This is a genomic window from Paenibacillus sp. MY03, from assembly GCF_002165585.1.
Taxonomy (GTDB): Bacteria; Bacillota; Bacilli; order Paenibacillales; family Paenibacillaceae; genus Pristimantibacillus; species Pristimantibacillus agaridevorans.
Map to the genome: position 1 here is coordinate 57672 of NZ_MXQD01000035.1, position 57671 is coordinate 115342.

Consider the following 57671-nt stretch of genomic DNA (forward strand, 5'->3'; position numbering starts at 1 on the left):
ATCGTCCTTAGTTCGTTTTTCGGTCTGGGAATCGTGCTGCTGACCTTTATCCAGCATGGCGATTATGGCAATCAGGCCGGCCTCGACAAGTTTTTATTCGGCCAGGCGGCAGCCATGGTCGGCTCCGACGTCATGACGATGTCGGTTATGTCCGCCTTTCTCGTGACGATATGCGTGCTATTGTTTAAGCAATTCAAGCTTATCTCGTTCGATCCCGGCTTCGCGAAGGGACTCGGGTATAACGTTGGTCTGCTGGAGCAGCTTCTAATGCTGCTGGTCGTGGTGGCGGTCGTGGCCGGCGTTCAGGCTGTAGGAGTCGTATTGATAGCCGCGCTGTTGATAACGCCAGCCGTATCCGCTCGTTACTGGACGAACCGGCTGGGCACGATGATCATTCTGTCTGGCGCTTTCGGCGCCCTGAGCGGCGCGCTTGGTACCTGGATCAGCTCCTCCGTGTCGAACCTCCCGACCGGCCCCGTCACGGTGCTTGCTGCGACAACGGTGTTCGTCCTGTCCGTGCTGCTCGGGCCGGAGCGGGGACTTCTTGCGAAACGCATCTTACAGGCGAGAGTAAAGCGAAGTTTCCTGAAGGAGAATGAAGTTCTTCATACGGCGTCCGGGGACCGAATGAAAGGGGAGACGGCAGGATGAGCGACTTCTGGATTTTGCTAACGGGCAGCCTTGTAGCGGCGTGCTGCGGCATCGTCGGCGTATTCCTCGTACTCCGCAAGATGGCGATGATCGGCGATGCCATCAGCCATTCGGTTATGCCCGGCATCGTAATCGCGTTTCTGATCAGCGGTACGCGAGATTCGCTGGTCATGATGTTCGCGGCGCTGCTGTTCGGATTGCTGACGACGTTCCTGATCGGACTGTTCCAGCGCAGCGGCATTCAATCCGACGCTTCCATCGGCGTCGTATTCACGGCACTGTTCGCCATCGGCGTTATACTGGTCAGCTTGTTCGCCAGACAGGTGCACCTCGATCAGGATGCTATTTTGTATGGCGAAATTGCGTTCGTTCATTGGAATCTATGGGAGGTTGGCGGCGTCAGCATGGGACCGAAAGCCGTATGGCTGCTGGGAGTTACGCTGATCGCGATCGCCGCCGTTATCGGTTTGTTCTACAAGCAGTTCAAGCTGTGCGCATTCGATCCGGCGCTGGCCGCGGCCATCGGCATTCCGGTTGCTCTGTTCCACTACATGCTGATGGGGCTCGTCTCCATGGCAACGGTAAGCTCCTTCGAGAGCGTCGGCGCCATCCTCGTCGTGGGCATGCTCATCATCCCGGCTTCCACCTCATACCTGCTGACGGATCGATTGGGCATGATGATCGCGCTTAGCATAGCGGTTGGCGTTGCCAGCACGTTCGCAGGTTATGGCGCATCCATTATTCTGGACGCCTCCATTGCGGGTTGCATCGTATGCACGGCGGGACTATTATTTGTGGCGGCTTTCCTGTTGTCACCATCTCACGGCTTGATCAGCCGAAGACTTCGACAGCGCAAGCTGGCGGCCGAGACGACGGCCAGCGGGGCGAGAGCGGTCTAAATACGGGACCCATCATAATTTGCAGAGATGTTTCATCCTTGTTTTTGAGCAAGGGCGGAACATCTCTTTTTATCTTCCCCAGCATTTGGTTTCTCCCCGATTTGTGATAAAATAGGCAGGTGTGCGAATGAAGGAGTTGACATCATGACGAATTATAAATTGCTTGCGCTGGATATGGACGGAACGCTGCTTAATGAGCTTTCCGAGATTAGCGCGGAGAACGCGAAATGGATTGGCAGGGCGCTTGATGCCGGCGTCACCGTCAGCTTTTCGACGGGTCGGGGCTTCGAGAGCGCGCTGCCTTTTGCCGAGCAGCTAGGCCTGACTACGCCGATGATAACGGTCAACGGAGGCGAGGTGTGGTCGCGTCCGCATGTGCTGCATAAACGCACGGAGCTAAGCTCCATCTACGTGCAGCGGCTGCATGAGCTGGCGTTTCAGTATCCCGAGGTATGGTACTGGGCGTATACGACCCAGCGGATCTACAACAAGGAGCGCTGGTTCGGGCAAGACGAAAAGTACGAGGATTTCCACTGGCTCAAGTTTGGCTATTACACCGAGGACGACCGGGCAAGGGAAGCCATATTGGCAGAAACGAGCACATGGGGAGCTTTCGAGATTACCAACTCTTCTCCCCATAATATCGAGCTTAATCCACTGGGCGTATCCAAGGCCAGCGCCCTGCGAGAATTATGCGCTCTGCTCGGCATCGAGATGAGCCAGGTTATCGCTGCGGGAGACAGTCTAAACGATATCGCGGCCATTCGCGAAGCCGGATTAGGCGTGGCGATGGGCAACGCACAGCAGGTCGTGAAGGAGGCGGCGGATGCCGTTACGCTGACGAACGATGAGAACGGAGTCGCCGAAATAATCAAGAAGTACATATTCGGAGGCGAATCGTAATGGATATTCTAGGCTGGTCGCTAATCGTTCTGCTCTTTGTCGTTGGCATGGCGGGGGCAATCTACCCCGTGCTTCCGGGAGTCCTTGCGATCTATGCGGCTTTCTTCGTCTACGGCTGGTTCTTCTCGTTCGGAGACTTCGATTGGATCTTCTGGACGATCCAGACGCTGATTGTCGTGGTCTTGTTCGTTGCGGATTACGCGGTCTCGGCATGGGGAGTCAAACGGTTTGGAGGGACGAGGGCGTCCGTCATCGGCAGTACGATCGGCATTATCGCAGGTCCGTTCGTCATCCCGGCGTTCGGCCTTATCATCGGGCCGTTCGCGGGAGCGGTCATCGGCGAGCTGATCGCGGGCAAAAACGTCGAACAGTCGCTCAAAGCAGGCTGGGGAGCGCTTGTAGGTTTATTCACAAGCGTCGTAGTGAAGGTCATCCTGCAAGCGATAATGATCATCCTGTTCATCCTTTGGCTAGTATTCTAAAAGGTAGTTCACCCCCACAGAGAAGGCGGTTAGAGACATGGTTAAAGTTACGGTATGGAATGAATTCCTGCACGAGAAGATTCATGATGAAGTGAAGACGGTGTACCCGGACGGCATTCATGAGGCACTGGCGAAGGGGCTTGCTGCGTCGGACATCGAGCTCGCGACTGCGACGCTGGAAGAGCCGGAGCATGGCCTGACGGAAGAACGTCTGAACAATACGGACGTGTTGATCTGGTGGGGCCATATGGGCCACGACAAGGTCGAAGACGCCATCGTCGACCGCGTTCAGCAGCGCGTATTGGAAGGCATGGGGCTGATCGTTCTTCATTCGGGACACTTCTCCAAAATATTCAAGAAGCTGATGGGTACCGGCTGCGATCTGAAGTGGCGCGAAGCGAACGAGAAGGAACGGATCTGGGTCGTAAATCCGGCGCATCCCATCGCCGCAGGTTTGCCGGAGTACATAACGCTGGACCATGAAGAGATGTACGGCGAGCACTTCGATATTCCCGCTCCGGACGAGTTGATCTTCGTAAGCTGGTTCGAGGGCGGCGAGGTATTCCGGAGCGGCTGCACGTTCAGCAGGGGTCAAGGCAAAATTTTTTACTTCCGCCCTGGTCACGAGACATTCCCGACCTATTACAATCCGCAAATTCTGCAAGTCATACAGAATGGCATCCGTTGGGCGGCTCCTTCGCGCGCTGCCGCGCCAGTACGAGGCAATCATCAGCCGCTAGAACCAATCGGCGGCAAGACGCCTAACCAGGGTTAAGGAGAATGGAACGAAAAGCATGGTAAAAAAAGACACATTAATTAAAGGCACGATTATCCTTGCGGCGGCCGCGCTGACAGCTCGATTCCTGGGGCTGTTCCAGAAAATACCTTTGGCCTACATGTTAGACCACAAAGGCATGGTTGCCTTCAATGCCGCCAATTCCATCTACCTCGTGCTCCTGCTTGTTGCTACTGCAGGCTTCCCGAGCGCCATCAGCAAAATGGTATCGGAGCGATATGCGCTCGGCAAGGAAGGCGAGGCCAGAAGAATCTATCATGCCGCGCTTGTGTTCGGAGCCGTATCCGGGCTTATTCTTGCCGTGGCGCTGTTTGCGCTTGCCCCCGTTTTCGCGGTGGTCTCGAAAGAAGAATACACCATGCTTTCCGTACGCGCTATCGCTCCCGCATTGTTAGTGTTTCCCGTTATCGCGATGATGAGGGGCTACTTCCAAGGCAGGCAATTCATGACGGCAGGCGGGACTTCGCAGATCGTGGAACAATTGCTTCGCGTCGGTCTCGGCATCGGTCTCGGACTCATCGTATTGGCGCTCGACTGGGGCGACAATTGGGTGGCCGCTACGGTTACGTTCGGCAGCGTGTTCGGAGCAATCGGCGCCTTTGCGGTTATGTTGCGATTCGCCCGGAAGCTGAAGGTGCAAGATGCATCGACGACGCCTCGATTCAATGGCGAGGCAGCCGCTGCGCTCATGCGCTCCAGAAGTGTTTCGAGCGTATCCTCCGATCTTCGCTTCCGATCGATATACGCTGAAATTTTCAAGATGTCTTTGCCCGCCTTGGTAACTTCCACAGCGATCAATCTGATTTTTGCATTCGACCAGACGTTATTCCTTAGACTGACGGGGGAGTTCTATTCGGCCGAGGCAGGAATCGAAGCGTTAGCCGACTTCGGAGCCAAGGCAATATCGCTTGCGGGCATTCCGCCTATCTTGGCAATCGCACTCGGTTCTTCGCTTATTCCCGTCATTGCCGCTGCCTACAAGCTTAAAAATATGGGCGAAGTGCAGAGGCAGGCATCCGTCGTTATGCGGGTTGTATGTTTCACGGGCGTACCGCTCGCGCTTTTGTTCACGGTAGCGGCATACTCCATCATCGGTGTGCTCTTTCCGCTGCCGGAAGACGGATCCGGTCCTACGGGCAGCGGCGCGGTAGCCGCGCTTGCGGCAGGAACAATTCTGCAGATTACGATGATGACAACGAACTCCATTCTTTACGGGATGGGCAAGCAACGAATCTCCATGCGGCATACGCTGATCGGATTAGTATTGAAGGTAGTCGTCAGCGTTGCGCTCGCGCCGTTCCTCGGCGTATATGGTCTCATCATCGGCTCTACGGTCTGCTTCGTCGTGACGACGATGATGAATCTGCGCTTTATTAACGGAATAGTCAAGTTGAAAGTACTCGGCAAACGCTGGATGCCGTACCTCGTCTCCATCGCTGTCGCCGCGCTTGGCGGGTGGGGAGCGGAGACGGGAATGCTGTCCTTAACCGACAGCTGGATTCCGAAGCTGTCCTACTTCTTCGCGGCCGCTGCCGCTTCCATTGCCGTAGTGGCGCTGTATGGCGCGATGCTGGTCCTTCTTAAGGTTGTGACAGCGGAAGATGCTGCTTCGTTGCCGGCTCGACTGCGTAAACCTTTCCTGAAAGTACTTCGAATCGTTTCTCGCGCTTAATCAGGAAAGTATATGTTGGCGATATTCCCTTTCCAATCATTTACAAGCATTTGCCAACTCTAGTACAATAGTATTAATTTTCTTGATGTTTGTCCGATTTTTAACCTCGAATAAACCTATCGGACAGGAGATTCACAATCGAAGAATAGCGCCATTTATGAGGCTGTCGATTCATTGTGGACGGCGCAGTTAAGCAAAGGTTGATCGTAACGGACACCACAGTCGCTATTTCGCAAAAATGGGGCCTGTTCAAATTGTAACGGACACAGACGACCTTACTTCCGTCAAAACCGCATAGAATGGGCGGAAATGCACCAAATAGCGTCATCTAAGTCCGTTGGATTTTCAATACCGCGAAAATGCTGCAAATGGAGGCTCTGAGGTCCGTTAGCGAAAGCAGAACGTTTCAGCTCCGTTACTCACAATGAATCGACAGTTTCTTTATGTCCGTTAGGCAGTGAGCGACTGGACGTTATTGGGTTTTTGGATCACCTTCGGGTGATTTGTTCTAGAATAATCATGGGAGAATAAGAGTTTTATAGGGATGTCATTATGGGGTTAAGGGGAGAAGCGGGATGAAAAACAAGCTGCTTAAGAGGGCGGCCGTTGCCGCTCTTGCTCTGGCGGTCATGATCGTGACGGGCTGCCAGGCGATCGCGGGGCTGGATTTGAATGCGGTGCTGAAAAATGCGGTTAAGGTGACCTCCGGCGAAAGCAAATCGTCGTTGGAGCTTCAACTCAGGCTGAATGAAGAAGCGCTTGCGGAATACGACGAGGACGAAGCTGACTTATATCGTTTATTATCTCATGTGAAGCTGACTATTGACCATGCCGCTATTGAGGATGAATCCAATATGTCGGTAGAAGGCAAAGTAACCTTAAGCGATTTGAACATTCCATTTAAGCTGCGCCTGTCGGAGACGGCAATGGTGCTGGAGCTCGAGGGCGTGACGACGCCAATCGTATTCGATCTGACTGACGAAGCAATCGGTTCGATGTTTGACATCGAAACTGATTCGGGGAATGGGATCTCCGCGGAGCAAGAGGGAACGTTGACTGAGGTCGGTCGTCAGATCATGGATTTTGTTAGCGGGTATGCCATCGATAACTTGCCGAATCCAAGCAACCTGACCGCGGCGCCAGTTGTAGAAACGGTTGGCGGCAGCCCTGTCTCGATGATGAAGCTGCAATTCACGATGGACGGACCGAGCATCTGGGAATGGGCCAAAACCTACGTGAATGCGTTGATCGATGATCGCGAAGGTCTGACTAACGCTGTCAGCAGCATTCTGAAGCTGCTTGAGGAGAATCCGGTCTTCTGGGAAGCTCTGGGGGAAATTAATCCGTTCGAAGGCGATGTTCTGGATGCGCCAACCTCCGACGAGATGGCGGAGGAAGCGGTCGAAGAGATCATCAAGCTGCTGGAATCCGCCCGCGAAGAGATGGAATGGACGGAGTCCGAGGACGAGGAGTTCCTGAACGAATTATTAAACGAGTCGCTCGTATTGAAAGCCGATGTGTATGTAGATGCAAAGCTCGACATTCGCAAGCAGGCGTGGGAATTAAACTACGAGCTGGGCGAAGCGTTAAATGATGAATATTACGAATCCGTTGTAACGGGCTTTACAGTCAAGTCATCATCCGAGCAATGGAATGTGAACGGAACCGTAACGGCAGCTGACCCTGTTGTGACGGACGATTCACTGTCCATTCTGGATATGGAGCTGATGGAAGGTTATGAAGCTTTGCAATACGTAGATGAAGATTCCGACCTGTATGAGCTGCTCAAGAACAGATTGCATATTACGCGTCAAACCTATCATGCATTCGCCGATGATTACTACAATCCGCCGATTATTATGCCAGGTTACGTCACGGTTGTGGCGGTCAGAGATGTAGCGGAAGCCTTCGGTGCAACGGTCTCCTACAATTCGCTCACTCGCCAGGTATCCATATACGACGAGCTGACAGACACCCGCATCATTATGCAGATTGGCAGCGATAAGGTGAAGGTAAACGGCGTGGACGAAGTATGGCCTTACCCCGTCATGACGATCGACAGCGTTACGTACGTGCCGGCCCGCAAGCTTGCGGAGGCTCTGGGCGCGGATATCGAGTGGAATACGGTGTATGAAGATTGGAAGGAATTAACGATTACACGCGAGTAGGGAGGAAACGACATGCAGAAACTAACGACGGACTCCGAATTCCGCGAAGCCGTCTCGGGCAAGGAGCTGACCATTGCCGTATTCAAGACGACATGGTGCAAGGATTGCCATTTCATCGACCCCTTCATGCCGGAGCTGATTGCTTCTTATGAAGGCCGCGCGCGGTTCGTGGAGATTGACCGCGATGATCTGCCCGATCTGTGCTCGGAGCTGAATATACTCGGCATCCCCAGCTTTATCGCCTTTCATTCGGGACAAGAGCTGATACGGTTCGTCAGCAAGCTTCGCAAGTCCCGCGACGAAATACAGCAGTTCGTGGACAGGGCCATCGAGGTCAGCGCGGCGGTAAATCGCGATTAACGATAGGTGAAACGCGCTTCAAGGAAGTCCGTTCGGAACTTGCCATGAGCTTCATGGTTATCCGATGCGGACTTTCCTTGCGAATAGCGTGATATGTCGCGCTCAGCATAGCAGCTTTAGCGGTGATTAAAATAAGGCTCTTCAAGCTTGTGTCAATCCCGTGACTGTCCTTGCTGGAAGCGGCAAGTTCACATTTTCAACATGGCTTTTGCCCGTGCCAATGGCTATAATTGAACTGATCTATACGGAGTAAGTTCAAACTCCTTTCTACGAACTACATCTATACGGACTTTTATGGAAACAGGTGATGAATGATGGTAACCGGCCGTTTTCGCGCGTTTGCGATTGCATCGTGCATCGGAATGCTTCTTGTACTGTTAGCCGGAGCTTTAGTAACGAATACCGACTCTGGCCGCGGCTGCGGCGATGATTGGCCGCTGTGTCACGGCAAATTCATCCCCGCCTATACGCTTGAGACCGCTATCGAATTATCCCACAGAGTCGTAAGCGCCTTGGAAGGCATCCTCGTGCTCGGAGTGACCATTGCCGTGTATCGCAAATACCGCAGCAACCGCGAGGTTTACAAGGAGCCGATGTTCTATGCAAACGGAGCGCTTCTATTTACCATTATTCAAGCGCTGATGGGCGCGGCAGCCGTAAAATGGTACCAATCGCCTCCGGTCATGGCCATTCACTTCGGCATTTCGATCATCGCTTTCGCCGCTACCATGCTGCTCGTCATTTGGACCTATCGAGCGAACCGGCCCGTGCGGGAGAAACCTCTGCGCGTTCCCGGAACGGTGTACAAGTGGGCGCTGGCGACGTCGGTTTTCTGTTATGTTATTATTTATTTGGGCGCTTATATCCGTCATACGGAATCAGCCGGCGGCTGCGTGGGCTGGCCGTTGTGCAACGGGGAAGTGATCCCCGAGTTGTCTGGCGCGACTGGTATCGTCTTTATCCACAGAGTAGGAGCTATCCTTTTCGGCTTAATGGTAGCCGGATTGTACCTGTACATTCGCAAAACGACTGGAGAGGACTCGTCCCTGTCAAAAACCGCAGGCTGGGTAACGCTGCTGCTCGTAGCTCAAATCATGAGCGGCGCATGGCTGACCGCGACAGTCGGCAATGATAACTGGTTTATCTTCACGAGTCTTGTTCATAACTTGATTATCGTAGCATTATTCGGACTATTAATGGATATTCTCATTCGTTCCTGGCGGCTGAGGGAAGGACGTGGACAAGCATGACTTTCGCGAACTTGCGCGAATTTATAGAAGTATTGAAACGCGACGGAGATCTGGCTATTATCGAGGCGCCGGTGGATCCTTATCTGGAGCTTGCAGAGATTCATCGCAGAGTAATCGAGCAAGAAGGCAAGGCGCTGCTCTTCACGAACGTGAAGGGCAGTCCTTTCCCTGTCGTCACTAATCTGTTCGGCACGGATCGCCGCGTCGATCTTGCTTTCGGTCCCAAGCCGGAGGCGTTGATGAAGACCATTATCGGGGCGACGGAACGGATTATGCCTCCGACGCCGAAGGCGATCTGGGGAGAGCGCGGACTTATCTGGGATATGATGAAAGTCGGCATGAAAACGGTGCCGAACAGCAACGCTCCTATCCTTGGCGAATTAAAGAAGTCGAAGCCGCTTGCCGGTCTGCCGGCTATAACAAGCTGGCAAGAGGATGGCGGTCCGTTCGTCACGCTGCCGCTTGTGTACACGGAAAGTCTCAAATCGCGCAAAAAACATAATCTTGGCATGTACCGGATGCAAATTTTCGACGATTCCACGACGGGGATGCACTGGCAAATACATAAAGGCGGCGGCTTCCATTATTACGAAGCGGAGCAGCGCGGCGAAGCGCTGCCCGTATCCGTGTTCCTGGGCGGCCCCCCGGCATTGATCGCATCGGCTATCGCGCCGCTGCCAGAGCATCTTCCCGAGCTCCTGATGGCGTCGCTTATACTGGGAGAGAAGCTGCCGGTCGTTAACGATCCGCAAGGCGGCCATCGAATGCCTGCCGAAGCGGAGTTTGTCATCAGCGGCAAGGTGCCTCCGCATCTTCGCAGACCCGAAGGACCGTTCGGCGACCACTTCGGCTATTATTCGCTAGTCCATGATTTCCCTGTATTCCAGGTGAGCCATATGTGGCATCGTAAGGATGCCATCTATCCGGCCACTATCGTAGGCAAACCGCGGCAAGAGGATTATTATCTGGGCGAATTCCTGCAGCGCTTGCTGGCTCCGGCATTCCCGATGGTCATGCCGGGCGTCAGAGAGCTGTGGGCTTACGCGGAGGCAGGCGTACATGCGCTTGCTGCCGCCGTTGTGCGGGAGTCGTATTCCCGCGAAGCGTTGTCCACAGCGTTTAGCATCCTGGGTCAAGGACAGCTTACGCTTACGAAGTTCCTGATGCTGACGGATCAACCAATCGATCTGTCCCGGTTCGACGTCCTTATGGAGACGGTCCTGGAGCGCTTCCGGCCGGGGAGCGATTTGTTCGTCTTCGACGAAACGTCGCATGATACGCTCGACTACACAAGCGGCAAACTTAATCACGGCAGCAAGGCCGTCATGCTTGGCGTCGGTGAACCGATCCGCAAGCTGCCTTCGCAATATACGGAAGGCGCTATTGAAGAAATTACGAACGCGAAACCATATTGCAAGGGATGTCTGGTTGTCTCCGGGGCATCGTACGAACGCGAGCCTGCACTGGCAGAACGTCTGCTGGAGCGTCTGTCGGCACGAGGAACTGAATGGCCGCTTATTATATTGGCCGACGATGCCGATATCGCAGATGGACAAACATCCTTCCTGTGGACCGTATTCACAAGATTTAATCCTGCGGACGATATATATGCCAAAGCGGAAATCAAGCGGCACCACTTCGGATATCAACTGCCGATCGTTATCGACGCCAGGATGAAGCCGGGTTACCCTGACGAATTATTCCCGCGCGAAGACATCGTGAAGCTGGTGGACAGCCGCTGGAGCGAATACAAGCTGTAAGGAGGCGCGAGCGACATGCTTCGATTTATGTTCGGCGAGACGGAGAGAGAGCCGGCAGGAGGCTTGCGGGAGACGTACGAGCTGCTGGAGGAGTTCGCCTCTCTTGCTTCTTCGCGCATTAAGTCGGGAGCTGGTAATGGCGAGAGGCTGCGCAAGCTGGAGATATGGGCGAGAGGGCTGCGATCCTCGCTTGCGGAGCTGGAACAGAGCCAATACGCGGCCAGCGTACTCAAGAATAGGATAAGCTCCGATTCGGTCAAGGAAATGTCGCCCGAGGAACGGTTGAATTACGATCGATATGTCTATTTCGACAAAAATGCTTTCATTCGCGTCTTCTCGCTTCTGGACAAGCTGGGCACGCTGCTCAATGAATTGCTTGAGATGAAGACGGAACGCATCAAGCCGCATTTCTCCTACTTCACCGTTCTACGGCATATGAGGGAACGCAACGCGCACCCGAAGCTGACCTGGAAGCTGAACGAGGTTAAAGAACAAACCAAAGATGCGACTAATCGGCTGCGCAAGCGGCGCAATACGGAAATTCATTATATGAATTCGGAGATGCACGACGATCTCATCCAAAGTCAACGCATGTATGGCGAGGAGATCAAGCTGGAGAATCTCGGTCAGCAAGGCGATGATCTGGCCGTATGTTTGCATATGGTCATCGAATCGTTAAGGCTGACCTTCCGCTATGGCAATTCGCTGCTCAAGAGCAAGAGCTTATAATCCCGGGAGAGGGTGAATATGCGTGGAGCTGAAAGGCAAAACGGCGCTCGTGACCGGCAGCGCCAAAGGTTTGGGGAAACGAACGGCGCTTGAGCTTGCCGGGCAAGGCTGCGATGTCATCATCAATTATTTGGAATCCGAACAGGAAGCTCTGGAAGTGAAACGATTGATCGAGCGGATGGGGCGTCGAGCCATTACCGTACAGGCGGATATCGCTACGATCGAAGGCGCGAACAAGCTGGCGGACGAAGCGGAGGCTTGGGCGGGGGGCGTCGATATTCTCGTCAACAACGCGGGCCCGTTCGTACGCAAGCGCAGGCTCTTTAGCGATTACGACGAAGAGACGATCATTCGATTGCTGCACGGCAACCTGTTGAGCGTCATGCTGCTGGATCATCGTCTCCTTCCTCATATGCGGAAGCAGAGATGGGGACGTATCGTACACTTCGGTTTCGGCCATGCCAACGAAGCGCGGGCATGGCCGCATCGCGCGGTATACGCGGCGGCGAAGACCGGTCTGGTATCGTTTACGAAGTCGCTGGCGGTGGAGGAAGCTCCGTTCGGCATTACCGTAAACTTGATTGGTCCCGGCGATATTCGCGGCGTCAACAAGGAGCGTTCCATCGAAGAAGCGGAGACCGAACATGATCCGGAATCGCCGCTGGGACGGCCAGGCACGGGCGAAGATGTCGCGCGCGTCATTCTGTTCCTCTGCGAGCGCAAGTCGAGCTTCCTGACGGGCAATGTCATTGACGTCACGGGGGGATTCGATCCGATCCGGGCGAATATAAAGGATCTGTGAATTCTTGTTAGTAACGAAAAAAGAGTCTTATCCGCCAAGGGCAATACCCCCGGGGATAAGACTCTTTGCGTCTTAGAATACTTGAACGACTTCTACGACGCCGTCTACTTCTTCGAGCAAAGCGCGTTCGATACCGGCCTTAAGCGTAATCGTCGAGCTAGGGCAGCTGCCGCAAGCGCCCATCAGGCGGAGCTTTACGATACCGTCCTCCACGTCGACCAATTCTACGTCGCCTCCGTCGCGTTGCAGGAAGGGGCGAAGTTTATCCAGTACGTCCAGCACTTCGTCGTACATTGTTTCTTGAACTTGTTCACTCATTGCAAATCACTCCTTTCTACCCTATTATAGTACAAAGCGAAGCAGATGAAAATGGTTCGCAATCCGTAATCCTAAAATGCGAGTTCAAAAATTCCGATTTTCTTTTGAACAACCTTAAGAAGTCAGGTGATACCGAATGATGATAAAACCATTAATTGAATTTTGCGCCAGCAATATGCACCATGGCACGGACGAGGTTATGCGCCGTTTCGAAGAAGACGACGATTATGAAACGACCGAATATGGCTGTCTGGGCAATTGCGGCGAATGTTACCTTAGCCCTTACGCGCTGGTGGACGGAACAATCGTAGCCGTCGACGACGTGGATCAATTATACGAGGCGATAATCGAATCGCTCAAGCAGCAGCAAGCCGATCGCGAAGCGTTGGATAAGCTGCTGGACGACCTTGATTAACCAAGATGGCGCTTGGAACGCCAGAGCACGCCGCTCTTGACGAGACGGGGGACACGGCCAAGTATCGGCGTGCCGCCCATAATGCCGAAGCCGCTTTTCTTGCCGAGCGAGCCAAGAACGCCCTTCAGCTTAATCTTGCCAAGCCGCGGCGTCTTGTCGTGCCAGATCGCGTGCAGCACCTCTGCGATCTGCTTGCCCTGAGCGCCGGCAGCTTGACCGCTCGGAGAGAGCGGCAGCGCCGCACAGTCGCCTACGACGTATACATTGTTATGATCGGGCAGTTGGTGATAAGGATTCAAAATTAGTCTACCCTGATTGTCCTTAGGCAAGTCCATGCGCTGTACAAGCTCCACCGGCTGAATGCCGGCCGTCCATACGGTAACATCCGTATAGATGGGCCCCGTTGAATTGGCGTCGTAAAGAATGCCTTGTTCGAGACGGGTCAGCCCCACATGGCCGCGCATCTCGACTCCGTGCTCCATGAACCAGTCGGCGACGAAGTTCTGCAATCTGCCGGGGAATGCCGACAACACCTTTGGTCCGCGATCCAGAATACGAATGTTCAGATCGGGCCGGCTCTCGCGCAGCTCGGCCGCCACTTCCACTCCGCTTAATCCGCCTCCGACAATCGTCACTTGCCCGTAGGGCTTAACATCATTTAATTGCGCATAAGTTTTCCTGCATGCCGAAAATGTCTGGATGCTTGTCGAGAACTCCTCGGCGCCTTCGATGCCGTGATATTTGTCCGTGCATCCGAGACCGATGACGAGCCAGTCATAGGAAAGAGGTTCATGGCCTTCCACGTAAACAAGTTCGTTCTCCATGTCGATATCCGTAATTTCGCCGTAAGCATATTGGACCCTGGAGTCGACCGGGAATTTCACGCGCAGCTCGAGATCCGAGACCGTTCCTGCCGCAAGCGCGTAATATTCCGTCTTCAGTCCCTGGAATGGCATTCGATCCACAAGCGTAATGAAAACGTCATGCGGCAGCCCATGTTCAATCAATTCGTTCACGATGGCGGCGCCGCCATAGCCGCCGCCTAATATAACTACATTTCTCATTTGGTTTTCCAACTCCAAGAGTTCGTGATGTGTGATAGTAGGTTGCGCCCGAGAGATAGGGATTACTCATTCATAAATCTTGATTTCGTTGTAGAAAGTGTCACGTTCGACCGGGATGCGACCCGCTCCCTTGATTAACCAGATCAGATCCTCGCGTGTAATGCCTTCGGGTGTCAGAGCACCGGCAGCGTGGCTGATCTTCTCCTTTACGATCGTGCCATGCGCATCGGAAGCGCCCATCGTAAGAGCAACCTGGGTCAACTGAACGCCGATGTTGATAAAATAAGCTTTGATATGCTGGAAGTTGTCCAGCATCAAACGGCTGATCGCAATCGTCTTCAGATCCTCGAACGCCGAATTACGGCGGCGAATGCCTGCTTTTGGATTGATTGGCTGCATCGAGAGCGGGATGAACACGAGGAAGCCGTTCGTCTCGTCTTGCAGCTCGCGCAGATGGATAAGATGGCGAACACGGTCTTCCTTCGACTCGATGGATCCGTACAACATGGTCGTGTGAGTGCGCAGTCCGAGGTTGTGCGCCGTGCGATGGACGTCGAGGTACTGCGATACATCCGCTTTGTCCACGCGCATCTTCTTGCGATAATGATCGGACAGAATCTCTGCGCCGCCGCCTGTCAGCGACTCCAGTCCTGCCTTCATAAGCTCCTGCAGGACCTCCTTGTAAGACAAGCCGCTGATCCGCGAGAAGAAGTCGATCTCGGCAGCCGTATATGCCTTCAGCGTAACTTCCGGGAAACGAGCCTTAAGCGCCTTGAGCGAATCCACATAATATTGGAAAGGCACATGCGTGTTATGGCCGCCAACGATATGGAATTCGCGCACGCCCGGGTGGAAGTGCTGCTCCACATAGGCGATCATTTCCTCGCCGCTAAGCGTATAAGCGCCCGGATCTCCTTCGTCCTTGCGGAAGTTGCAGAACGCGCAATGCGCTTCGCATACGTTGGTGAAGTAGAGGCTCATGTTCTCGATAAAATATACCTTTTTCCCGTTCTTGCGAATCGCAACCTCGTTGGCAAGTTGCCCGATTGTAAGCAGATCATCCGATTGATATAAGAAAACGCCGTCTTCAAGCGACAAGCGCTCTCCATGACGCACTTTGTCGACGATAGACATCATCTGTTTCTCTTGCGTAGGTACGATTACGTTCATGGCGACGCCTCCTTGATCCCGTGCCCGATTGTGCGGTCCATCCGCATAAGGCTTGGGATTCACGATAGTTACTGTTATTATTGGTTTGTGAAAAAAATAACACAAGATGAAACGGCCATGCCGTAATTGGGCGGCGCAGCGCGTTTCACTCCGAGAAAAAAATCATTCGATTTTCTGTAACCATTATAAACCTCACACGTAGCAGGGGCAACCTAAAAAAGTATGGGAGTTGTCTAAGAGGCTCGTCCGGCGTCTATTAGAAGCCAGGAAAACGTGTTGCTTCTTGAGCATCGCGTCCCGCTGGAGTATACTATGGATAAGTAAGTGAATGGAGGGATGAAGCATGATCACAATCAGTGAGCTTGCATCTGAGAAAATAAAAGAAATGCTGGAGCAGGAAGCCACGCCGGGTTTATCCCTGCGCGTCGGTGTCAAGGAGGGCGGCTGCAGCGGTTTCTCGTACGGCATGGGCTTCGACGACGAAGTGAATGACGGCGATCACAAGCTGGAGTCGAGCGGTATTCCTGTGGTCGTAGATTCGGACAGCATCAAATATTTGAACGGTCTCGTCATCGATTTCCAAGAGTCCGCCATGGGCGGCGGCTTTACAATGGATAATCCGAACGCCAGCGTTACATGCGGCTGCGGCTCCAGCTTCCGCACGGCGAAGGACGCGGGCAAGCCGGCTGCCGAAGGCGAGTGCTAAGCGTCGGAGCTCTAGATTGATCGGCGGACTTTTTCGCCCCAGCCTCCCAGCTGTCCCGGGTTGTTCCTTCCGGGCGGCGAGGGAGGTTTGTTGTTATTAAGGATTCAAAATTGGACTTTTTTGAACAACCTTTGTAAGCGTATAATAATAGGAGACTCTACTGCAGAACAGGATGAATGCCGATGATTACACCGCTTGGCAGGAGCATTCGCGATTTCCGCCTTATCTACAAGAAGTTGCTTGTCTTCGAATATTTGTTTATGCTGCTGACAAGCTTCGCGATTCTTCCGCTGCTTAATTATATATTCAACAAAGTGATGTGGGTGGTCGGCACCGGATCGTTGCTTAATAACGACATCTACAGGCTGGGATACAGCTACGAAGGCGTTGCCGGCCTGCTTGCGATCGGAATGATCGCTTCGTTCGTGCTGTTTATCGAGCTGGGCGTCGTCATTACGATTGCCCAAAAACATTATTTTGGCCAAAACGTGCTTATCGCGGATTCGCTCTGGACGACGCTGCGCAGGACGCCGCGGTTGTTCGGCTTCGGTCTGGTCCAGCTTCTCTTCTTGCTGCTGGTCCTTATCCCGTTCGTTGATTCACCGTTGTCGGAAGCGTTTTATCGGTTGTTTAATGTGCCGATCTTTCTGAATACGCGAGTGTTTAACGGATCGCAGCTTATGATTGCCCTCTATATTCTGATCGTGGCGATTACGTTGTACATTGTGCTGCGCTGGATATTCGTCCTGCACTTTATCGTGCTGGAAGGGCAGAGCATTACCGAGGCGATCCGCAGCAGCTCGGCGATGACGAAGGGCAAGCGCCTCCATTTGTTTTTCGCCCTGTTCGTGTTCAACGGACTCGTGCTAGGCATCGGCTTCGTGCTGATTACAACGGTTTCTTATTTGCCTGCATGGCTGGACAATAATGTGCTTAAACTGTTTACGGACCACTATACGCTGACGCTGTCGACGCTGCTTGCCTATATGCTGACACTGTTAGTGATGCCGTTTAACCTGATCTATCTGACAAGGCTCTATTACGAATATGGTCTGCGCTTCGGCATAGATGTGGAGGATCGGCTGCAGATGTCGCGCAGCTTGCTGTTAGGAAGGCTGGAGAGGCGTATTACGAAGCTGCTGTCCAGGGTAAAGCGGAAGCGGATTGTGTATGCATCGCTGGCTCTTGTCTATCTTTGCCTGGCGCTGCTCGTCAGCTACAAGGCGAACGACAGTCTCGTCTATGCGAAGTGGAACGTCCTTGTGTCCGCGCATCGCGGCGACTTCGAATCGGCGCCGGAAAATTCTTTGCAATCCGTCCGCACCGCGATTCAAAAGGGTTACCAGTCGGTGGAACTGGACGTTCAGCTGACTGCGGACGGAACGGTCGTGCTGCATCACGACTATCAGTTGCTTCGCATGGCGGGCCTCAAGAAGCGGGTCAGCGAGCTTACGTACGATGAACTGTCCAAGCTGACCATCGGCACCTACGAAATTCCGCCGGAGCTCGCGGAAGGCGAGGAGGCCGGGAAAGAGAAGCAGGGCGAGATCGAGATTGTGAGGATCCCGCTGCTCTCGGAGGTGCTGGCGGAAGCCAAGGGCAACATCAAAGTGCTGCTGGACCTTAAGCCATATGGGGACGGAGAATCGCTGGTCCGCGAGGTTGTGGCGCTGGTGACCGCGTTCGAGATGGAGGAGGACGTCTACATCCAGTCGTTCGACAGCAAGTCGTTGTCGCTCATCCGCGCGCTGAACCCCGACATCCGCATCGGGCAGATTCTTTACTTCGCGTTAGGAGATTTAACGACCCTGGATGTTGACTTCTATACGATCGAGCAGGTCATGCTGACCAACAAGCTGGTCGACGAGGCGCATCGTCATGGCCGCGAGGTGTGGGTTTGGACGGTCAACAGCAGCCGCAATATGAAGGAAGTGCTCAAATATCGGATCGACGGCATTATTACGGACTATCCGGCGCGGGCGCAGACCATGGTGGAGCTTGACCTCTGACGGGAGAGCGAATAATGAGGCAAGGAGGCCGGGATGCCGTGTACAAAATATTTATCGTGGAGGATGACGAGAAGATTGCTGCTATTCTAAGTGGCAGAATGGAGCAATACGGCTACGAAGCCTCAGCCGCGACGGACTTCAGGGACCTGCTGCCGCAACTTGAGGCATTTGGTCCCCAGCTAGTGTTGCTGGACATTAACTTGCCGTACTTCGACGGTTATTATTGGTGCAGGCAAATTCGGACGCGCTCCAGCGTGCCGATCATCTTTATCTCCGCACGGGCGGGGGAGATGGATCAGGTGATGGCGATCGAGAACGGCGGGGACGATTACATTACGAAGCCGATCGCGCTGGAACTGTTGATGGCAAAGGTGAGAGGCGCGCTCAGGCGGGTTTACGGGGAATACGCGACGCCAACGCAGCAGCACGCAGGTCCCTTTCAAGGCGAGGCGGCATTGGGCGTCAATGCCGGCATTGCGGTATCCGGCGTAGCAGGGCTTTCGGCGGGAGGATTGAAGCTGTATCCCAGCCGCAACGAGCTGGAGTGGAGAAAGAAACGCGTCGAACTGACGAAAAACGAGTGCCTGCTGGCGGAATGCCTCCTGGGCAAGCCGGGACATATTATTCCGCGGGAGCAACTGCTGGAAGCGTTATGGGATGACGTGCAGTTCGTCGACGACAACACATTGACCGTAAACGTCACCCGCCTTCGCAAGAAGCTGGAGGAGCTGGGGCTGCCGAAGATCATCGAGACGGTTCGGGGGCAAGGCTACAAGCTGTCGATGGAACAACTGGAGGATGACGGGCATGAGGCATGACGGAGCATCCTCCGATACTTACGTTACCGGGCGCGAAGGAAATATGCTGTGGGTGTTCATAAAGGACAGGCTGCTCTATATCGTATGTATAATCGTCATTGTCCTGCTCGCCGTATCTTTGTTGATGCTGGAGATGGCACGATATCCCGGCATGGTGGAACCTGGGACCGTCTATTATTTTCTATTATTGGCCCTCGTCGCGCTTATTGCCTGGTTCACGGCGGATTATTACCGCCAAAGATATTTCCTTAAGCAAGTGAAGGAAGCTCTTGCGCGTACGAACGACTTGCAGGCCAGCGCGATCGTAACGGCCGGCGTCACGGGCGAACAGAGACTTGTCATGGAGCTGCTGCAGGAGCAGCACCGCGCATTCCTTGGCGAGCTTAGCCGGCACCGTCGCAGCCAGGAGCTGCATAACCATTTTGCCCTCCAATGGGTGCACCATATGAAGACTCCCCTCTCCGTGATTCACTTGCACATGCAAGAAGGAGCAGAGCGGGGCTGGAGCACGGAGGAGGAGCAGCGGGCGATGGCAGCCAGCGTGCTGGAGGAGACGGAGCGGCTGACGCGAGGGCTGGAGATGATGCTGCATACGGCCAGGCTGGACAAGTTCGAGCTGGATACGCATATTCGAAGGCTGCCGCTGCATGAGCTCGTACGGACGACGATTAATAATCACAAGCGGCTGCTCATCCGCCACTCCATCTATCCCAAGGTAGAGGGAGAGTTATGGGTGGAATCCGACGAGAAGTGGCTGGTTTTTGTTCTTCAGCAGCTGGTGAGCAACTCTATTAAATACAGCAAACATAAACCGGGCTCGAAGACGCTTGCCTTCCGTCTGCGCGAGCTGGAGGATGGCAAGGCTGAGCTGGCCATAGCCGACGAGGGCATTGGCATCGCGCCGCAGGATATCAGTCGCGTCTTCGACGCCTTCTTTACCGGAGAGAACGGACGGACGACGGGCGAGTCGACGGGGATGGGGCTTTATTTGACGAAAAAGGTGCTAGATAAACTCGGCCATGGCGTAAAGATTCGATCGGAGCTGGGAGCGGGTACGACGGTCATACTGACTTTCCGGCCGGCCGGCATTCATGTGATGGCGTAAGGAGACCATGCGGCGAGTTCGAACGTGACAACAATGTAAGGTTGCGGGGACTATTTTGAAAGGCAAATCGATGGGTTGCTCCTCCAGTATGGGTCTATACTAACGGTATGGAAATCAATAAGAGGCATTAGAGGAGGAGCAAGAAAGCGATGAGCGTACTAAGAGCGCAAGGTCTTGGCAAAATATATAGCAGCAAAGGCAATGTCGTATACAAGGCATTGGAGGATATCGATCTCCAGGTAGAAGCAGGGGAGTTCGTAGGCGTTATGGGACCGTCGGGGAGCGGCAAGACGACGCTATTGAATCTGCTTGCGACGATCGACCGTCCTACTTCGGGGACAATCGAGATTAACGGCGTCAATCCCGTAAAGCTCATGGAGAACAAGCTGGCGCTGTTCCGCCGCCGGGAGCTCGGCTTCGTCTTTCAGGACTTCAATCTGTTGGATACGTTGTCCATTCAGGAAAATATTATTTTGCCGCTAGTGCTGGAAGGCATGAAGCCGGCGTCCATCTTGCAGCGATTATCCCCGATCGCGGAAATGTTGGGCATCTCCTCCATCTTGAACAAGCGCACCTACGAGGTGTCCGGCGGGCAGAAGCAGCGCGCGGCTATCGCGCGGGCGATCATTCATCAGCCTTCGCTTGTGCTGGCGGACGAGCTGACGGGCAATCTCGATTCCAAGTCGGCAAAGGATGTTATGGATGCGCTGAAGGAGATGAACGAGAAGCTGAAGGCTACGGTGCTCATGGTCACGCATGATCCGTTCTCCGCGAGCTATTGCGAGCGGATCGTGTTTATCAAGGACGGCAAGCTTTTCTCCGAGATTCGCAAGGGCGGCAACCGTCAGGCGTTCTTTCAGCAAATATTGGATGCTTTAAGCGTGTTGGGAGGGAATTTCGATGACGTTCCGTTCGCTCGCGCTTAGCAATGTAAAGGGCAATTGGAGAGCGTACGGCGCGTTTTTCCTCAGCAGCGTATTCTCGGTCATGATCTTTTATATTTATGCGGCATTCATCTATCATCCCGATGTAGTAAGCGGGCATATTTTGCAAGCGGACAAGGTCCGTTCCGGCATGACGTTCTGCCTGTACTTGATTATCATCTTTTCGTTCATGTTCATTCTCTATTCCAATTCGGCGTTTCTAAAGACGAGAAAGCAGGAGTTCGGTCTATTCTCGCTGTTCGGCATGACAAAGAAGCAGCTGCGCAAGCTCGTCGTGTACGAAAACATGGTCATCGCGATACTCGCGATCGGCATGGGCATTCTGCTGGGCGTATTGTTCAGCAAGCTATTCTTTATGGCTCTTGGGGCGCTGCTGGATATGCAGGAGAGCATCGCCTTCGCCGTTCCGCTGAAAGCCGTATGGTTAACCGCCGGCGGGTTCTTCGCCCTGTTCCTTGCGATCTCGCTCTGGACGGTGGTTTGGATGGGCCGCACGGAGATTATTGATATGCTTAAGGCGGCCAGAAAGCCGAAGGGCAGACTTGTCTACTCGCGCTGGCTCGTTGCGCTTGCCGCGGCTTGCCTTCTATCGGGATATGCAATGGCATACATGATGGACTCCAATTCGTTCGTCGTGCTGTCGCTGCCGATTCTCGTGACGGTCGTCGTTGGCACCTACTTTCTGTTTACGCAGCTCAGCGTCCTGTTTATCGGATGGATTCAAAATCGTAAGGGCATCTACTATGGCCGCACGAACATGCTGATCTTTGCCCAGCTCGGCTACAAGATTAGAGACAACGCACGAATTCTGTTCGTCGTCTCCATACTGAGCGCCGTTATTCTAACCGCCATGGGAACCGTCTATATTATGCAGATTCAGAGCAGAGAGCAAATGCTGGAAAGCTCGCCTTATTCGCTGGCTTACGTTGAAAAAGGCCTCCATTCGCAGGAGGTCATCGATCAGGAGCAGCTTCGCGGGATTTTGAAATCGGATGGTTACTCCATATCGAGAGAAACGAAGACGGTCGGTTTAGCTTTGGAACAATACCATCTCACCTTTGAAAACTCTAGTCGGGAGATCGGATGGGAGAACTGGGAGGAGTCCAGCCCTGATTTATCCCTCTTCATCATATCCGCGACGGACTATAACAAACTTGCGAAGCAGCAAGGGGAACCGGCCATTAAGGTCGAAAGCGGCAAGTTGACTTTGCTTTATTCCGATAATTTCAGCACGACGTTAGGTCCCGGAAGGGCTGTCGGCGTACTGAATGGAGAACGTTTCGAGATGCCGGTCGCGGATTCCGCAAACGTCAACGTCGCAAACAACTGGATTGACTCTAATTTCTATACGATGGTCATGGATGACCTGAGTTTCGTGGATCTTATCTCCGGCATACCGGAGGAGGAGCAGCGCGTCTTCTATGGCATTGAGCTGGACCGCTGGGAGAAGGCGGCACCTACTGTCGCGAAATTGTCGGAGCTCGTGCCCGAGACGTTGAGGGGCGAAAAGGACTTCACGCGTTCCGAACGTTTTGTCGACATGAAGGCGGAGACATCGCTGATCTTGTTCATCGGTCTGTTCATTAGCTTATTGTTCTTTATCGCGGCAGGCAGCATGATCTACTTCAAGCTGTTTACGGAGCTGCAGGAGGATCAGTCCCAATATAAGGGACTGGCGCGCATCGGCATGACGCGCAAGGAAATTCGGCGCATCGTCGTCAGCCAAATCGCGATCGTGTTTTACGTCCCTTGCATCGTCGGCATCGTGCACGCGCTATTCGCGATGAAATCGCTCGACAATATGATGGGTTCGTCTAATTGGTTGTACTCCTTTGTCGTAATCGGCGCCTATATCGTCATGCAGACGCTGTACTTCTTGCTGGCAAGCGGCAGCTATATGCGCAGCTTGACTCGGGTAACGGCGGTTTAAGCAACCGAATAAAGGGTATGCCGACAACGAAAACCGGCCCGCTGCTTCCCCTTGAGGGTGGCGGCGGGCCGGTTTTGTTACCACATAAGAAAGTATTAGTTTTCGATTCTCGAAAACGACTTTCTTATTGGCGATAAAACCTACCTTTAAACGCGGTCGATCATCGTCGAGAGGCCTCGATAGAGGTTTTCTCACGCGAGCAGCGAGGCTACGGATTCCATCCGCACCTCGCTGCCGCTGACGTATCCGCCAAAGGTCTGGCAGGAATAAGCGATGCTCCCGGACAGGTCGAGCAGCGTCAGACGACAGCCGTGTTTCGCGCCCGTATCGATGCCGATCCTTCTCGAATCCGCCCATAGCAGGCCTGACGGAGCTCCCAGCTTAAAGGTTGGCGTATGGCCAAATACGATACGGTATTTGCCTGGCAGCCTACTTTCCGGCTGAAGATAAAATTCCTCGCGGATTTCCGTCAAATCGCTTGCGGTCTGAGATCGCAGCGTGCGGCCGGGCCTTATGCCTGCATGAACGAACAAATAGGGAGGCCGTTTAATGTACAGCGGCAAGCTTCCGATCCAATTCGCATATCTGCGATAGGCTGAGCCTCTGCGCCTCAGCATCGAGGCGAGCTTTAGCTCCTGATTGCCCGGAATGGCCTTGGCGCCTCCTTCTACAAGCTTCTGCACAAAGTCAAGCGTGCTCCAGCTTGCGGGCTGATCCGCGTCGATATAATCGCCTAACAGCAATAACGTGTCGACGAGCGGGTCGTACGCGGCAGCCTCCAGCAGTCTCTGGCAGCCATCCTTGTGTCCGTGTATGTCGGATATGACGAGCAATCGTGTTTCCGCGATTATGGATGACTGATGGATCACTTGCGATCGACTACCTTTCGTCCTCGTACTTGTACATGGATGCGGAGTCAGGAGAGATCCCGAAAATCACGTACTCGCCAGTCGGCAGAGGGTTCTCATGTATAATATACAGCCGTCGTCCGCAAGAGGTCTCGGCGATTGCCCGCCGCGGTCTCTTCGAACTAACAATGGACGACAAGCACGAATGGAATCAGCTCCCGCGCTGCGCAGATGTTTTTAGGAAGCTGACCTCGACATGAAGCACCTCCGAGCGGCTGCCCGTTCGGACAGGCGGCCCCCAGAAGCCGAACCCCGAAGATACGATCGCGTGCAGCTTGCCCTTGCGCTTGTAGCCCCAGTCCAACTCGAACATTCTCCGCGTGATGAGATGATTAGGCATCATCTGGCCGCGATGGGTATGGCCGGATAAGCTGAGATCGATGCCGCTTGCCTCGGCCTCGCCCAGTTCCAGCGGCTGATGATCCAGCAGAATGAGCGGCTTGGAGGCATCCAGCGGCTCTACCAGCTCGGCGATGGATTGGCGTCGCTCCCGGCTGCGGCCTTCCGAAGCTTTGTCTTTGCGTCCGATCAGGACGAAGCTGTCTTCGATGACCACCGTTTCGTCCATAAGGACATGTACGCCGATTTTACGCATCTCGTTCACGTATTCCGGCACCTTACCCCCGAAGTATTCGTGATTGCCGGTAACGGCGTAGACGCCAAGCGGCGCCTTCAGCTTGCCCAACGTCGCGCCCATTCCTTTTCTTACGAACGGCTCCAGATCATCGTCCAGCACATCGCCCGGAAGAAGGATGATGTCGGGTTTAATCTCGTTTACTTTGGCGATCAGCCGATTTAGGTGCCGATGTCCGATGACAGAGCCAAGATGAAGATCGGACGCGACGGCGATCGTTAATCGGCTTCTGTCTCCGGCGCTTTTCTCGACGGCAATGTCGTATCGCCTGATGACGGGGCTCCACGCGTTGCGCGTGCCTACCGCCAGAATGAGCAGCAGCAGGAGAGCGGCGACGCTGCCTACGCCGACGACATAGACATTTCTGTCCGCTCCCGCGAGCTTTAGCGCCAGAGCGGCTGCGTCCGTGATCGGCAGCAGTAGCAGGCCGTATTGCAGCAAGGCGAGCCAGTACGAGCCGATTATTTTGGCGGGTTCGGCTAGAAACCGCAGCGGCGTGGACTGACCAAGCCGTCCGATAATATACGCGAACGCGATCAATGCGACGACTATTGCGTAAGCGGGCCAAGCGCTCCAGCCGGTGAGCTCCGACATGAGCAGCCAGCCGTTCCAGCCGATATAGACGGCAATGGCGGAATAGATCGCGAGAAAGACGATAATCGTAAACAAAGTGCGAGCTTTCATGAGTGATCAGGCTCCTTTGCGAATCTGGTAAATGAATAAAAGTAGAGTAGAAGCTGATGAATACTATAGCACAGCACGAGAGGGGTCTTCCAATCCGGCGCGCGGAGAATGCCAAGGCAGCTGTCGACATAGGCTCTCGAGAACGATATTCCTGCACTTTCGTTGCGTCTTCGGCGTGCCTTGTGGTATCTTGTCACCATGATAGTAAGAGATGGGGGAAGCGACATATGAAATCGTTGGTGCTGGCCGAGAAACCTAGCGTAGCGAAGGAAATCGCGCGGGTGCTCGGCTGCGGCGGGAAGCAGAAAGGATACTTCGAGGGACCGAAATACGTGGTGACATGGGCGCTTGGACATCTGGTTACGCTGGCCGAGCCGGAAGAATACGATGTCAAGTTCCGAACATGGAATCTGGAGGACTTGCCGCTGCTGCCGAACAAGATGAATCTGAAGGTCATTAAAGAAACATCCCATCAATTTAAGACGGTGGCGCATCTGTGCAAAAGAAACGATTTGAATGAACTGATTATCGCTACCGACGCGGGGCGCGAAGGCGAGTTGGTGGCTCGCTGGATTATGGAGCTCGTCCATTGGCGCAAGCCGTTTAAGCGGCTGTGGATTTCGTCGCAGACGGACAAGGCGATTAAGGACGGCTTCGCCGCTCTGAAGCCAGGCAAGGATTATAACTCGTTATACGCGTCGGCGGTATGCCGCGCCGAAGCGGACTGGCTGATTGGCCTTAATATGACGCGCGCTTTGACGACCAAGTACAACGCGCAGCTTGCCGCGGGTCGGGTTCAGACGCCGACGCTGTCGATCATGATGGAGCGCGAACGGGAAATTGCCGAATTCCAGTTGAAGCCGTATTGGACCGTATCGGCTAACTTCGGCAGCTTCAACGGACAATGGCGCGAAAGCGATTCCCATGATGGAAGGTTATGGACGCGCGAAGCTGCGGAGGCCGTTGTCGAACGGGCCAAAAAGGCGGGAACGGCGAAGGTGGAGAGAATGCGCACCGCAGAGCGCTCCGAGCCGCATCCGCAGGCCTACGACTTGACTGAGCTGCAGCGCGACGCGAACAGAAAGCTGGGCTTCTCGGCCAAGCAGACTTCGAACGTGCTGCAAAGGCTGTACGAGACGCACAAGCTTGTTACCTATCCGCGGACGGATTCCCGTTATCTGTCGAGCGATATGACGGCAACGCTCAAGGGACGGCTTGAAAGCGTCGCAACCGGGCCGTACACGGCTTTAGCGCGCAAGCTGCTGCGAGCTCCGCTGCAGGTAACCAAGCGGATCGTGGACGACAGCAAGGTCAGCGACCACCATGCCATCATTCCGACAGAGCAGTACGTGCAGTTAGGCGCTCTTACGAACGAGGAACGGCGACTCTACGACCTTATCGTGCGCAGGTTCATTGCTCTGTTCTACCCGCCCTACCGTTACGACGAGACTAGCGTTGTGATCGTAGCCGGTGGCTTGTCCTTCCACGCGAAAGGCCGAATAGAGAAGGCGGCGGGCTGGAAAGAAGTATACGCCGGCGGAAGCGAGCCGCTGCAAGACGACGATGACAGCGAAGAAGGAGATGGCGGGAGCGCTCGCGATCGACAACCTTCCCAAACGTTGCCTTCGCTGTCCGTTGGCGGTTCACTGCCGCTTAAATCCGTTGCAGCCAAGGAGCTTCGCACGCTTCCTCCTGCGCGGTATACGGAAGCGTCCTTGCTGACCCATATGGAGAAGCACGGGCTGGGTACGCCGGCGACACGCGCGGATATTATCGAGAAGCTGCTCTCCACCGACACGATCGAACGGATCCGCAGCACGTTGGCTCCTACGGCTAAGGGCAAGCAGCTGATCGAGCTTGTCGTCGAGCAGTTGCGCAGTCCCGAGCTGACGGCGGCATGGGAGAGCGAGCTGGAGCGGATCGCCAAGGGAAAGGGAGATCCCGCGAAGTTTATGGCAGGAATCCGCACGCAGGCCGCAAGCTGGGTTGCGGAGGTGAAGCGGGAGACGAAGGAGTACAAGCCTCATAACGCAACGGGGTCGTTCTGTCCGGAATGCGGCAAGCCGATGGTAGAGGTGAAAGGGAAACGCGGCAAGTCGTTGGCATGTTCGGATCGGGAATGCGGATACCGCAGACATTCGGAGCCGGTATTGCTCAACAAGCGCTGCCCGCAATGCCGTAAGAAGATGGAGCTTCACGATGGCAAGGCCGGCAAATACGCGCAATGTAAGCCATGCAACGTCATTGAGATGCTTGGCGACAAGGACGGGAGCCGCATAAACAAGCGGGAGCAGCAGCGGCTCGTCGAGCAATACAGCGAGAGCGCGCCGCTTGGCAACAGCCTGGCGGATAAGCTGAAGGCCGCGCTGGAAGCCAAGCAAAACAAGTAGATTTCTGCGAAACGGAATGATAATAAGGCGCCGCGAATGGAACGGATACGTTCAGTCGCGGCGCTTTTCTCTATGGAATTCGGGCTTCTGCTAAAGGCGATCATCCACGAGAGGAGGACATTCCTGCCATATACTAGAGAGAAAGAGTAGTAGGGAAGGAGCTCTTAAAAAATGATGATTCATAATCATGGAGGCAGGCAGCTCGCAAGCAAGTGGGCGAAGACGGAAGCGCTGCTCGCCGAGCCGTCGCTCGTGCAGCATATTCCGCCAACGCGGAAATATAGCCCTTATGCTCTAATGAGCATGCTCCAGCAGCATGGCATGGTGGTCGTCAAGCCGATCGTCGGATCCGGCGGAGGCGGTGTCATCAAGGTAACGAGGGACCTCGGAGGATTTACGCATACGTACCGCGATCGCACACAGCGTTTCCAGACGTTTGATGGACTTGTCCATGCACTTGGCAGCCGAACGGGGAAAAGGAGCTATTTGATTCAAAAGGGCATTCAACTGGCTACCGTCAACGGCAGACCGATCGATTATCGTGTCAAATACGTGAAGACTCGTTCGGGTTGGGAGTATCGCTCGCTTGTCGGCCGTATCGCGAGACGGGGATTGTTCGTGACCAACCTCAGCCAGGGAGGAGACATGGTGACTGCCGGACAAGGCATTCGCGCTTCGCTCGGCGCATCGCAGGTGAAGGGCAAAAAAGCAAAGATGCGTGCCCTGACGGTTATGTCGACCCGGGTGCTGGAGCGGAAGTATCCTGGAATCGGGCAATTAGGTTTCGATTACGGGATCGATAGAAACGGGAAAATATGGATCTTTGAAGTCAATACGAGGCCGCATTAAGGGGAAGACGGAGGAGGCTCCGTCTTTTTCTCGTCTTTCCAAGTCTAAATGAGCAGCTATGCTAATAGTTTCGTTAATAGAACTATAAAAGGTGATTAAAGTTTTTTATTGAATAGAAGCTTATTTGGGATGTGGATAACTCTATCCACATTGTACCATCTGATTTTGCTCATTTTATGATATCTATTCACACTTCATTAACAGTGTATCCACATCCCTATGTGCATAATAAGGCGTGTTGTCCCGAATTTCGTCGCATGCTACACTAAAAAATGTAAAGGGAAGAGATGGAAAAAAGGAGGTTTCATGATGGAATTATTATCCGACGACCTGCTCATTGACACCTATTTTGCCGCTATTGAATATAAGCTGGAGCCCGATTTCATACGAATGCTTGCTATTGAAGTAAAGCGCAGAGGCGTGGATATCGCCGCTCACGCGAATCGCAGACAGCCGGCCTGATCTCCCGGGAATTCTGACTTCCCATGCCGGACATGACAATCATCCAACAGGCCAGCCGGCCACCATGACCTCGCCAAGATGCCCGCAGCTTTCACAGTAGACGATATGGACGCATGTATCTCCAGAGGCATCATAAGGTCTCCCGGTCTCGGGACCGGCAGACAGTGGACCGTAAGGCTCGTAAGGTCCTGTCCAATCCGTTAATCTGCCGCATTCTGTAAGCACGCCTCCGCATATATCACATAGTTGTATAGTATCGACAATTCCGTTGCATAACGGACATAACATAAGGGTACCCTCCTCGGACGAAAAGGCAGCAATTGCCCCTCGCACACGTTTCGCGTTCGGACGGCAGATGCCGTACCGCGCTCCCGTATCGCCAAGTTTAGGATACCCTTAACCTTGTAATGTATGTTGCGCCAAAGTTGGCCGCGCGGGCCAAGCTACAGTTTCATATTGCTGCTATGACCCGGCGAGAGCTTCGCGCTTGGATCGATATATACCTTTGCGTTGTTGATGGCGGTCGGGGCTTCGCCAAAGCCGACGGCAATGAGCTTAAGCTTGCCGGGGTAGGTCGTAATATCGCCTGCCGCGAAGAGGCCTGCAATGTTCGTCTCCATCCGCGTATCGACGACGATAGAGCCGCCTTGAATGTTGATGCCCCATTCTGCGATTGGTCCCAGAGACGAGACAAAGCCGAAGTTGACGATGACGGCATCTACATCGAGATCGGAGGTTTCGTTCGATTTGACGTCTGTGAGCGTGACCTTCGTAATGAGATCCTCACCGTGCAAAGCCGTAATTTCTTTGGGCGTAACGACGTTTACGCTGGAGTTCATCAAGTTCTCCACGCTGTGCTCGTGGGCGCGGAATTTGTCGCGGCGATGAATGAGTGTGACGCTTTTTGCGATCGGCTCCAGCATGAGAGACCAGTCTACGGCTGAATCTCCGCCACCGCTGATCAGAACGCGCTTGTCCTTGAAGCGCTGCAAGTCCCCTACAAAGTAATGGAGGTTCCTGCCCTCGAACCTGGCCGCTTCCGGAAGATCCAACCGACGAGGCTCGAATGCGCCTACGCCAGCCGTAATAATAACCGCTTTGGCATAATGGACGGTCCGATCCGTCGTCACCTCGAATAAACGTTCATCTTTTTTTACTACGGCTACGACTTTTTCTTCCAAACATATCTCGGGTTTGAACAGATCGATTTGCTCCTTAAGCCGATCGACGAGCTCTTGTGCAGTCACTTTAGGGAACCCTGCTACATCGTATATATATTTTTCAGGATAAAGAGCGGCTAGCTGACCGCCTAGCTGAGGCATGCTTTCGATTATTTTTACGGATGCCTGGCGCATGCCGCCATAGAACGCGGCGAACATCCCCGCAGGTCCTCCTCCGATAATGAGAATATCAACCACAGCGTTTTCATTTACTTGCTCCGACAACTGTCTGCACCTCCGTAAATTGAGTGTTACGGTTATCATTATAAGCCTTTGCCTGAGAGTATGATATATATAACTTTACTGCAGTTATAAAATTTGTGAGATCGAGGCCGGGAGTCAAATTATACGATCGGCTAAGAACATTATTTTAGAAGGGATTTTTCATTTGTACAGTGTTCTAAACATTTTCGTATAAAATACCCTTGAAACTTTGTTCAAAAGTCTGTAATATGTCTGATGTATATGTGAGATGGTCTAAGGAGAAAAACGGCAAACGCCGTCGAAATTTCCAAAAACGTTTTTGGCTCCTTTGCATGATAATGGTTATGAGGACACAAACTACTGAAAGTTATCTTACTTTTTCGATTATGTTTGTGTAATTTTTCACAAGTTTATCTAAATTGAAAAGAAAAAAACGAATGGATGGGATCCCACAATGAGCAACATACCGAAAATTGTAATTCTTGGCGCTGGCTACGGAGGCGTGCTGACTGCGCTTCGTCTGCAAAAAGAGCTGAATTATAATGAAGCCGACGTCACACTGGTCAACAAACACGATTATCACTATATCACGACGCATCTGCACATGCCTGCAGCCGGCACTGACAATCCGGAAAACGCGCGCGTCAGCATCTCCAAGCTGATCGATGAATTTAAGATCGACTTCGTTAAATCGACAGTCGTCCAAATTCGTCCGCAAGACAAAAAGGTTATTCTGGAAGACGGAACACTGTCTTACGATTACCTCGTAATCGGTCTTGGCGGCGAACCGGAAACTTTCGGTATCCCTGGCTTGGGCGAACATGCCATGAACATCCGCAGCATCAACTCCGTTCGCTTGATCCGCGAACATATCGAATATCAATTCGCGCGTTACAAGCGCGAGCCGCATCGCACCGATTACCTGACATTCGTTGTCGGCGGAGCTGGCTTTACGGGCATCGAGTTCATCGGAGAGCTCTCCGACCGTATTCCAGAGCTGTGCAAACAATTCGACGTCGATCCGACGCTTGTCAAGATCTACAACGTTGAAGCCGCTCCTACGGCTCTTCCAGGCTTCGATCCGGAGCTGGTAGAATATGCGATGGACGTTCTGACGAAGAAGGGCGTTACATTCCGCATCGGCACGGCCATCAAAGAATGCTCGCCGGATGGCGTTATCGTTGGCGAAGGCGAAGAAATCAAGTCGCAGACGGTTATCTGGACCGGCGGCATCCGCGGCAACCGCTTGATCGAAGAAGCGGGCTTCGAGACGATGCGCGGACGCGTCAAGGTCGATGAATTCCTGCGCAGCCCGGGCTCCGAGAACGTCTATATCGTTGGCGACAACTCGCTGATGTTCAACCCTGAGGGCCGTCCATATCCGCCGACTGCACAGATCGCTATGCAGCAAGGCGTTATTTGCGCCAACAACCTGGTAGCTTCCATTCGCAATCAGCCGCTTAAGACGTTCTCGTTCTCCAATAAAGGAACGGTTGCATCCCTGGGCAAAGGCGAAGCGATTGGCATCGCTTTCGGCAAGAAATACAAAGGCCGCGTAGCTGCTTGGCTGAAAAAGGCAATCGACCTTCGTTACCTGTTCATTATCGGCGGCATTCCGCTTGTCCTGCGTAAAGGCAAATTCCTGTAATGCGCCACTGCAGCGTACAAGTCCGCGGCTTGTTAACGAGAGACGAGCTCGATCGTTATAACGCCTTGATCGAGGTTGGCTCCTATCTGGAGTCGCAGACCCGTTACGATCTGGCTTATACGGTGCAGAAGGAGATCGACATTCTGATCCTTCCGGCCATCGAGCGCCTTAAGGAGAAGAGCCGTGCACGCGATCGCGCTACCCAGGAATACCTGGAAGCGAAGGAACGCGGCGAATCGTTGTCGGATGACGAGGACGAGGATTAACGTTCGCTAGACCGCATGACCATACTGCTAACCAAAAGCTTCGGACGGCCTTATTGGGCTGTTCGGGGCTTTTTTTTGTAAAGGAACTAGTCGTCGATGGGACCGACTTGGAACTTGGAAAGTGGCTGCAGTGGCGTGTTTGAGCTTCTGGAGGCAAATTCCAATTATGAAGACTTGTGTTTTTTCCAGATTGGCTTGTGTTGATTCCAGCAATATGGAAAACGTAGTGTTCGTCTAGAAAATAGATAGTGAGGATTACGAGCCGCTGACCCCCAATCTAACAAATTGATAGTATCGTTACGGAGGCCCATCCGTTACCATAAACCCCGTCAACCAAAACTTGGCATGGGCGAAAGGGGAACTGGGGATGAGAAGCAAGGGAAGCCGAACTACCCGCATGTGGCGGAGGAAAGGGACCGCAGCGATATTGTCGCTTGCACTGCTGGCAAGTATCGCAGCGCCGGTTCATGCGCACGAGGTCGACGCGGAAGCTGCAACAAGTCAAGCAGGATCGGAGGCTCCGAGTTACGGAGTCGGCACAGAGGTGCCTGTACTTGGCACGCTCGTTACAGATGTTCAAGAGAACGTCATATTGATCCCGACGGATGACTCGTTCATCGAAGGACAAGACGAGGCGCGAAGAGACAAGATCAACGGAGCAAGCACCTCCGTTCAGGTTGCCTCGAACAACGCTAACGAACGGATTATTTACCTGAAATTCGACTTGGAGGACGAAGAGGTCGCCGATATCGGATCTGCAACGCTTCGCTTGTTCAACAACGATACGCGGTATAACCGGGTCGTATCGGCCCATGAGCTGAGCGACACGTCATGGAGTGAATCTACGTTGACCTGGAACAATGCGCCAGCTATTGGAGGGGGGATCCGGCGGAACGGCAGTCCCGTAACGTTCTCTACCGCGGCAACCGGCAATGCGGATGACCGGCTGCTTGGCGCCAAATATTACGAGCTGGATGTAACGGAATACGTGAAGGCCGCGGCTGGCCAGACAGAGCTTGGCCTTGTCGTGCAAAGCGATGGCTTCACTTCGTTCGCCAGCAAAGAATACGAGGGAGGCGCCTATCCGCCGCAGCTCGTATTAAGCGCAGACGAGCTTGAGCCGCCTGCGGATCCTGTCTATAAGGAGCTGGGGGAGAACGGGCGCAGCAGCTTGTACCCAGAGGATTGGTATCCCGGCTATAAGGACGGGGAAGGTCGATTTTTGCACGACTTCTCGTTTGCAGGGTATCGCAAAGGGCTGGAACCTATTCCGGATGTTGTGCCTGGAGATATCGTAGATGTCACGGAGTCTCCGTATAACGCCGACAGGACGGGAACGACGGATGCAACGGCTGCGATTCAAGCTGCGATTGACGATATAGGCGAAGCCGGGGGAGGTGTCGTATTCTTGCCTGCCGGCACCTATAAGATAAAGCCGCAAGGCACAAACAACCAATCGCTGAAGCTGAACCGAAGCGGCGTCGTTCTTCGGGGAGCCGGCCCGGAGGAAACATTTCTGTTCAACGACGAGCCGGTCATGAGGGGCAAAGATATTATTACCGTCATCTCGGAAGGCGCTGGCTTCCAGGCGGTACCTGGAACGGAGACGAATATTCGTACCGATCTGCCGGAGCCGACGGTCACGATTCCCGTTCAGGATTCATCGGCTTATCGGACAGGCGATTGGGTGACGATAAGCAATCGGTATACGGCCGATTTTATCGCGGAGCATGATATGGCAGACTGGTGGGCGACGTATATCGGCAACGAAGGGATTACGTTTTATCGTCAAGTCGTGGCGATTGATGCCGAGACGCATACGCTGACGATCGATATCCCGACACGATATCCGCTTAAGGTGCGGGACTCCGCGAGAGTGTATAAGCTGAATCCGCCCGTCACGGACGTCGGAGTCGAGCATCTGTCCATCGGCAATGTGCAGAACCTGACGCCAGGCATCGGAGAGAGCGACGATACGAAGGAAGGAACGGCCGGTTTCCAAGTGGCGGGCACCAATGCGGTCAACTTCGTGAGAGTTGCCAATGCTTGGGCGCGGAACGTACATTCCTACAGACCGGCTACCAACGATGAGGATTATGACTACCATCTGCTGTCCAGCGGCATTCATACGTCGAATACGCGCAACGTGACGATTGTGGATTGCGTCATGCAGAAGCCGTTGTTCCGCGGCGCTGGCGGCAATGGCTATCTCTTCGAGCTGGTCGGCAACGACAATCTCATTCTGAATGCCAAAGCGGTGGAAGGACGCCACAACTACACGTTCTCCCATATGCGGACGAATGGCAACGTCATACGAAATTCCATATCGGTCGAACCGACGCATGTCATCGACTTTCATCAATATTTGAGCGCTTCCAACCTGCTTGACGGCATGCAGCTGTACGGAGACCGGATCGAAGCCAGCGTAAGGCCATATCCATCCTCGCAGCCCAATTACAAGCACGGTCATACGACTTCGCAGACGGTCATCTGGAATACGCTAGGATATGAAGCGATGGACGGCACCGGCATCATCGTCGACTCCAGGCAGCACGGCTACGGATACATCATCGGAACAAGCGGCAACGATGCCGAAATCCGCATAACCCCGGATATTCATTCCGGTAAAATAACGGCGCCAATCGATTTCGCCGAAGGCATCGGGCAAGGCGACCGGCTGTTTCCTTCCTCGTTGTACGAGGACCAGCTTGCCAGACGCATGGAACGAATGCCGACGGAGCTGCAGTCGATCAAGCTAGGCGGCAATCCGCTTACAGGCTTTCAGCCTGGCAAACGCGTCTACGACATAGAACTGCCTTTTGGCACTGTAAAAGTACCCGCGATCCAGGCAACGACTTCCGTGGCAGGGGCTGCAGTAGAGCTCGCGCTTCCGGATTCACTTCCCGGAACGGCGAACCTACAAGTCACTTCGGCGGACGGAGCAGCTACGGCGCTGTATGCCCTGCATCTCCGAGCAGCGGATTCGCCGGCCGTATTGGCAGAAATCGCGCTTCAGCCGGACAGGACGAGACCGGGCTGGAAAAGCGGCTTAAAACTGGATGCAGGCACGGACGCCTTTTTGTCCGTTACGGGGCTGATGTCTGACGGGACAGAAGCGGATATGGATGGAGCGGCGATTTCGTACTCGTCTTCCCAGCCAGAAGTTCTCGCGGCAGGAGTGGACGGATCCTTAGAAGCGATCACTCCCGGAACGGCCAATGTGACGGTCAGCGTCACGCTTGGAGCCGTTACACTGACAAAAACGATCGCGGTTGTGTCGGCGGTGCCGGTCCATACGGATGAGGAGGTACTGCCCGTCTCCCTGGTCAGTTCAAGCGGTGACGATGGCAACGTCGTGGAGAACGTGCTCGACGGCGACTACGATACACGCTGGTCTGCCAGCGGCGAAGGGCAATGGATGATGGCAGATCTGGGCGCTGTTCATCATGTAGGAGCAGTCAGTATCGCGTTCTACAACGGGCATATTCGCAAATCGAAGTTTGAGCTGGCTTTCTCTCTGGACGGAATGCAATGGACGACCGGTTACTCTCTCAATCCGGCCGGCAATTCCAGCGGAACGACAAGCACGTTCGAATTGTTCGAGCTTGCAGTGCCAATGAACGCTAGATACGTGAAGTATGTCGGTTATGGAAACTCGGCGAATGCATGGAACAGCATAAGCGAGATTCGGTTCCATCCTGCTGACGTGCCGGGGCCAACAGCTTCTCCGACGCCAACATCGCCGTCCACGATCATACAGCCGACGCCAACTCCAAAGGCTACGATAAGTCCGTCTCCCACGCCTGTTGCAGCTGCGGTCGAAGCCTCCTTTGACGGGACGAACAATCCGGTAATAATTATGACGGAGGTGGCGAGCATTGAAGCTGCAGGAGATATGTTTGCCGGCGGCGAGCTCGGCGAGAGCGGGAAGGCGACATTTCGGTTCGAGCTGTTGGAGGCGGAACATGTGAATGGACTGAGTAATGAGGCTCGTGGCGCTATCGGCGATCGTCCAATCCTGGATATAAAGGTGATTTCGGGCGGCCAGACGCTGAAGTGGAGCAATCCGGATTCTCCTGTTACTGTTAAGTTGCCATACAAACCAAGCGCCGCGGAGCTATCCAATCCTGGAGCGCTGGAGAAGCTGACGATCTGGCATCTGGATGAGTCGGGGGTCACGCAGCCGATTCCCAATGCCTATTATGACCCGGAGCTCGCAGTCATTGTCTTCCGGACGACGCATATCGGCCGGTATGCGGTCGTTCTGAGAGAGCATGTTTTCAGGGATTTAAACGGCTACAGCTGGGCTAGCGACGAGATTGGAGTTCTGGCAGCCAGAGGAATAATCAAGGGGACGACGGCGTCAACCTTCCAGCCATCCGCGAGCGTGAAGAGGGCCGACTTCGTCACAATGATCGTCCGAGCGCTGGGACTGTCGGCTAAAGGGGGAACATCGTTCTCTGACATCAGCGACAAAGCCTATTATTACGGCGAAGTCGGCATCGCGGAACGCCTTGGCATCGTACAAGGCATGCCCGGCGGCAGCTTCCGTCCCGAATCTGCCATCACCCGCGAGGAAATGATAGTGATAGCGGCAAGAGCTATGAAGGCGGCGAGAATAGAAGCTGAAACTTCCGCTGCGGGCAATCTCGCCGGGTTCGCGGACGCAGCGGAAGTATCCGACTATGCGAAGGAGAGCATCATCGCATTGACGGGGCTAGGGCTGGTGAACGGCAACGGCGGCAAGCTGAAGCCGCAGGCGGCGGCTACGCGAGCCGAAGCGGCAGCGCTGATCTACCGGATGCTGCAAGCCAGATAAAAAATCCCCCCATAACCAGGCTACTCACTGGTCGAGCTCCATTTTTTGGAGACATTAAAAAAAACGTGAGTTGAAGCTGGCGTCGGTACACTACCGACGTCAGCCTTTTTTATTGTTAGGAAATTATGCGACTCCGCTACGCCCGCTCCGCCTGCCGGTATTCCGAGGGCGTCATGCCGGAAAACTTTTTGAAGCTCCGCATGAAACTTGTGACGTTGGTATAGCCTACCTGTTCCGCAATCTGGTTAACGGTGGAAGGGCCTTCTAAAAGCAGCTTTTGAGCCTCCTGCATCCGTATGGCAATCACATAGTCCACAAAATTGATGCCGGTGCTTTGCTTGAATATTTTGCTCAGATGGTTGGAACTGATGGCAAATTCCTCGGACAGCAGGTTCAGAGACAGCCCGCTTTGACCGTAATGCAGGGAAATATAAGCCGTAATCCGGGCTATCAGCTCATCCGCTTTGGTTTTGGAGTTGCGCTTTTCGACCAAGGCTTCTACCATATACTCCATCAGCTCAAGCAAATACTCTCGCATATCGGAGAGGCTCCCGGTTCGGGCCAGCCGCCCCTCGATTTCCGTATGGCCGGATTGGAGGCGTTCCAAAAGAGCCGGGTCGGCTACTTTTTTGCCTGTTCGGTATATGAGCTGGAGGGCGAACTGCACCATGGTTTTGTCGGCGAAGCGGCATTGTGCGGCCATAACGAATATGGCGGACAGCAGCTCCGCCACCTTGTCCGGATTGGTCTGCCAAACCGCTTCCTGCAATTGGTCGGCCAGATCGAACAACTCCATCAAACCCGCCCCGTCCAGCGCGGATATGTCATTTCCGGTAATAATCGTGCCCGGTCCGGCCACCAGCTTGTAATGGATGCATTCCTGGGCTGCCTGGTACGAGTCTTTGATGTCTGCGAAGCGGCGGCTGTAGCTGCCGATGCCGATGCTTACGGAATGTTTGATGTACTTCTGGACAGCGTCCAGCAGCGACTGGGCGAATGTCACGGCCTGCTCCATGTTCGCAACGGCATCCTCCTCCAGGAAGCTGATCAAAATCACCGCCTGATACTCGTTGATTTGCACAGCCCCGCCTTTAAGCGCCTCGCCTCTTTCCTTCATCAACTCTTCCGCAACATTGCAGACTGCGTAGAGATACGGGTTCAGGTCGGATATTTTCTCCAGAAGGACCTTGTTGTCCAATTCGGCAATCATTACTATGTAATGACCGAGGTACAGCTCCAGGCCGATATGGTCAAAGTAGGGCTTGGCCAGATCATATCGGGTCCGATGGCCCGTGACGATATCAAACAAAATCTGAAGTTTCAGAGCAGGTTTGCTCTCCTGAAGCTGCCGCACCGCATCGGAATAACCGGTCAACACATCACGGATTGTGCCCTCCAGGCGGTTGAAATCCGGCCGCAAACTGCCTGCCCCTGTCGCCGTCCCCCCGTCGCGCTTGCTGAACAAGCTCTCCACCTTATTGATGAACCGCTCCATGGGAGTGAACCAGGTCTTGTTGACCAGCACAACGGATCCCACCGACAACAGCACCATTATGCCCGCTAAAGCCAGGAGAATATTGCGGATGGCGAGGAACAGGCCGCTCATTTGGCCTTGAGACACCACATAAACCAGCTTCCACCCCGTATAGGCGGAAGAGGAATAGAATACCCACTCCGAAGCCTTGCCGTTCTTGTGCCTAGTGAAGCCGCTGTCTTTTTCGAACAACAACTGCCCACCCAGCTTGTATTCGGCGATATTTCGGCCGATTCGGGATTTGTCCGCGTGGGACAGGATGGTCCCCTGCTCGTCCGTGATCAGCACATTTCCGCTATTGCCGAACTGCAAATCGGAGAACATGTCCGACAGAATGGTTTCGGGCAGGTTGACGGCGATAACGCCCTTGCGGTTCTTCGGCTTATCCGCCATGGGATAAAATCGGATTAGCGTAACCGTGTGGCGATTTACGTTTTTCTCCATAAAGAGAGGATTTGCCGTCCATTTGTAATAAAAGTTTTCCGTATAAAACGTACTGATCCAATGTTTATCCGTTTCCTCGGAAGTGGGGTTATACAGCTCTTCGGACAGCAGCATTTCGTTGGCCCGGGAATACAGATACATGGACTGGATGACAGGGTAGGAGCGCTTGAGCCCGCTGATCTGGGATTGGATGCCGTCCAGCCGGATCAGATACTCGGGGTCGCCTGTGCGGGGGGTATTAAAGAAAAATGCCGCGTCCCCCGTTTGCAGCATCTGGATGATCGCCCGGTCGATCTCCTCAAGGGTGCTCTCCATTCGTTTATTGATCTGGTTCAGCATCTGCAAGTTGGAATCGATGACCTCGCGCTCCAGGCGCTCCGTTCCGCTTATATATGAAATCAGCACCGTGCTCGCAATAATCAGGATGAAGAGGGAAGCGTAAATCATCTGGATCTTGTATGCCATATTCCGCTTCACCCGCTGTCGCCTCCCTTGGTTGTAATCGCTCCATCCATCATAATTTGCGAGCCTGAACAAGGCAACTTGCATTTTACGCCAGGGCTTGCATTTTTGATGCTTCACGTCAAATCCAACATCCGGCAAGCTTTGACAACAAACTGCGACTACTCGGTTCCAACGGGTTGCCCTACATTGAGTACTGGGGGATTTGTTCGCATTCGTTCTTCCCTCGGAGGTGTTATCCATCGCAATAGGAAAGGGGGCTTCGGCATTCTTGTAAACAGGGTTCAATCATAATCAACTCGGGAGGGCGAAAAAATGGGTAAAAAAACAATGATATGGTTCTTGGCCCTAGTGCTACTGATGGGGACGGCAGGTCAAGCGGGGCAATGGGCCGCCGCCGTTGTCCACGCATCTGCTCAAGCAGACACAAGCCGTATAATTCCGGCATGGTCCTTCGCCTATAAGGGACTGCCGGCTGCAAGCTTCGGGCTGGATTCTATGGAAGCCCATGAGGGAGAGCACTCGCTGCGGATAGCGTACAACTCGGCAAAAGCTGCCGAGGTCTATCTCAACATGACCCAGACGGTGGCGGTCAAGCCCGGCACTGTCTACGAATTGAGCTTATGGGGCAAAGGCGTTGGGGTCAAAGGCGTCAGCATGATGGTGAACTGGGGAGCGAGGACCAGCCTGGGTACGGGAGCTTTCGACTGGAAGCATGTCTCGCAAACCTACACTACAGGACCCAACGAAACTACGCTTACGGTCCGCCTTATTGTGGACGACAAATCGACCGTTTGGCTTGATGAAATCTCCTTGAAGGAAGCGAACGCAGACGCTAATCTTCTCCAAAACGGAGACTTCGACAGCATCGAGGAAATTATGCCCCTCGACGGTTTTGAAGAGCTGTCGGCATGGACGCCTGCAGGTATGACGGCAGCCGAAACGGTTAATGATGCCAGAACGGAGGGAGCGCAGTCCGCCAAGCTTACTTTCACCAATGATGGGGGTCAAACTACCCAAGCGAGCATGGTATTGAACCTGACTCAACCTTTGGATTTGACAAAAATGACAACGGTTACAATGGATGTTTATCCTTTATCCCAAACGGTTTCGGGCAATGAGCCCCTCTTTTTGAAGCTGACGGATGTCTCCGGCTCGGTGCACGAGGTGCAACTGCCCAAGCTGCTGGCCGGGCAGTGGAACGGAGTGAAGCTGGAATTTGCGGCATCCGCTACAAGAAGCGGAATTGTGCAGATTGCCCTCTATGCCAAAACCGGAGCGGGCATTGCCGGGTGGGACGGACGGGCATCAATTGATTATCTGGCGGATCAAATAAACGTCGTCCGAATGAAGCAGAAGGAGGAAAGCACGGGCGAAGAAGGCGAACTCATGGAGGAGCGGAGCCTTTTCCTCGGGCGGCTGGGCGCGGGAGCCCATGCCCCCTTGTTTCAGGCCGAGGGGATTGTCGTTGACGGCAGCCTGGAAGAATGGGACAGCAACATCGGAATCGCGCTGCCAAATTCCGGTACCACCCAGAACCAGGTGGCCGGATGGAGCGGAGCGGAGGATCTGTCCGCCAATGTAAAATTTGCATATGATCAGGAATACTTTTATTTGTCCGCAAAGGTAAGGGACAATACCCATTTTGCCGCAGCCGGCATTGATATGTGGAGCGGGGACAGCATACAATTTGCCTTCGGGGAAAATGGAGTGTACGGCGCGGAATACGGTATTAACCTGATAGACGGGCAAACGCAGGTGTGGCGCTGGAGGAACGGCAGCGCTTCCTTTGGCAAGGAAACGGTTGTCGCCAATACGGTCAGGACAGGCAATGACACGTATTATGAAGCCCGGCTTCCCTGGCAGGCGATCTTTGCGTCCGGCATGCCGTCGGAAGGGCCGGTCGCATTCTCCATTCTGATCAATGACAACGACGGCGGCGGCCGCAGGGGCTGGCTGGAATGGACCAGCGGCATCGGTAAGGTAAAGGACGGAAAGCTCCTGGGAAACCTGTATCCGATACCGGTCGGGGACCCCTGGAGCTTTTGGGTGGAAACCCCAGCCGAGGGACAAACCGGCAGTCTAATTCCCTACAAGCTTCATATCGTCAATTACAGCGGCGAGCCGCGGAACGTTTCGATTTACTCCCAGTTGCTTGATCTTGACCGGGATGTGACGATTCCCGCAGGTATGGCATTTACCAAAGAAGGCACGTATGTTGTTCCTGTCCAAGGCGCGTATTGGGCGGAGACCACGGTGACGGACCGGGATACGGGTATGGAGAGAATAAGCAGGAAGAAGGTGGTGGTGGTAACCAGCGAAGCCGAACTGACCGTTCGTCTGAACGCATTGTCGGCCAGATTGCCGCAACTGCTGGCTTTACTCGAGCAGGCAGAGGCCCAGGGTCTGTCCACGGATTACGAGCGGGTCATCTATGCGGCTTTGCAGGATTTTGTTGTATATGGCAAGGAGGATGCCGCCAAAGGCAGGCTGACCCGCTCCCTTTATGTGGCGGAAACGCTGGAGGCGCTGTATCTGGAGGCGGAGACCCAATTGCAGGGTTATCTGGACGGAACCAAAACTCCCCAGGCGGCGCCCCGCTATGTCACGGGCCCGCTGGAGCAAACCGGGCATGGCTTTGCAGGGACGGCCCAAGTGCGCAGCACCGGGGAGACCGGAGAACAGCCGATTTTCTTGAATGGGTACCTGGGTTTTAACCAAGCCAGGCTGGATATTGGCAAGCTTCAGGACTACGGCGCCAACGTGATTCAGGTGGAAACCGGTCCGCGGCATATGATTTTTCCAAAGGAAGGTTATATCCCCGAGTTCGCAACAAGCGGCAGCGCCCAGGGGAGCATCGCCCTGGATGAATCGATCAGCCGCAGTGGGAACCAGTCCCTCAGGATGGTAAACGAGTCTCCGAAGCAATCCAATATTTATCTTATGGCCAGCCAAACTATTCCAGTCAAGCCTAATACGACATACGAGTTTAAGGTTTGGGTCAAAGGGGCGAATGTAAAAAATGCCTGGTTCCCGGGAGGTCCGGGATGGGCGCTGAGGAAAGCCATGCCCACGGGAACTTATGACTGGCAGGAAGTCGCCTACACCTATAAGACCGGCCCGTCGGAGTTATCCTTCAACCTGATGCTGGTTTCCGAAAACGAGCAGACCCTTTGGCTGGACGACCTGCGTGTTACGGAGCAAGGAAGCGTAGAGAATCTGGTGCGCAATCCGGGGTTTGAGCAGTCTCCGGAGGTGCCTGGAGCGGACCCGGACAAGGATTACGTGGTGTCTGTCTCCAATGTGGCAAACGATATTGGCAGAGTGCTCGAGAACGCCCGGGACAACCATATTGCCGTCAATTTGCTCTTGTCTCCCCATTATTTTCCCGATTGGGTGCTTAAGAAGCATCCGGAAACGGCGGCCACCCATACTGGTTTCCTTAAGTTTAATATTGACCAGCCGCTGTCCAGGCAGATTATCGAAGATTATTTGCGAGCCTTGATTCCCCTGGTAAAGGACTACAGCTCCTTGCACAGTATAACGCTGACCAACGAGCCTGTGTACCAGTCTAATCGCAATCCGTATTATCTGCCGCTCTGGCAAGCCTATCTGGAGGAGTTGTACGATGGCAGCATAGAGGAGCTTAATCGGATCTACGATACCGCCTATGCTTCCTTTGGAGAAGTGCTGATGCCGTCCGCCATCGCGCCGTCCCCAGCCGTGTATGACTGGGTGACGTTTAATAACCGGTTGTTTGCCGATTGGCACCAATGGATGGCGGATATCATCCATGACATGGCTCCCGATCTTCCGGTACAGGCCAAGGTGATGGCCAATCTGGAGTCCAGTCTAAACTGGGGTGTAGACTACGAGCAGTTCTCCGAGCTAAGCGATATTAACGGCAACGATGCCTACAATCTCATCGGAGATGGGCCGGAGGGCTTCATGAAAGAGCTGAGCTTCTATGATCTGCAGCGTTCCTTTAAGAAGGCGCCGATTTTTAACTCGGAGCATCATTTTATCAAAGACGGGGACGACCAGTACATGCCAGATCAAGCCAAACGGGTAAGGGCTGTGCTGTGGCAGGGAGCGGTCCACGGCAGAAGCGCATCCACCGGATGGGTATGGGAGCGAACCTATGATTCCACAAGCGATTTCGAGGGGAGTCTCCTTCATCGGCCGGATGTGGTAGTGGATATCGGCAGGACCAACCACGACCTCAACCGTCTGGCTAAAGAAGTAACGGCCCTTCAGAATGTGGTCCCGCGGACGGCCATCTTGTATTCCCTCGCCTCGGGGGTGTACGACACCCATTACGATGAAACACTCCGCCGGGCTTATCAGGCGCTGGCCTACAGCGGCCAACGAATCGGCTTTGTAACGGAGAAGCAGGCTGCCGCCGGCAAGCTGACCGATTATGAGCTGCTGGTGGTGCCGGCAGCCGCTCATGTCAGCGCAGCGACACTGACCGCCGTAGAAAGCTTTAGCCGGGCGGGAGGCAAGGTGGTGCTTATCGGTGGAGAGTCTTTGACGAAGGATGAGCATAACCAGCCCCTGGACATGAACTTGCACGGGCAACTTGCCAGCCGCTCCGTCATCCTGTCCGCCTCGGCCGGAAGCGGCGATATCCGCACGGCACTGCTACCGTTGCTGGGACAAATGAACGCTTTGCCGGTTGCATTAACGGATCTTTCCACGGGCCAACTGGTGTGGGATGCGGGTTGGCAGATCGCGGAACATGATGGAAGGCTTTTGCTAAATGTGGTTAACTACACAGGGGAAGCCAAGCAGATTCAGACGGTTCATAACGGGCAGCCCGCCGGAAGCGTCAACGAACTGATTACGGGAGCGGCAGTTGATGCCTCTCATCTGGAGCTGGCGCCTTACGGAATTTATTTGTTCGATCTGGGAGCTCTGCCTCTGGAAGAAGAACCCCCGGGCAGCTCATTGCCTCCCTCAACCCCGCCTGTGACTAACGGGCAGTCCCTTGCCGCCGAAGGGGACGGCGAGACCGACAGCGCCGAAGAGCCTTCGCCCCCCGCTCTCGGGCAGGAAGTCTTCCGATTGAGCGATATCCAGGGCCACTGGGCGGAGGACAGCATCCATAAAGCTGTAGCGCAAGGCCTGGTGCGCGGATATGAAGACTCTACCTTTCGCCCTGACCGCCCCGTAACCCGGGAGGAGTTTTTGGTTTTGCTGGCGCGGGCTGTACAACCGGAACAATCGGATGAGGCCGCAGCGTTTGCCGATGCATACGAGATCAGCGAATGGGCGAAGCAGGCTGTGACCCTGGCGGCGCAGGCGGGTTGGGTGAAAGGATACAAGGACGGGACGATCCGGCCTCGGGACTTGATGACCCGGACGGAATTGGCGGTGCTGCTTACGCGACTACCTCGCAAAACGGCATCCGCAGAAAGTCGTGCAGACTCTCGCACCTTCGCCGACGACAGCCTGATTGCCGCCTGGGCAAAACCTGCGGTTTACAAAGCTGTGCAAGATCAGCTTTTGGAGGGTGGCTCCGGGAACCGGTTTGAACCGGTAAGAGCCGTCACCAGGGCGGAAGCGGTGGTTGTTCTGCTGCGACTCACTAATGCCCGTACGCTTGCCGATTAGCCGAAAGCTTGCACATTTACGTTTTGGGAGGAAAACTCTAATACTGCAAGCTGATCAACAATCATGTAACTACCCCTCCGCAGTGGTCTGCAGTACGATTATGCCGTAGGGAACAAACATTATTTAAGGGAGGCACACGAGTTTGAGAACAAAGCACGCCGAATCACATTCAAAAGCAATTCGCGCCAAAGCAACGGCTGTTCTGATGCTGAGCGGCATCTTGCTGATTGCGGGCTGCGGAAGCAACAAGGAAGGGGAGCCAGCAGCAAGCGGCAGCCCCAATCCCAATGCCAACAACCTGCCCATGGCCATCACCGCGTCCATCTATGACAGGGGGACAGTTCCGGCAGAGGAAGGCACCTACGAAAGCAACCGCTGGACCAAATGGATGAACGAGCAATCAGGAGTAGAGGTCAAATGGACCCCCGTCCCCCGCAATCAGGAGGCGGACAAGTTTAATGTGCTGGTGGCATCCGGGCAGGCGCCGGAGCTGATTACCTCCTACGACCGTAACCTGTTGTCGCGTTTTGTCAGCCAGGGAGTAGCACAGCCCATCGACGAGTATATTGAGAAGTACAGCACTAGTTATAAGGAATATATCCAGAAGCATCCGGAATTGAAGCCCTTCGTTACCTTTAACGGCCAAACTTACGCCATTGCCAGCATGCGGAACACCCAGGCCGCGACGATGATTTGGATTCGTCAGGACTGGCTTGACAAGCTGGGGCTTAAGCAGCCCACCACGGTGGATGAACTGGTGGAGGTAGCCAGGGCATTCCGGGACGGAGACCCCGACGGCAACGGCCAAAAGGACACGACCGCGATCGCCATGTCCAATGCGTACTCCGCTGTATTGGACGACCTGTTCATGGCCCGGGGCGGAGATTGGTTCATTGAAGACGGCAAAGCCACGATGTCCTTTTTTACCGATCGCTATAAGGAAGCCTTGACGCTGCGCAAAACACTGTACTCCGAAGGACTGGTGGACAAGGAGTACGTGACGGATAAAAACTGGGCCCGTCAAAAACAACTTTGGATTACCGGCAAGGCGGGCATTTTGTTCGATACCTATAACGGCGGGCCAACAGCGGACTTCTACAAGAGCCAGCCGGATGCCAAACTGACTCCCCTTCCTCCCCTGTCCACAAAATTCGGGAAGAACGGCTATCAAAAGGAAGTGCCCAATTACTTGCTCACCATTTTTAACAAGGACATAAAAAATCCCCAGGCGGCCATGCAGTTCGTGGACTGGATGCTGGATGAGGGCTGGTACGACCTGAGCTACGGCACGGAGGGCACCCATTATCAGTTAAAGGACAATATTCCCGTGACTCTGGATGCGGATAAGCTGAAAAAGGAAGTAAGCTATGCCAGCGAATATCGGATTGTCCACCAGCAGACTCTGACTCCGGAATTTCTGCTGGCCCGGGCTGGCAGCGATCCCAATGACCAAAAGGTGCAAAAGGCTATCGGGGAAGCCATAACCGTGGCGCAAAGCGTCGAATTCCGCAAGGACTTGCCTTACACGCCGGCGGTGGATGAATTTACGGATATATCCGGCCAATTCCAAAAGAAATGGGATGAGATTATCACCAAGGTTACCATGACCGCCGACCTGGATGCCGATTGGGGCGTAAGCCAAATCAGGAGCGAGTGGCAAAAGCTAAACGGCGAAGACATCGAAGCCAAGGTACAGGAATGGTACGAAAGCAACAAGGCGGATTTTAAATAAACCAATTTCCGGCTACGGCAGGATGGGGAGGAGGCACGGCCGGAACCGGCTGTCCCTCTATCCCGATTCGCCGAATAGACAATAAGGACAGGAGAGAGAGAAGTGGAGCACAACCTGCTGAACGAGGATGCTGTATTGCTGGAATTGATGGAACGGCATTGGCGAAAGATCAAGCACAGCCAGGTACGGGATTCGTCCAGTTACTGGCATGGCGCCTTCACCGAGAACGGAAACGGCAAGCCGTTTGAAGGGCTGACAAGCAGCGACGCTATGCTGAACTTGACCGTGCCGCTGTATGCGCATCCCGAGTCCCGTTATTACCGGAGCTCCAGCATGCTGGAAACGATCCGCCAGCAAATTCGCTTTTTATTGAGAGTCCAACTACCCTCCGGCTGTATTTCCCTGCATAACTGCAATATCGACTCGCCCCCGGATACGGGATTCGCCGTCCATTTCACTACATTGTGTTACCACATATTAGATAAAATGGATGGTGACGAACCGGCGCAATTGTGCCAAGAACTGCGGCTATTTCTGAGACAAACGATTCCCGGCCTTCTGGCCGGAGGTATCCATACTCCCAATCATCGATGGGTACTGTGCGGAGCCCTTGCTCTCCTGTATGAGCTGTTCGAAGATGAACGGTTGCGGGCGCGTGTCGACCAATTTCTGGCCGAAGGGCTGGATATCAACCCGGACGGGGAATGGACGGAACGAAGCAATGCCATTTATAACGCTGTTTGCTCCATCTTTCTGTATCAAACGGCTCGGGTGTTCAGATATACACATCTGTATGAACCCATTACCCGAAATTTGCGCATGATGCAGTACATGCTCCACCCCCGTTCGGAAATTGCCACGGAATATTCCAGCCGTCAGGACCGGGGCGAGATCATGAAGCTGAATGCCGGCTATTATGTCGCATTCCGCCTTATGGCCGACCGGAATGCTGATCCGCTGTTCCATAGCTTTGCCCGGGAGGCGCTTCTATCTCTTCGCACAGGAGGAGAAGCTCTGCTGTACCGGATGTTTCTCCGAAACGAAATGAGTGCCGAGTTGCCCCTTCAACCGCTGCCCGACCGGTACGAAGTGTTCCTGAACCGGGAGCGAATTGCGCCTGTGGCGGGAACCATCCCTTACCAGCGAACGGCTTTCCATGCCGGATCCCCGCTAATCCGCTTCAGGCAAGGCGAACTGAGCGTAACGGTGATCGCCGGGCAACCGGAATTTTTGTATCTGCAATTCGGGCAAGCGCGACTGCTTGGCGTTCGGCTAGCCTTGGGCTGGTTTGGCGTGGCAGGGACTCCCTTTGCCGCCATCCGTCAAACCGGAGACCATGAATATGAACTGTCCATGGATCTGGAGGGCAGCTACCGGGACGCCCTTGACGGGAATGCGGTCGTCCGGACAGATCCCCTGCACTTTGCCGAGACCATTCCGTTGCGCGCCAAAACCAACGTGACCGTCCTGCCTGTCCGTGTAGGCATCCGCCTTGATCCGGCGGGCATCGATCTTCATTATCGGGTAGACGCCAGCGCTCCGCCCCTCTTTGCCCAAACGGTATACTCCTTCGCTCCGGAAGGCTCGCTGGAAGGAACGGCTCTGGAACCAATAAACGCCCATGCGTCGTGGCTGAAATCCGGGCAATTGATTTACCGCTGCGGAGAGGACTGGATTACCGTCGACGGAGGCGCCTTCCAGCACGGCTTCGAGGCTCTTCGCAATGATCGGCTGGACCCCGGCGTCAAAAGCGCAGTAGCCAACTATTTGACCCCTGTGGAGACAAAAGTCAGCATTCGCTGCGGTAAAGCGGAAGGCTGCATAGCATAAACTAACGGCTGCCGCGATGGCAGCCCGACAAAGGATGATGGATCATGTTGAATCTGCAAATCTCAACCGCGAAGGAGCAATTGGCCAAGCTGGCCCGGTACACCATGCGTCCGCAGGAGCGGGACAGCGCCCATATGAAGGTGTGGCAATGGGGCCAGGGGGTGGCGCTGTACGGCCTGGGCAAATCATACGACGCTTTGGGAGATACCCATTATCTCGACTATATGGAGGAATGGCTGGACAGCTTTCTGCCGGGAAATCCTCCCGGCAAAAGCATTAATACGACGGCGCCGCTCCTGGGAGCCGTAAAGCTGATCAAAGAGCGGCGCACGGACAAATACACCGCTGTTTGCTCTGAATTCGCCGACTGGTGTCTTCACGAAGCGCCGCGCACTGTGGACGGGGCATTCGAGCATTCTTGTACGGAGAACCGCTATCCGGGAGAAATATGGGCGGATACCTTGTTTATGGGCTGCCTGTTCCTGGCCGAATGGGGTACCCTTACCGGCGAGAGACGTTATATTGATGAAGCTGTCAGACAGTTTGCGCTTCATTACAAATTTTTGCGCGATCCAGCTACAGGGCTGATTGTGCATGGTTACAACGGAAACACCCATTCCCAGATGGGAGTACTCTGGGGCAGAGGCAACGGCTGGTTTGCGGCCGCTTCTGCCGATATGCTGGAGCTGGTCCAGGGCTCTGTCGCCGTTTCCTCCATCGCCGAAGACTTCCTTAGCCATATGGCAGGCGTGCTCTCTACCCAGGAGCGAGGGGGAATGTGGCATACGGTAATGGATCATCCCGTGTCCTATCCGGAAGCTTCCTGCACCGCCGCTTTTGCCTATGCCTTTCTGAAGGGGAATTCCACGGGAGTACTTGCCGGGTCATATCGGGCCAATGCCTTCCAAGCCGTATCTGCCCTGCTCCACAGGATCGACACGTTTGGTCGACTTGCAGAAGGCTCCGGCGGCACCTGTGTCATGCCTGCGGCTGCCGATTACAATGCCATCGGCTATGCCTATTCCCCGTTCACCCAGGGGCTTGGCATGATGGCGCTTTCCGGAGCGATATTATATGGAGAAGAGGGGTAATATGGAAGACCTTGCAGTTGTGGAGACGGTTGCCGGGGGGAGAGTCCCCTCCAGTAAGAAAAGAAACCGTCTGCTGTATTATCTCGGACGGGACCGGTATTTGTACCTGTTTCTGCTGCCGGCGCTGGTCTTTTATCTCGTTTTCAAATATTCTCCCCTTTACGGGGAACTGATCGCATTCAAGGACTTTCAAATCATGAAGGGAATCTGGAACAGTCCCTGGGTGGGTCTGAAACATTTCAATGACCTGCTGTCCAGCCAGGATTTCTGGCAGGTATTCCGCAATACGATGCTGTTGAATGTGTACAAGCTTGTATTTGTATTTCCGGCGCCTATCATTTTGGCGTTAATGCTTAATGAGGTTCGGTTCAACGGCTTTAAACGATTGATCCAAAATCTGCTGTACTTGCCCCACTTCATCTCCTGGGTTGTGCTGGGCGGTGTCATCGTGGCCGTCTTGTCTCCCAGCACTGGAATTATCAACACCTTGTTGGAGAAGGGGTTCGGCATAGAACCCGTTTACTTTATGGCCCATTCCGGCTGGTGGCCGGTGGTGTTCACCTTCTCTTCCATCTGGCAGAGCGCCGGCTGGGGAACTATATTGTATCTGGCGGCCATGGCCACCATTGATCCCCAATTATATGAAGCCGCCAAAATAGACGGTGCCTCCAAGCTCCGTCAGATTTGGCATGTGACTTTGCCGGGCATCCGTCCCACCATCGCGATTCTGCTGATTCTACAGATGGGCCAAATCACGGATGTCGGTTTCGAACAGGTATACAATTTGCAAAACGAAGCGGTATTCGGAGTATCCGACGTCATCAGCACCTATGTATACCGGATGGGCTTGCAAGCCGCACAATACAGCTATTCCACGGCTGTGGGGCTGTTTCAGGGGGTTATTGCCCTTATTCTAATGTTTGTCGTCAATAAGATCACCAAGGCGATGGGAGAGAATGGATTATGGTAACCAAATGTCTGCGGAGTCTAAACGGGCTGTTTCTCATCCTGTGCGCCGCTGCCACCACCTTCCCTCTGCTGAATGTGCTGGCTACCTCTTTTAGCGGAAGCACGGCTATTTTGTCCGGCGAGGTCTTTCTTTGGCCTGTGGATTGGACCATGACTGCCTTCTCCAACCTGTTCAAGGACGGGCAGTTGATGAATGCCATGAAAAATACCGTGATCATTACGGTTGCCGGAACAATCATGCAGATGACGGCCACCACGCTGGCCGCTTATTCCTTGTCCAAAACCCGGCTTAAGGGCAGGCGAATAGCACTGCTGCTGATTTTGTTCACCATGATGTTTGGCAGCGGTCTGATCCCGATGTTTCTGCTGTTAAAAAACTTGCATGTTCTCAATACCTTCTGGGCGATCTGGCTGCCGGGATTGATCAGCGCCTACAACCTCTTTGTCATGAAGTCATCCTTCGAGGGGCTGCCCGGCGAGTTGGAGGAATCGGCCACCATTGACGGCGCCAGCGACCTGACCATCTTTACCCGGATTGTCATCCCGCTGTCAAAGCCGGTGCTTGCCGCCATTTCCCTCTTTTATGCGGTGGGACTGTGGAATGTGTACGCGCCAGCCCTGTACTTTATTACGGATTCCTCCAAAATGCCGCTTACCGTAAAGCTCTATCAGATGATCCAACTGCCGGACAGCAATCTTCTGGACAGTTCCGATCTGAGCTTTGTGCCTCCGGAAGGTATGAAGGCTGCTGCCATTATCATTACTGTCCTGCCGATTTTGTGCCTGTATCCGTTTCTGCAGAAATATTTTGTCAAAGGAGTATTGCTGGGCTCCATCAAGGGCTGAAGCGGAATTGTCAAGAGCTCGCATGTCTGCGAGCTCTTTTCTCATTAATAGCTATGATTTTAATAGAAAGGGATTATGATGGGAGGCGCTGCTTCCAGAACCTCCATGACGGTGAAGTTTAAGCGTTTCATCTAATGTTTCGTCAATTTCCTCTCCCAGCAAGTATTGCCCTTGTGCCAGAAGCATGGCACGCACCTGTTTGACATTAACTTGACGATTTATAGCGCCCTCGGCAGCCGCAAGCGCCGCTGCCGTTCCAGCGCCTTGTCCGATGCCCATTGCGGTAGCCATGACGCGTACGGAGCCGAACGCGTGGTGGCTTGCCGAGATGCATCGCCCGGCCGCCCACGCATTATCGAGCCCTTGCGGCAGCAAGCTGCGGTAAGGGATTTCGTAGACCGCTTTGCCTGAACCGGTAAATACTTGTTGTTCCCCTTCGGGCGGATGAATATCGATCGCGAAGGTACCGCAGGCAATGCCATCCTCGAACTTGCGACTGTTCAGGACATCTTCTTCGGTCATCGTATAATCGCCGATGATATGCCGCGTTTCCCGAACGCCTACTTGTACGCCGGTATCCAGCACATACGAGTCTTCGAATCCGCCAACCCGGTTTTTCAAAAATTCCGCAACCTTCCATGCTTGACGGCGCGTTTCTGTCTCGGCCCTGGTCAAATCACGTACATCCGTACCGTCGATGCCTTGCAACCGGGTGCAGTTCACTGCGAATTGGCCTTCTCGCGGCAGTTCATACATCAGGATGCGCGGTGCTGCATCTTGCGGATATTCGCCCTTTTCCATCGCATCTTTAATCACTTCTTTCATGCCCAGAAACGCTAATGCGCTTTGTTCATCAATCTCTGCATCGGTAGGGGAATCCTTGAGCAAATGGCGGTTCGCCTTCATCCACGCTTTCAACCCCGGAATATCTATGCCTCCGATCCGATAAAAAAGGGTTACCGGCTGCATCGCTCCGTCCGTTTCCCGGCCCTTTACAAACGGTGCACCGGCGCGTGCAATGACATCGGCATCCGCCGAGCAGTCTATCACATACTTCGGGCAAATCGCCTGACGGCCGCTTTTGCTCTCGACCAGTACAGTCGTGATCCTGCCGTTCTCTTTCAGCACGTCGGAGAAAGCGCAGTGCAGAAGCAACTCGACTCCGGCTTCATCCAGCATGTCAAGCAAGATCAGTTTCATCCCTTCAGGGTCAAACGGGGTCATGGAGGCATTGTCAAAGGTAAGATCGGTGACATGACCGGGCGATGCGGTTAATTTCACCAAACGATCTACCACTTCGCCGGCCACGCCGCGAATGACTTGCTTGCCGTGGACATCATGGAATGTAAACATGGGGTTGACCATTGCGATCGTCAGGTTTCCCCCGACAAAGCCGTAACGCTCGATCAGCATGGTTCTGGCTCCCGATCTGGCCGCAGCAACCGCTGCTCCGATTCCTGCCGGACCGCCTCCTACGATCAGCACATCCGGCTCGGCAATGACCGGTATTTCTCTTGTTGCTTCAACAACTGTTTTCATAGACAACAATCTCCTCCATCTTACGGATTGGGTACGATCAGATGCGGCTACGATGACTTCATTTTTGTGAATTTGCACAATTTTACTATCGTTTCAGCCACAGTTTTTTCTTGACATTACATATATATCTTAGCAAAATCAGGTATATTGCCGTTAGGTGAGAGATAACGATATACTTGTGAATAGTAACGATAAAGTGGAGGTGACACCATGGCGGACAAGCTGCACTTCAGCTCGATCGATCATTTGCGATTTTATTTGAAATGGGGCTACGAATGGAAGATGCCCCCGGACTGGCGGTTTGAACGCATAAACCGGTATCCTTTCTTCTGGCTTGTCACAGAAGGGACGATGGACGTGATCTATGACAATCGCGCGTATCGGCTCGAAGCCGGCAGCTTATTCTGCGCAGAAGCTTATTTGCCGCTTCAGGTGCAAGGCTCAAGCGAGCGGCCCATCGCTTTTCTGTCTATCGGCTATGAAGCCGACGTGCTCGGCACTTCACTGGCCTCCTGGCTGCAGCTTCCGATTCATCATACGCTGGCTGATTCCGCAAACCTGCAGCAAATCTGGCGCAAGCTGATTCGTCAGCTCGACTACCTGCTGTCTCTGGAACCCGGCGACGCCGTAGTTCCGGAGCAGTTGCAAGTATTGTCCCAGCAGTATGCCTGGCTAAACCAATTACTAAGCCAGCTGCCCATACGGCTGTCAACAGCTTCATCAATATATGACGCCAAAGTCGATGAAGCTTGCCGCTTTATAGAAGCTCATTTTCACGAGGACTTGTCTACCGCCTCCATCGCTGCATCCGTCCATCTTTCACCCAATTATTTGAGAACGTTGTTCCAGCGTGATCTGAGCTTATCGCCGGTTGATTATGTCAGGCACAGAAGGCTTCGCAAAGCGCAGGAGCTGCTGTTATCCGGTACGGCTCCGATAAGCGTTGTCGGCGAACAAGCAGGCTACAAAGATCCTGCGGAATTTAGCCGCATATTCAAAAAACATTTCCATCTCAGTCCGCAGAAGTATCGACAAAAATGGAAATCATCCGAGATGGGTTGCTAAATCACGAGAGGTATGTAAGCCACAGCGGGGTGGGGGATTCCCCCCTCATACCTAAAAAAAACACAAGGCCTGCCAATGATACGACAAATGCGACAATCGAATTCCATGTAATATGTAAGAGAAGGAAAAAACAACCGATAGCCGTCCTTAAAAGTTGAAAGCGCATTCTTCAGTGGATGCGGGAGGGAGAAAACCATGATCCAAAAATGGCGTTCCGGAAAAGAAGGGGAAACGTTCCGTCGATCCGTATTCTTCAAGCTGCTGCTGTCGTTCATGGCGATTCTGATGATACCGTTCGTGATCGGAGCGCTGCTGTACGGCCGGATGGAGCAGGCGCTGATCGAAAACGCCTACGATTCCAACCAAACGCTGCTTCAGCAGACGCGGCTCGCTGTAGACAGCCGGATGAACGAGGTGGATCAGCTGGCAGCCCAGATTGCCTTCGACCCCATGCTCCAGCTGTTCCTGTACGAGGAGAACAACCGCGCGAGCATTAACGATTACACCTATATCGAACTGATCCGCAATCTAAAACGTTACCGCACCTTATCCCCTTTCATCGACGATTATTATGTCTACTTCAAGCAATCCGACCGAATTGTCACAACGACGATTCGCACGGATACGGATACCTTTTATCGTTATATCAACGAATATCAGAACCGCAGTCTCGATGAAATCAAATCGCTTCTTAACAGCTATCATCTGAGAACCTATCTGCCGGCCGAACCCATCCAATACGATCAAAAGCAACGAAGTATGATTACGACGATCTCCTCGCTTCCCATGGGCGACAATACCGAGGTGAGAGGTTCTCTTGTCGTCACAATCGACGAGACCCAACTGCTCGGGCAACTGCGCAAATCCGATCATCGCGAGACCGATTATTACATCTTCGGCGCGGACGGACAGGTGATCAGTACGACGTCGGACCGTTCCGGCGCGTTGGAAGATCTGAGAAGCAGCATGGGCCATGGCTACGGCAATCTCGCGGCAACCATAGGCGGTACGGACATGCTTATCTCCTATACGACCTCCAGTCAAAATAATTGGACCTATGTTTCCGTCATTCCCAAGACGATCATTCTGTCCAAAGTAAACGAAACGAAGTCTCTTGCGCTGCTGCTTGTTCTGTTATGCATGGCAGGAGGCTTCGCGGTGTCGTATTATCTCGCATACAAAAACCATCGGCCGATCCGGGAGCTGATTCATACCATCCTGCAAGGTAAAAATATGAGCGGAGTCGCTATCCGCAACGAATTTGCTTTTATCCGCAATGAGCTGCTGTCCTCCATCGTCGAAGAGAAGCAGATGCGAGGCGTGCTGTCGCAGCAAAAGCCTGTTATTCAGGCAGACTTTATCTCCCGTCTCATGAAGGGATTCGTGGATACGTCCAGTCTGAAGGAAAGCGACTATTCCTTCATGAACGTGTCGCTTCCACATCCCTATTATGGCGTTGTATTACTGCAAATCGACGATTGTAGACGGTTCATGCAAGAAGAGTCGGAGCGGGAATGGACTCTGGTCCGCTTTATTCTCATTAATCTGAGCAATGAGCTGCTGGCTGGCAATGGATATGCCATCGAGCTTGATCGTGACCGAGTCGGCATCCTGCTTAATTCGACCGAGTCGATCGCGGAGAAAGGCAACGAGTTGGACAGGCTGCTGCAGAGCATCAAGTCGCAGATGGAGGGGAAATTCCGTACGTCGGTCACGATTGCCGTAAGCAACATGAAATCGGGCATACACGGCATTGCCGTCGCATACGGCGAAGCGGTGACGGCTATGGAGCACAAGTCGATGCAGGAGCAGGGGAGCGTCATCTATTACGATACGATACGAGGCGTGGAGCGGCATTACTTCTATTATTCGCTCGAGATGGAAGCGCAACTGATGAACTACGCCAAGAGCGGTGATTACAGCAACGTCGAGAAGGTGCTCGATCAATTGTTCGAGATCAACTTCCATTCGCGGTCGATTTCCCCCGAGATGGCCAAATATTTGTCCTCGGAGCTTATGAGCACGGTGATCAAGCTGCTAAGCGCGCTGAATATCGACGATGAAACGTTTTTCGGAGGCGAAGGCGAGTCGTTTAAATATTTGGCCAAGATCGGCACGGCAGAGGAGATGAGCGCGACGCTCAAGCGGCTGTACCTTGCGATCTGCGAGAAGGTGACAGGCGACAGAAGCGATCACAGCGATCTGCTGGCTTCCCGGATCAGATGTTATATTGAAAGCCATTACGACAGCAACGAACTAAGCTTGACGACGATTGCCGACCATGTCGGCCTTAACCCTTCGTATCTGTCGACCTTCTACAAGAAGCAGATGGGCCATAACGTGACGGAATACATCACTTCGCTGCGGATGAAAGAAGCGAAGACGCTGCTCGCGGAGACGGAGCTCACTGTCGCGGCCATCGCAATCAAGGTCGGCTTCGCAAACGATATTGGATTGATCCGCCTGTTCAAGAAGACGGAGGGCATAACACCCGGCAAATACCGTGAAATCGCAGGCGGGAGCGGGCCTGACAACGAGGCTGTTCTATAAGAATCGAGGTCCATCTAGAAAGAAGATAATGCGTGATCTGAACATTGAATAGCGATTCTAACAGATTGACCGTATTCGTAATCACCTCTCCAGAACTACGATGAATTCAGCAGCAGGAGTTGCTGCGGCAATAGGATTGCAAGATTCATTCATTACATTCGAGAGGGGATTGAATCGCTTATGTTAAGAAGAAACAAATGGTTGACCTTGTTCATGGCCGTTTTGGCTGCGGCCGTCATGCTGGCGGGATGCTCGGGCGGCAACAACGGCGAGGGAGGCAAGACCGGCGCTACGAACAAACCGGACTCAACCAAAGCGCCTGGGGAGGCTGCTGCAGTCGAGTATCCGGAGGGACTCTCCTATTGGATTCATATGAATCCCAACGCGACTGCGACAATGGCAACTCTCGGCGACAGTAAAATTTATCAGCAATTGGAAAAGGTAACGGGCACAAAGGTGACCTGGACGCATCCATCCGGAGAAGGCGCACAGATCGAGGAGCAATTCAATCTGATGTTGGCTTCCAAAAAGCTGCCGGACGTCATCGAACGCAACTGGTTGACCGTCTCCCGTGGACCGGATGATGCCATCAAATCCGGAACGATTTTGAGACTGAACGAACTTATCGAAGAACATGCGCCGAATTTGACGGCTTATCTTAATGAACATCCCGAAATTAAAAAAATGATTATGACCGACGAAGGCAATATTTATTCCTTCCCGTTTATTCGCGGCCATGAGAAGCTGATGGTGTTTTTTGGTCCTATCATCCGCAAGGATCTCCTGGACAAGACCGGTCTGGCCATTCCCGAGACGATCGACGAGTGGGAGACCGTGCTGGAAGCGATCAAGGAACAGACGGGCGGCGAAGCTCAATTTTTGCAGCGCATCTCCGACATCAAAGTTGGTCATGGATTTATCGGAGCTTTCGGCATACCGTTAGAATTTTACAACGATA

General features: G+C 53.8%; 43 protein-coding genes (2 of these 43 cut by a window edge). 34 read left to right on the forward strand and 9 right to left on the reverse strand.

The genetic code is table 11. The features are described 5' to 3' along the window. The 12 genes from B1748_RS24310 to B1748_RS24365 all read left to right on the forward strand — a co-directional run. Positions 1-651: the 3' portion of a metal ABC transporter permease gene (locus B1748_RS24310; protein ID WP_087570538.1), read on the forward strand. The gene continues 300 nt to the left of window position 1, outside the view; the window shows 651 of its 951 coding nt (coding positions 301-951); its start codon lies off the left edge, out of view; the stop codon is at positions 649-651. Then, positions 648-1550, forward strand: coding sequence for a metal ABC transporter permease (locus tag B1748_RS24315; RefSeq protein WP_087570539.1), 903 nt, complete (start codon positions 648-650; stop codon positions 1548-1550). Before B1748_RS24310 ends, B1748_RS24315 begins: the two co-directional genes overlap by 4 nt. 144 nt (positions 1551-1694) lie before the next feature. Next, complete coding sequence (locus tag B1748_RS24320) at positions 1695-2453, forward strand: Cof-type HAD-IIB family hydrolase (RefSeq protein WP_087570540.1); 759 nt, start codon at positions 1695-1697, stop codon at positions 2451-2453. Then, positions 2453-2935 carry a DUF456 domain-containing protein gene (locus B1748_RS24325; RefSeq protein ID WP_087570541.1) on the forward strand — a complete coding sequence of 161 codons (483 nt, stop codon included), beginning with the start codon at positions 2453-2455 and terminating at the stop codon, positions 2933-2935. Before B1748_RS24320 ends, B1748_RS24325 begins: the two co-directional genes overlap by 1 nt. A 37-nt stretch (positions 2936-2972) precedes the next feature. Beyond that, complete coding sequence (locus B1748_RS24330) at positions 2973-3710, forward strand: ThuA domain-containing protein (RefSeq protein WP_087570542.1); 738 nt, start codon at positions 2973-2975, stop codon at positions 3708-3710. 19 nt (positions 3711-3729) lie between these two features. Beyond that, positions 3730-5403 carry a putative polysaccharide biosynthesis protein gene (locus B1748_RS24335; RefSeq protein ID WP_087570543.1) on the forward strand — a complete coding sequence of 558 codons (1674 nt, stop codon included), beginning with the start codon at positions 3730-3732 and terminating at the stop codon, positions 5401-5403. A gap of 575 nt (positions 5404-5978) precedes the next feature. Continuing rightward, on the forward strand, positions 5979-7571 hold the full coding sequence (locus B1748_RS24340) for a copper amine oxidase N-terminal domain-containing protein (protein ID WP_087570544.1): 1593 nt from the start codon (positions 5979-5981) through the stop codon (positions 7569-7571). Positions 7572-7583: 12 nt separating this feature from the next. Next, positions 7584-7931 (forward strand): thioredoxin family protein, encoded by a 348-nt coding sequence (locus B1748_RS24345; protein WP_087570545.1) that lies wholly within the window; start codon positions 7584-7586, stop codon positions 7929-7931. 311 nt (positions 7932-8242) lie between these two features. Next, positions 8243-9181, forward strand: a complete 939-nt coding sequence (locus tag B1748_RS24350; protein WP_306299341.1) for a COX15/CtaA family protein — start codon at positions 8243-8245, stop codon at positions 9179-9181. After that, positions 9178-10941 (forward strand): UbiD family decarboxylase, encoded by a 1764-nt coding sequence (locus B1748_RS24355; RefSeq protein ID WP_087570547.1) that lies wholly within the window; start codon positions 9178-9180, stop codon positions 10939-10941. The genes B1748_RS24350 and B1748_RS24355 overlap by 4 nt, the downstream gene beginning before the upstream one ends. 15 nt (positions 10942-10956) lie before the next feature. Then, positions 10957-11670 (forward strand): Cthe_2314 family HEPN domain-containing protein, encoded by a 714-nt coding sequence (locus tag B1748_RS24360; RefSeq protein ID WP_087570548.1) that lies wholly within the window; start codon positions 10957-10959, stop codon positions 11668-11670. Between the two features lie 28 nt (positions 11671-11698). Continuing rightward, a complete protein-coding gene (locus tag B1748_RS24365) occupies positions 11699-12472 on the forward strand; it encodes an SDR family oxidoreductase (protein ID WP_087570590.1) in 774 nt (257 codons plus the stop codon). Between the two features lie 72 nt (positions 12473-12544). Here the strand turns inward: B1748_RS24365 and B1748_RS24370 are convergent, their stop codons facing one another. Continuing rightward, on the reverse strand, positions 12545-12790 hold the full coding sequence (locus B1748_RS24370; protein ID WP_087570549.1) for a NifU family protein: 246 nt from the start codon (positions 12788-12790) through the stop codon (positions 12545-12547). Positions 12791-12929: 139 nt separating this feature from the next. Between B1748_RS24370 and B1748_RS24375 the strand changes: the two genes are divergently transcribed. Then, positions 12930-13205 carry a YuzB family protein gene (locus B1748_RS24375; protein WP_087570591.1) on the forward strand — a complete coding sequence of 92 codons (276 nt, stop codon included), beginning with the start codon at positions 12930-12932 and terminating at the stop codon, positions 13203-13205. On the opposite strand, the gene B1748_RS24380 is transcribed toward B1748_RS24375, so the two are convergent. Together B1748_RS24380 and mqnE are read right to left on the reverse strand one after the other, a co-directional pair. Further along, a complete protein-coding gene (locus tag B1748_RS24380; protein WP_087570550.1) occupies positions 13202-14269 on the reverse strand; it encodes an NAD(P)/FAD-dependent oxidoreductase in 1068 nt (355 codons plus the stop codon). The two genes, B1748_RS24375 and B1748_RS24380, sit on opposite strands and share 4 nt — an antisense overlap. A gap of 66 nt (positions 14270-14335) precedes the next feature. Next, positions 14336-15439: an aminofutalosine synthase MqnE gene (mqnE, locus tag B1748_RS24385; RefSeq protein ID WP_087570551.1), complete on the reverse strand. Its 1104-nt coding sequence runs from the start codon at positions 15437-15439 to the stop codon at positions 14336-14338. Between the two features lie 343 nt (positions 15440-15782). Between mqnE and erpA the strand changes: the two genes are divergently transcribed. From erpA to B1748_RS24415, 6 genes are all read left to right on the forward strand, one after another. After that, a complete protein-coding gene (gene erpA, locus B1748_RS24390) occupies positions 15783-16145 on the forward strand; it encodes an iron-sulfur cluster insertion protein ErpA (RefSeq protein WP_087570552.1) in 363 nt (120 codons plus the stop codon). Positions 16146-16327: 182 nt separating this feature from the next. Beyond that, positions 16328-18154: a glycerophosphoryl diester phosphodiesterase membrane domain-containing protein gene (locus B1748_RS24395; protein WP_087570553.1), complete on the forward strand. Its 1827-nt coding sequence runs from the start codon at positions 16328-16330 to the stop codon at positions 18152-18154. Positions 18155-18192: 38 nt separating this feature from the next. After that, positions 18193-18972, forward strand: coding sequence for a response regulator transcription factor (locus B1748_RS24400; protein ID WP_087570592.1), 780 nt, complete (start codon positions 18193-18195; stop codon positions 18970-18972). Further along, positions 18962-20077 (forward strand): sensor histidine kinase, encoded by a 1116-nt coding sequence (locus tag B1748_RS24405; RefSeq protein ID WP_256975898.1) that lies wholly within the window; start codon positions 18962-18964, stop codon positions 20075-20077. The genes B1748_RS24400 and B1748_RS24405 overlap by 11 nt, the downstream gene beginning before the upstream one ends. A 149-nt stretch (positions 20078-20226) precedes the next feature. Then, the gene (locus B1748_RS24410; protein WP_087570554.1) at positions 20227-21003 is read left to right on the forward strand and encodes an ABC transporter ATP-binding protein; all 777 of its coding nucleotides are present in this window, start codon (positions 20227-20229) and stop codon (positions 21001-21003) included. After that, positions 20978-22951: an ABC transporter permease gene (locus tag B1748_RS24415; protein WP_087570555.1), complete on the forward strand. Its 1974-nt coding sequence runs from the start codon at positions 20978-20980 to the stop codon at positions 22949-22951. Before B1748_RS24410 ends, B1748_RS24415 begins: the two co-directional genes overlap by 26 nt. 191 nt (positions 22952-23142) lie before the next feature. Here B1748_RS24415 and B1748_RS24420 read toward each other — a convergent pair whose 3' ends face one another. Continuing rightward, positions 23143-23820: a metallophosphoesterase gene (locus B1748_RS24420; protein ID WP_179215800.1), complete on the reverse strand. Its 678-nt coding sequence runs from the start codon at positions 23818-23820 to the stop codon at positions 23143-23145. A 190-nt stretch (positions 23821-24010) separates the two neighbouring features. Beyond that, positions 24011-25177: a metallophosphoesterase gene (locus B1748_RS24425; RefSeq protein WP_087570557.1), complete on the reverse strand. Its 1167-nt coding sequence runs from the start codon at positions 25175-25177 to the stop codon at positions 24011-24013. 227 nt (positions 25178-25404) lie between these two features. Here B1748_RS24425 and B1748_RS24430 point away from each other — a divergent pair, with 227 nt between their 5' ends. From B1748_RS24430 to sda, 3 genes are all read left to right on the forward strand, one after another. Continuing rightward, positions 25405-27567 (forward strand): DNA topoisomerase III, encoded by a 2163-nt coding sequence (locus B1748_RS24430; protein ID WP_087570558.1) that lies wholly within the window; start codon positions 25405-25407, stop codon positions 27565-27567. Between the two features lie 171 nt (positions 27568-27738). After that, the gene (locus B1748_RS24435; protein ID WP_373271301.1) at positions 27739-28416 is read left to right on the forward strand and encodes a YheC/YheD family protein; all 678 of its coding nucleotides are present in this window, start codon (positions 27739-27741) and stop codon (positions 28414-28416) included. 306 nt (positions 28417-28722) lie between these two features. After that, a complete protein-coding gene (sda, locus tag B1748_RS24440) occupies positions 28723-28878 on the forward strand; it encodes a sporulation histidine kinase inhibitor Sda (RefSeq protein WP_306299342.1) in 156 nt (51 codons plus the stop codon). A 39-nt stretch (positions 28879-28917) separates the two neighbouring features. Here the strand turns inward: sda and B1748_RS36575 are convergent, their stop codons facing one another. Both B1748_RS36575 and B1748_RS24445 read right to left on the reverse strand, forming a co-directional pair. Further along, entirely contained in the window at positions 28918-29166 is a 249-nt protein-coding gene (locus B1748_RS36575) for a hypothetical protein (protein WP_143810377.1), read from the reverse strand. A 155-nt stretch (positions 29167-29321) separates the two neighbouring features. Then, on the reverse strand, positions 29322-30323 hold the full coding sequence (locus B1748_RS24445; RefSeq protein WP_256975899.1) for an NAD(P)/FAD-dependent oxidoreductase: 1002 nt from the start codon (positions 30321-30323) through the stop codon (positions 29322-29324). Positions 30324-30756: 433 nt separating this feature from the next. Here B1748_RS24445 and B1748_RS24450 point away from each other — a divergent pair, with 433 nt between their 5' ends. From B1748_RS24450 to B1748_RS24460, 3 genes are all read left to right on the forward strand, one after another. Continuing rightward, on the forward strand, positions 30757-31950 hold the full coding sequence (locus B1748_RS24450; protein ID WP_087570561.1) for an NAD(P)/FAD-dependent oxidoreductase: 1194 nt from the start codon (positions 30757-30759) through the stop codon (positions 31948-31950). Continuing rightward, entirely contained in the window at positions 31950-32216 is a 267-nt protein-coding gene (locus tag B1748_RS24455) for a hypothetical protein (RefSeq protein WP_087570562.1), read from the forward strand. The genes B1748_RS24450 and B1748_RS24455 overlap by 1 nt, the downstream gene beginning before the upstream one ends. A 367-nt stretch (positions 32217-32583) precedes the next feature. After that, positions 32584-37035 carry an S-layer homology domain-containing protein gene (locus B1748_RS24460; RefSeq protein WP_087570563.1) on the forward strand — a complete coding sequence of 1484 codons (4452 nt, stop codon included), beginning with the start codon at positions 32584-32586 and terminating at the stop codon, positions 37033-37035. Positions 37036-37171: 136 nt separating this feature from the next. Here B1748_RS24460 and B1748_RS24465 read toward each other — a convergent pair whose 3' ends face one another. Beyond that, on the reverse strand, positions 37172-39490 hold the full coding sequence (locus tag B1748_RS24465; protein ID WP_179215801.1) for a helix-turn-helix domain-containing protein: 2319 nt from the start codon (positions 39488-39490) through the stop codon (positions 37172-37174). A gap of 300 nt (positions 39491-39790) precedes the next feature. On the opposite strand from B1748_RS24465, the gene B1748_RS24470 reads away from it, so the two are divergent. The 6 genes from B1748_RS24470 to B1748_RS24495 all read left to right on the forward strand — a co-directional run bounded on the left by B1748_RS24470 (position 39791) and on the right by B1748_RS24495 (position 51559). Next, positions 39791-45091, forward strand: a complete 5301-nt coding sequence (locus B1748_RS24470; protein ID WP_087570565.1) for an S-layer homology domain-containing protein — start codon at positions 39791-39793, stop codon at positions 45089-45091. 142 nt (positions 45092-45233) lie between these two features. Next, the gene (locus tag B1748_RS24475; protein WP_087570566.1) at positions 45234-46823 is read left to right on the forward strand and encodes an extracellular solute-binding protein; all 1590 of its coding nucleotides are present in this window, start codon (positions 45234-45236) and stop codon (positions 46821-46823) included. A 102-nt stretch (positions 46824-46925) separates the two neighbouring features. After that, positions 46926-48653 (forward strand): hypothetical protein, encoded by a 1728-nt coding sequence (locus tag B1748_RS24480; RefSeq protein ID WP_087570567.1) that lies wholly within the window; start codon positions 46926-46928, stop codon positions 48651-48653. A gap of 44 nt (positions 48654-48697) precedes the next feature. Continuing rightward, positions 48698-49744: a glycoside hydrolase family 88/105 protein gene (locus B1748_RS24485; RefSeq protein ID WP_087570568.1), complete on the forward strand. Its 1047-nt coding sequence runs from the start codon at positions 48698-48700 to the stop codon at positions 49742-49744. Beyond that, complete coding sequence (locus B1748_RS24490) at positions 49728-50714, forward strand: ABC transporter permease (protein ID WP_256975900.1); 987 nt, start codon at positions 49728-49730, stop codon at positions 50712-50714. Before B1748_RS24485 ends, B1748_RS24490 begins: the two co-directional genes overlap by 17 nt. After that, complete coding sequence (locus tag B1748_RS24495; RefSeq protein WP_087570570.1) at positions 50708-51559, forward strand: carbohydrate ABC transporter permease; 852 nt, start codon at positions 50708-50710, stop codon at positions 51557-51559. Before B1748_RS24490 ends, B1748_RS24495 begins: the two co-directional genes overlap by 7 nt. A 51-nt stretch (positions 51560-51610) precedes the next feature. On the opposite strand, the gene B1748_RS24500 is transcribed toward B1748_RS24495, so the two are convergent. Further along, the gene (locus B1748_RS24500) at positions 51611-53098 is read right to left on the reverse strand and encodes an FAD-dependent oxidoreductase (protein ID WP_087570571.1); all 1488 of its coding nucleotides are present in this window, start codon (positions 53096-53098) and stop codon (positions 51611-51613) included. 210 nt (positions 53099-53308) lie between these two features. Here B1748_RS24500 and B1748_RS24505 point away from each other — a divergent pair, with 210 nt between their 5' ends. The 3 genes from B1748_RS24505 to B1748_RS24515 all read left to right on the forward strand — a co-directional run. Beyond that, positions 53309-54163: an AraC family transcriptional regulator gene (locus B1748_RS24505; RefSeq protein ID WP_087570572.1), complete on the forward strand. Its 855-nt coding sequence runs from the start codon at positions 53309-53311 to the stop codon at positions 54161-54163. Positions 54164-54358: 195 nt separating this feature from the next. Beyond that, positions 54359-56713 (forward strand): helix-turn-helix domain-containing protein, encoded by a 2355-nt coding sequence (locus tag B1748_RS24510; RefSeq protein WP_087570573.1) that lies wholly within the window; start codon positions 54359-54361, stop codon positions 56711-56713. 180 nt (positions 56714-56893) lie between these two features. Beyond that, on the forward strand, positions 56894-57671 hold the beginning of the coding sequence (locus tag B1748_RS24515; protein ID WP_087570574.1) for an extracellular solute-binding protein. Its footprint extends 845 nt past the window's final position; only the first 778 of its 1623 coding nucleotides appear in the window; it begins with the start codon at positions 56894-56896; its stop codon lies beyond the right edge, outside the window.

What these genes read in the sequence shown, in the direction of transcription:
- B1748_RS24315 (WP_087570539.1), top strand. Translation starts at nt 648, where the DNA reads ATGAGCGACTTCTGGATTTTGCTAACGGGCAGCCTTGTAGCGGCGTGC.
- B1748_RS24320 (WP_087570540.1), top strand. Translation starts at nt 1,695, where the DNA reads ATGACGAATTATAAATTGCTTGCGCTGGATATGGACGGAACGCTGCTT.
- B1748_RS24325 (WP_087570541.1), top strand. Translation starts at nt 2,453, where the DNA reads ATGGATATTCTAGGCTGGTCGCTAATCGTTCTGCTCTTTGTCGTTGGC.
- B1748_RS24330 (WP_087570542.1), top strand. Translation starts at nt 2,973, where the DNA reads ATGGTTAAAGTTACGGTATGGAATGAATTCCTGCACGAGAAGATTCAT.
- B1748_RS24335 (WP_087570543.1), top strand. Translation starts at nt 3,730, where the DNA reads ATGGTAAAAAAAGACACATTAATTAAAGGCACGATTATCCTTGCGGCG.
- B1748_RS24340 (WP_087570544.1), top strand. Translation starts at nt 5,979, where the DNA reads ATGAAAAACAAGCTGCTTAAGAGGGCGGCCGTTGCCGCTCTTGCTCTG.
- B1748_RS24345 (WP_087570545.1), top strand. Translation starts at nt 7,584, where the DNA reads ATGCAGAAACTAACGACGGACTCCGAATTCCGCGAAGCCGTCTCGGGC.
- B1748_RS24350 (WP_306299341.1), top strand. Translation starts at nt 8,243, where the DNA reads ATGATGGTAACCGGCCGTTTTCGCGCGTTTGCGATTGCATCGTGCATC.
- B1748_RS24355 (WP_087570547.1), top strand. Translation starts at nt 9,178, where the DNA reads ATGACTTTCGCGAACTTGCGCGAATTTATAGAAGTATTGAAACGCGAC.
- B1748_RS24360 (WP_087570548.1), top strand. Translation starts at nt 10,957, where the DNA reads ATGCTTCGATTTATGTTCGGCGAGACGGAGAGAGAGCCGGCAGGAGGC.
- B1748_RS24370 (WP_087570549.1), bottom strand. Translation starts at nt 12,790, where the DNA reads ATGAGTGAACAAGTTCAAGAAACAATGTACGACGAAGTGCTGGACGTA.
- B1748_RS24375 (WP_087570591.1), top strand. Translation starts at nt 12,930, where the DNA reads ATGATAAAACCATTAATTGAATTTTGCGCCAGCAATATGCACCATGGC.
- B1748_RS24380 (WP_087570550.1), bottom strand. Translation starts at nt 14,269, where the DNA reads ATGAGAAATGTAGTTATATTAGGCGGCGGCTATGGCGGCGCCGCCATC.
- mqnE (WP_087570551.1), bottom strand. Translation starts at nt 15,439, where the DNA reads ATGAACGTAATCGTACCTACGCAAGAGAAACAGATGATGTCTATCGTC.
- erpA (WP_087570552.1), top strand. Translation starts at nt 15,783, where the DNA reads ATGATCACAATCAGTGAGCTTGCATCTGAGAAAATAAAAGAAATGCTG.
- B1748_RS24395 (WP_087570553.1), top strand. Translation starts at nt 16,328, where the DNA reads ATGATTACACCGCTTGGCAGGAGCATTCGCGATTTCCGCCTTATCTAC.
- B1748_RS24405 (WP_256975898.1), top strand. Translation starts at nt 18,962, where the DNA reads ATGAGGCATGACGGAGCATCCTCCGATACTTACGTTACCGGGCGCGAA.
- B1748_RS24410 (WP_087570554.1), top strand. Translation starts at nt 20,227, where the DNA reads ATGAGCGTACTAAGAGCGCAAGGTCTTGGCAAAATATATAGCAGCAAA.
- B1748_RS24415 (WP_087570555.1), top strand. Translation starts at nt 20,978, where the DNA reads ATGACGTTCCGTTCGCTCGCGCTTAGCAATGTAAAGGGCAATTGGAGA.
- B1748_RS24425 (WP_087570557.1), bottom strand. Translation starts at nt 25,177, where the DNA reads ATGAAAGCTCGCACTTTGTTTACGATTATCGTCTTTCTCGCGATCTAT.
- B1748_RS24430 (WP_087570558.1), top strand. Translation starts at nt 25,405, where the DNA reads ATGAAATCGTTGGTGCTGGCCGAGAAACCTAGCGTAGCGAAGGAAATC.
- B1748_RS24435 (WP_373271301.1), top strand. Translation starts at nt 27,739, where the DNA reads ATGATGATTCATAATCATGGAGGCAGGCAGCTCGCAAGCAAGTGGGCG.
- sda (WP_306299342.1), top strand. Translation starts at nt 28,723, where the DNA reads ATGATGGAATTATTATCCGACGACCTGCTCATTGACACCTATTTTGCC.
- B1748_RS36575 (WP_143810377.1), bottom strand. Translation starts at nt 29,166, where the DNA reads ATGTTATGTCCGTTATGCAACGGAATTGTCGATACTATACAACTATGT.
- B1748_RS24450 (WP_087570561.1), top strand. Translation starts at nt 30,757, where the DNA reads ATGAGCAACATACCGAAAATTGTAATTCTTGGCGCTGGCTACGGAGGC.
- B1748_RS24455 (WP_087570562.1), top strand. Translation starts at nt 31,950, where the DNA reads ATGCGCCACTGCAGCGTACAAGTCCGCGGCTTGTTAACGAGAGACGAG.
- B1748_RS24460 (WP_087570563.1), top strand. Translation starts at nt 32,584, where the DNA reads ATGAGAAGCAAGGGAAGCCGAACTACCCGCATGTGGCGGAGGAAAGGG.
- B1748_RS24470 (WP_087570565.1), top strand. Translation starts at nt 39,791, where the DNA reads ATGGGTAAAAAAACAATGATATGGTTCTTGGCCCTAGTGCTACTGATG.
- B1748_RS24485 (WP_087570568.1), top strand. Translation starts at nt 48,698, where the DNA reads ATGTTGAATCTGCAAATCTCAACCGCGAAGGAGCAATTGGCCAAGCTG.
- B1748_RS24490 (WP_256975900.1), top strand. Translation starts at nt 49,728, where the DNA reads ATGGAGAAGAGGGGTAATATGGAAGACCTTGCAGTTGTGGAGACGGTT.
- B1748_RS24495 (WP_087570570.1), top strand. Translation starts at nt 50,708, where the DNA reads ATGGTAACCAAATGTCTGCGGAGTCTAAACGGGCTGTTTCTCATCCTG.
- B1748_RS24500 (WP_087570571.1), bottom strand. Translation starts at nt 53,098, where the DNA reads ATGAAAACAGTTGTTGAAGCAACAAGAGAAATACCGGTCATTGCCGAG.
- B1748_RS24505 (WP_087570572.1), top strand. Translation starts at nt 53,309, where the DNA reads ATGGCGGACAAGCTGCACTTCAGCTCGATCGATCATTTGCGATTTTAT.
- B1748_RS24510 (WP_087570573.1), top strand. Translation starts at nt 54,359, where the DNA reads ATGATCCAAAAATGGCGTTCCGGAAAAGAAGGGGAAACGTTCCGTCGA.